Here is a 41,670-nt window from a genome sequence, read left to right on the forward strand (position 1 = left end):
CGCATGTCCTGGCCGGACGCGATGGGCATGGTGGTCCTCGCCGGGTTCGTGGTCATGCTGCTGGTGGCGACGGGGCTGCGGGCTCCTGGACCCGCGCGGGCCCCCGGGCACCCGGAGCCGGCCGGCTACCCGGAGACGGCCGGCTACCCGGAGACGGCTGGTTACCCGGAGACGGCTGGTTACCCGGAGACGGCTGGTTACCCGGAGACCGCCGGTTACCCCGAGACGGCCGCCTACCCCGAGACCTCCGCCGACCTAGGCGCCACCTGCCTGTACGCCGTCTACGACCCCGTGTCACGCCGCTGCTGCTTCGCCGGCGCCGGGCACCCCGTCCCCGCCCTGGTGAACCCCGACGGCACCGTCGAACTCGTCGGGCTCCCGGCCGCGCCCCCGCTCGGCGTGGGCGGCCTGCCGTACGAGGCCACCGAGGTCGAGATCCCCGAGGGCAGCCTGCTCGCCCTCTACACCAACGGCCTGGTCGAGAACCGCGACCGGGACATCGACGCCGGCGTCCACCGGCTGCGGGAGGCCCTCGCCCGCCCGGCGCCCTCGCTGGACGCCCTCTGCGACACGGTGCTCGCCGACCTGCTGCCGCGGCGCCCCGCCGACGACGTGGCCCTGCTCATCGCCCGCACCCGTGCCCTCGACTCCGAACAGGTCGCCACCTGGGCGGTGCCCGACGACCCCTCCGCGGTCGCCCAGACCCGCAAGGACGTGGTCGCGCAACTGGAGAGGTGGGGACTGTCCGACGCCGTCTTCGTCACGGAACTGGTCGTCAGCGAACTCGTCACCAACGCCATCCGGCACGCCGAGCCGCCGATCCAGCTCCGCCTGATCCACGACACCACCCTCATCTGCGAGGTCTCCGACGGCGGCAACACCGCACCCCACCTGCGGCGCGCCCGCAGCTACGACGAGGGCGGCCGCGGCCTGCTCCTCGTGGCCCAGCTGACCGAGCGCTGGGGCACCCGCCAGGGCGCCACGGGCAAGACCATCTGGGCGGAACAGTCCCTGTCCCTCCCGTGAGGAGCCACCGGTCATGACCACACCCACCTCCCACCGGGCCGCCCGCGCCCCCGTGCAGCAGGCCGCCGCGCTGGTCGGCCTCGTCTTCCTGCTGGTCGGCCTGCTGGGCTTCGTCCCCGGCATCACCACCGACTACGACTCCATGGAGTTCGCCTCCCACGAGTCGGGCGCCGAGCTGCTGGGCGTGTTCCAGGTGTCGATCCTGCACAACCTCGTGCACCTGGCCTACGGCCTCGCCGGGCTCGCCCTCGCCCGCACGGCCGCCGGGGCGTACGCGTACCTGATGGTCGGCGGTGCCGTGTACCTGGTGCTGTGGGTCTACGGCCTGTCCGTCGACCACGACAGCGACGCCAACTTCGTGCCCGTCAACACGGCGGACGACTGGCTCCACTTCGTCCTCGGCGTCGGCATGATCGGCCTGGCCCTCGCCCTGAGCCGCCGCACCACCCGCACCCACCGGACCCGCTGAGTCCCGGGCCACCGGCGTGCAGACCTTCCTCCCCCACCCCGGCTTCCGGGACTCGGCCCTGGCCCTGGACCGCCGGCGGCTCGGCAAGCAGCGGGTCGAGGCGCTGCAGGTCCTGCGGGGCCTGATCGTGCCCGGCTACGGCTGGCGCCGGCACCCGGCCGTACGGATGTGGGCCGGGTACGAGGAGGCGCTGGTCCGCTACGGCCTGGAGGTCTGCCGCGTCTGGCGCGAGCTGGGCCACCAGGACAGCTGCGCGGCCACCCTGGTCGCCGACCTCGCCGCGACCCGACCGCACGCCCCGGTGCGGGAGCAGTCCGTCCTGGCCGCCGAGGGCGAACTCCCGCCCTGGCTGGGCGACACCGGCTTCCACCGCAGCCACCGCTCGGCCCTGGTCCGCAAGGACCCCGACACGTACGCGGAGCTCTTCCCCGGCGTGCCCGACGACCTCCCCTACGTCTGGCCGGCGTCGGACCGGGAGCCGTAGGCCCGTTTTCGCAACTCCCTCCCATGCGGCCACCGTTGTCGACCGGATGGTTCCGTGTTCCACTGGATCTTTTCTGGCACATCGGTCACCGGTCACCCGCCCGCGGGCGGGCAGGCACTCCATGGGGGGTCCGTGTGTGAAGAACTGGGCTTCGAGAGACTCCTCGACGAGGAGGGCTTCTTCGCTCGGCTGTTCGGCCGGGCTCCGTCGGGCGCGGGCAAGGACCCGCTGTACGGACCCGACCTTCCCGTGGTGCTGCTCACCGGCGGCCCGGGCATGGGCAAGGGACGGCTGCTGCGCGCCGTGCGGGACCGCTTCGCCGCCAAGGTGCCGGTGATCCACCTGGACTGCGCCTCCCCGGTGTACGCGGACCGCGCGGACCCGGAGCCCGGCGCCCGCTCGGCCACGACCGAGGCCCTGGTCGAGGTCGCCGGGCGGCTGAGCACCTGGCAGGGCACGGGCGGCTCGTTCGCCTTCCCACGGCTCTTCACCGGCCTCGCCGTGATCGCGACCGGCGTCGCGGAGGGCACGCCCGAGGCCGTCGCGACCGAGGCCGAGCGCTACGAGAACCTGCCGCAGAAGCAGCGCCTGCGCGGCCTGGCCACGGGCGACTTCTGGCGCGGCGTGCTGCGCGGCGCCATCCGCAACCTGCTGACGACCCTGTCCGGGCAGGCCTTCGACCCGTACTCGGCGGCCGTGAGCAACGCCCTGCTGGACGCCCTCTTCGAGCGGCTGGCCCCGCGGGGCAGGGCGGAACTGGAGCGGATCTACGGCGCCTACCCCGGCGCCGCCGGCCAGCCCCGGATCGGGCTGCGCATCCTCGCCGCCGACTTCCGGGCCGGCGGCGAGGCACGGGAGGTGGCGGAGAGCTTCCTCTTCCGGGCCCTGCGCGAGGACCTGGAGGCGGCGTACGCCGGACCGGCCGGCTGGCTGCGCCGGGTCGGCCGCCCCGGCCTGCTGCTGGAGCACGCCGAAGCGCCCCTGGGCGAGCAGCTGCTGCGCGCCGTGCTCACCGACCGCCGGGGCGGGCAGCGCGACCGGGTCGTCGTCGTGGGCACGGCCCGCCGGTCCGACGGCGGCGCCTTCCTGCACGGCGGCCTGCCGCCCCGGGAGGCGACGCCCCCGGCGGAGTACCGGCCCGCCGACGGCGCCCCGCCCGCCTGGTCGCGGCGCACCGACGAGGGCGCGGACCGGGCCCCGCTCGCCGACGGCGTGCTCCTGCTGCGCATGCCGCTGCTCACCGGCGACCAGCTGCGCCGGGAGACCGTGCGAAGACAGCAGCGCGCCGAGCCGGAGGGCGGCGCCAACCGCCGCCGCATCGACGCCGCCGTCGCCCGGCTGAGCGGCGGCCGGCCGCACACGGTGATCCGCCTGGCCGCCGCGGCTGCGGCCTTCCGCATGCCGGCGGACGCCAACGACCGGGACATCCTGGACGCCCCGCTGCGGCTGCCCGGCGACGACGCCACCGAACGCCCCGTCGCGGAGGTGCTGCTGCGGGAGCTGGTCCTGGACCAGTTACCGGTCCGGCTCCCGACCGAGCACCACGCCCACTGGCTCGACCTCCTCACCCATCTGTCCGTGGCCCACGACACGGAGTGCGCGGACGTCCTGCTCCGGCACCACCAGTCCGGGCACGTGCACCACCTGACCGCCCACCACGTCTCCCGGCTCCTCACCGACACCGGCTGGCCCACCTGCGAACGCCACTTCATCGGCGACTTCGGCCTCCGCCAGTTGCTGGTGCACCGGCTGTACGGACTGCGCCCCGACGGCGCCGCCTGGTACGCCGACCACCACCTGCTGCGCGACCACTACGCCGAGCGCGCGGCCGGCGCGGACACCCCCAGGGCGGGCGGCGCCTTCCGCTCCCTCACCGCCCACCGGATGAACCACCACCTGGTGTCCGGCGGCGCCGACGACGTCGTCAGCCACCTCGCCGCCACCCTCCCCGGCCGCCCCCGCGAATGGTGCGCCGAACTCCTGGAGATCGCCCAGGCCCCCTACCCGGGCGGCGCCGACGCCCGGCGGGACCGCGCCCAGGGCCTGGTCCCGGCGGACGGCCCGCCGCTGCGCCGCACGGTCGACCAGCTGCTGCACGCGGTGTGGCTGTGCGAGGAGCGGACCCGGCCCACCGGCAAGGAGACCGCCCGCACCCTGGCCAAGCTGCTGGACCTCCTGTCGATCATGGACTTCGACGGGGCGGGCCTGCTCAGCAGGACGGCGACGGACTGGAGCGGCCTGGCGGAGAACGAGCAGCCCCTGCTGCGCTGCACCTGCACCGAACAGCTCCGGCGAAGGAGATAGCGGGCATGCCCAGATGGAAGAAGATCCTCTACGCGGTCTTAGGCGCGGTGGTCGCCGTCGCCGCCATCGCGTTCACCACCTCCCTCGTCCGCAAGCCCGACACCTGCGCCGACGGCGTCGAGCGGATCGAGGGCGAGTGCGTCGGCGTCAACGGCGACGGCTACGACTTCGGCACCCCGGAGATCGCCCCCGTGGCCCGGGCCATCGCACGCGAGAACCGCAGGATCGAGAAACAGCCCCACGTCACGGTGGCGATGATGCTGCCGCTCCAGTCGGACCGCGAGGCGCTGCGCCGGCAGATGCGCAGCGACCTCCAGGGCGCGTACCTCGGGCAGCGGCAGGCCAACTCCGGTGAGGGCGAACCGCCCAGGATCCGGCTGGTGCTGGCCAACCCCGGGCAGGACTACGGCCGGCAGGCGGAGGTCGTCGACACCCTGCTGCGGATGGCCGCCTCGCCCGAGGACCGGCTGCGCGCGGTCACCGGCTTCAACCTGAGCCTCGCCGCCACGGAGAAGGCCGTCGCACGCCTCACCGAGAACCGGATCCCGGTGCTGGCCGCCCGCATCAGCGGAGACCGGATCGCCAACAAGGACCAGGCCGACGGCATGGCCGAGCTGCGCTTCCCGGGCCTCGCCCGCATCCTGCCCACCAACAACGACGCGGCCCAGGCCCTGGCCGGCTTCAACGGCGAACGGGGCCGTCAGAACCTCAGGACGGTCCTGGTCTACGACAAACGCCCCGACGGCTACAACGAGTCGCTCGCGAGGGCCTTCAGCAGGATCAGGGAGAAGGGCCCGGCCGGCCCCGCCGCGATGTCCTTCGAGTCCCCGTCCATCGACGAGGCGGGCTCGACCGGCAACCAGTTCACGCAGACCGCCAACAACATCTGCGACTCCGAGGCGGACACCGTCTACTTCGCGGGCCGCACCCTCCACCTGCGCATCTTCGCCCTCAAGCTCGCCCAGGTGGGCTGCGAGGGCCGGCACTACACGATCGTCAGCGGCTCCGACGCGGCCTCGCTGCGCCAGGACATGACGGAGCAGGACTGGGCGAAGCTCCGCGGCGACGACGGCAGGGCGAAGGTCACGGTCCAGTACGCGGCCCCCGCGCACCCCGCCGCCTGGGCCACCGAGCTGGCCGCCTGGTCGAAGAAGTGGCGGGCGACCCACGACCGGGAACCGGCCGAGCGGGACCTCCCCCAGTACCTCACCGAACCGAAGGCCGCCCTGGACACCCTGCGCCGCCAGATCATCGCGACGGAGGCCGAGGGCATCGACCTCGGCGGCACCCCGAACCTGGACGACTCCCGCACGATGCTCGTCCACGACGGGCTCCTCACCATCGGCAAGGCCCTCCACCAGGCCCAGCAGGGCGCCCCCGAGACGACGGTCCCCTCCCGCGAGGACGTCGGCCGCCAGTGGTCCCTCCTCCAGTCCCGCCACCGCGTCGCGGGCACCAGCGGCCTGATCTGCCTGACCACCGGCGGCAACGCCTACGACAAACCGGTCGCGATCGTGGAACTGGACCCGGGCACGAAGGGCGACGGCACCCTCAAGTTCGTCGGCCTGGGCTGGCCCACGGGCCGCCCCCAGCCGAAGAACTGCGTGATCCCCAGCAGCACGCCGTGAGCACCCTCGTCCGGGGCGTCGCGGGCGCCATGGCAACTGGCCATACTGGGCGATGAGTTGTTGTACCGGGAGCGGCCGACAGGGGTGTGATGGCGAGGAGCACGGGCACCACGCGGGGTCTCGCCCTCCTCGCGACGGCCGCGACGGTGCTGGTCACGGCGGGCGGCGCGGCTGCCGTCCTCGCTCCCGTGGCCCGCGTTACGGCGGGCGGTCCGTGGCTGCTCGGCGGCTGGCTGGTGCTCGCGGCGGCCGCCGTGTGGTGCGCCGAGGCGGCCGTCGCCCGCGTCCGGCGCGCTCGCCGGTCCCTCGGCCAGTCCACGCGTCTGGGTGAAACCCGGAAGCTGCACCTGAACACGACCGGGATCCTGGCGACGGCCCTGGTGGCCGAGCTGACCCTGATCACCGCGAGACTGACCCGCGGTGAGGAGTTCGCGACCGCCTGGGCGTCCGGAGCCCTGCTCGTGGCGCTGACCGGCGTCGCGTCCTGGCACACCGCCAAGGTCGGCGCCCGCTACGGCTCGGCCGCAGGCCAGACCCCGTCCGACAATCCGCTCGCCATCGCCGCCCTCGTCCTGGCCGAGGCGTGCGGCGCCTGGCTCACCGCCCGTTTCGCGGCCGACGGCCCCCTGTGGGCGGCCTGGGCCCTGGGAGCCGCGATGGCGGCGCTGGCCGCGGGCTTCTGGCTGTCCGACTCGCAGGACTGGTCGGCCGAGGACCGGTATCTGAAGGTGTCCGGGGCCGCCGCGGTCCTGGGCGTCGGCGGTGTGGTGGCGCGGTTCGCGCTGCGGGGCGAGACCGCCGCCGCGTGGTGGGCGGGCGGTGTCGCGGTGGGCGGCCCGCTGCTCGTCGTCGGGGTGCTGTCCCTCGCCTCGGCCGTCCCCCGGCGGTCCGCCCAGGTCGGAGGCCGGACGGCTTCGCCCGGGGCGCAGCTCGCCGGGATCCTCGTTCCGCTGGGCAGCCTGGCGTGGGCGATGGCGCAGGGGGAGCCGTGGAGCGGGGCGGATCCGGACGAGCGGCTGCTGCGGGTCGGCTGGCTGGCCGTGGCCGGTGCCGTTCTGCTGGTGGCGCAGTACGCCGTACTGCTGTGGACGGGCGCCCGGCGGGCCGGGGCCTGGGCGGCCGACCTGGCCCGGCGGGTGCGCGTGGTGACGCAGGAGGAGGCCGGGCCTTGGGGTCGTCCGGACGGCTACGGGACGCCCGGGTTGTCGTCGCCCCCGGAGGGAGGGCGGGACTGGGAGCGGTGGCGGGCCTGGGCGCACGAGCGGCAGTGGGAGTGGGAGCAGCAGTGGGAGCGCGAGCGGGCCTGGGAGCGCCGCCTGCGCGATCTGGACCCTTATCCGGGCAGCGCCCCCACTTGGTGGCAGCGTCTCGCCCAGCCCCTCCGCTCCGCCGCCGTGACCGAACTCGACCGGCGTACGGCCCTCTCCACCGGCCTCGCCATCGACGAGATCTGGCCGCGGATCGCCATGGTCGTCCCCGACGAGGTCGGCCGACAGCTGTGGCGGCGGGAACGGGGCGTCCTCGTCTGGCGGATCACCATCGCCGCCGCCCTGTGCACGTCGGGTGTCTGGCTGCTCGTCGCGCTCACCGGCCTGGGCGGGTTCCGCTACACGGACTGGCGGCCCGTCGCGCTCGTCTGGGGGCCGCTGCTCCTGGCGGCGGTCGCGCTGGTGCAGGCGCGCAGGCTGCTGGCCGAGGTGTACGAGGCCAAGGCGCACGCGGTCGAGGTCTACCGGTACGACCTGGCGAAGCGCCTGCACATCACCCTGCCGGCGAACCCCTCGGACCAGTACATGATCCGGCTGGCCGCCGTGCTGAGCGGCGACGAGCCCCCCGACCGGTCCGGCCGGCACCGGCCGGAGGAGCCGGAGCTTCCCCAGGGAGCCCGGCTCGACGAACTCGCCGCCCTCGTGGCGCAACGGGTGCGGGAGGGCGTACGCGCCGACGTACGTCAGGCGGTCCGGGAAGAGTACGCGGCACTCGGCCCGCGGTTCCCGGCCGGCGCCACCGCCGGCAAGCTCGACTTGGACATGCTCGCTCGGGAGATCGCCCGCCGGACGGCCGGTCCCGTGGGCGAGGGCCTGAAGGCCGACCTGAGGAAACATCTGACGGAACTCCACCGGCAGTTCGAGGGGGACGTCCGAGACGCGATCCATTCCTCGGTGAAGGAGTCCGTGACCGGCCCCTCCCTGTCGAACTTCACCGGCTATCTCGCGATCGAGCTGGACCGCGGCCAGCAGGACGTACGGGCCGAGCGCGGCACGGTCACGGCCCCCGCGGGGCAGCGGGTGAAACTGTTCGTCTCCGTCGTGCGCGACCCGCGCGCCCGTGACCTCCCGCCGGTCGTCCAGAGCCCGCCGGGCCGGGACTTCTTCGTCTTCGAGCCGGTCCGCGTCGAGGGCGGCCGGGACACCCGCACGGTGTCCTTCGACGCCATGGCCGACAGCTCGACGCTCACGCCCCTGCCCCAGCGCAGGAACCTCCTCGTCGAGAACGAGCAGCAGACGGCCTTCGAGTTCCGGCTGCCCGAGGAGGAGGGCGGCCACGAGGTGTGGTTCCAGCTGTACCAGGCGGGCCACCTCGTCCAGGTCGTCGCCCTCAAGGTAGAGGTGCGGGCCCCGGCCGGGGCGACGGACGACGCATGAGCGAAGCACGGCCCCCGGACGTCCGTGTGCGCGTCCTGACCACCGACGAGGCGACCCGCCTGGAGTTCACCGCCGGGCGTCCGGGCGTCGCGCCCGTACGCGCCACCCTGGTCGGCGGCGACGCGCTGCTCAGGGTCCGCCAGGAACTGGACAGGGGGCTGACCCGCCTCAAGGACGAACTCACCGCGTACGACGTCGAGGACAAGGACCTCAACCGGGTCTTCCAGAGCCTGCACGGTCTCGGCCGCACCCTGCTCTTCATCCTGTTCGGCGGACAGCAGGCCGTCCTCAAGGAACTCCAGACGTTCTGGAACAGGGCCCTGCCGTACGGCATGAACCCGGAACTGCCGCCCCCGCTCGTCGAGTGCGTCGGCGGCCGGGACGGCTTCCTGCCCCTGGAGTTCCTGCCGCTGTTCCGGATGTTCCCGGGCGCGCCCGTCGAGACCCCGGGCGACTTCATCACCGCCTGCCGCACCCTCGTCGGCTTCTCGTGCGTGGTGCGCCGCGCCATGCTGCCCGCCCCGGTCCACGGCGGCCTCGCCCTGCACACCGGCCCGCACGGCCGGGTCCCCGCCCGCTACCTGTACTACGAGCACCTCGAAGGCGCAGTCGAGGAACTGGCCTGGTTCAGCGACGCCGGAAGCGCGCACGTCGACCTGGAAGGCCCGTACCCCGACGGCGCGGAACGCGCACCCGGCCTGGCCGAGCAGATCTTCGACCCCCGGCTCCTCCTCGACGGCACCCGCCGCGAACTTCCCGACCAGGTCCAGCACTTCGCCTGCCACTGCTACACGCGCTCCGACGACACCCTCGCGTCCGAGATCGAACTCAGCGGGGCGGGACACCACTCGCGCACCACGCTCGGCGCCCTAGGAGCGGACCTCGTCGCCCTCGGCGCCGACCGGGACCTGCGCGACTTCGACCTGCCGCTGGTGATGATGAACGCCTGCGGCTCGGGCCGGATGCGGGCGCCGGGAGCCCCGTCGTTCCCGTACCTCTTCCTCATGAACGGCAACCGCGGCTTCATCGGCACCGAGACCGAGATCCCCGACGACGTCGCCGCCGCGTTCTCCAAGGCGCTGTACGAGCGCTTCCTCATCCGCAGGATCCCGCTGGGCAGGGCACTCCTGGAGTCCCGCCGGCACCTCCTCTACACGCTCCGCAACCCGCTCGGCCTCACGTACGCCGCGTACGCCGACCCCGGCCTCCACGTCCACCCGACTCCCGAGGAGACACCCCGTGCCTCAGCCCACCCCTGACACCACGAAGACGATCAGCGTCCTCGGCCTGGAGGACACCGACCAGGGCCGCGCCGACCGGCTGCCCCTCCGCCGCCTCGAGGAGTGGCGCGCCGCCCGCACGGAGATCCCGGCCGAGGAACTCCGCACCCGCCTCTCCGACTTCGTCACGACGATGCAGGACGTCATCGCCTCCCTGCCGGAGCGCGCGGGCGAGTTCCAGCTGAACGAGGTGACGTTCAGCGCGGAGGTGAGCGCGAAGGGGACGGTGTCCCTGCTCGGCTCGGGCGGCGAACTGTCGGGTCGGGCGGGCATCACGTTCACGTTCACCCGGGGCTGACACATGGGCACGGGGTCTGCCTCATTCACCAGGGCCTGGCGCCTGGTTCGCCGATGTGTGCGGGACAGTTGTGTGCGGGACAGTGACCATAGGCCGGTAGGTGGCGGTGTCCTGGGGTTCGCCGACAGGTCTGCCCTCGGCCTCCACCCAGGCGTGCGCCCCGAACGGTGACGTGCGTACCCCGCTGCACCAGGTGGGCCAGTGGCCGCGCATCCGGCACAGCAGGGCGGTCGCCAGGGAGCGTGGGAGGCAGTAGCGGCCCGCGCACAGCGTGCTGACGGCTGTCACCTCCCGCCGTGCCCGCAGGGCCTCGTCGAAGCGGGCGGGCCGGGCTCCTCGCCGGGCCAGGCCCAGTACGGCACGGATCCGGCGCGGTGGCAGCCGGGCGAGGAGCCGGGCGGCGGCCACGGCGGTGTGGGCGGCGAGCCGGGTGCCGAGCCCGGGACGGGAGCCGTCGGCGTCCAGGATCTGGCTCACGAGTCGGACACCAGCCTCTCTTCCACGAGGTGGGCGACCAGTGCCGTGACGTCGGCGGTGGCGCGCTCGGGGGTGACCGGGCGGGTGGCGGCGAGCCGTTCGGCGGCCTGCTCGGGCGTGGCACCGTCCAGCAGCGCCTTCACGACGAGGGCGCCGGTGCCGTTCAATTGCCAGTAGCGCCCGGCGCGTTCATCGAGCAGGACCATGCCGTCGTCAGTGGCGCAGGCGGTCACATCAGCGCGCAGTCGGTGCACTGTTCATCTCCCTCGTGCCGTCCGGGGTGTGCCGCTGCTCCAGGCCGCGCAGCCACGCCTCCACTCCGAGCGTGGTTTCGAGTTCCGCGGTCCCGCCGATCAGCAGCTGGGGCGAGAGCAGGGCGCGGCGCAGCGCGTCTTCGTCGGCCAGTCCGGCGGCCACCAGGCGGGAGTCCTCGGCCCAGGCCGCGAGAGCGTGACGGTTGCGGCGCAGGCCGTTCTGCCATTCGTATCCGAAGTGGTCCTTGGTGGTGCGGCGCAGGATGGTCTCGGGCACCACGCCGTGCATGGCGGCGGCGAGGAGCGGTTTGTAGGACCAGGGGCTCGCGGCCTCGTGCGGGCGGGCGGCGAGCGCGGCAGCGATCACGGCGTCGTCGCAGAACGGGCTCTGGAACGCCAGTCCGTCGAGCTGCCCGCAGTGGGCCAGGTGGCCGGCGAGCCGACCCCCACGCTGCGCGGCGGCGAGCCAGGCGTGCCGCCCGCGTTCGCGGTGCAGCGGCTCGGTGGCGTCCCGGGCCGCGCCGAGCAGCCGCTCACCGCACAGCTGTACGGTCTGCTCGCTCGCCCAGGGCGGTAGACACGGGCGCAGCCCCCAGCGCAGGTCGTCTCCCGTCGCGGGCGTGCGCAGCGATCCGGCGGCCTCGGTGAGCCAGGCAGCGTACGAGCCCCGGTCGAGCAGCGCCCTTGTGATCGCCCCGAGGGGCCGACGGTGCCGCGCGCGCCACCCGGCCGCGTGGCGCAGGCCGACAGCGGGTGAGCGGCGCAGCAGATCATGCACGTAGGAGGGTTGTGACTGGATGACCTGGTCCCCGCCGAAGCCGGACAACCGCAGCCGGGCCCCGCGCGCCCGCATCTGCTCGGCCAGGTACCGCTGCTCCACCCGCGTACGCACGATCGCGGACGGCTCGTCGCCCAGATCCACGCGCTCGTCCAGCCCGCTGAAGTGGGCGGGCACATCGGCCGCGTCGAACACCAGATGCTCGGTGCGGGGCAGGTGCCCGGCGGCCCGGGTGGCGTAGAGGCGGTCTTCGTTGGTGGGCGCGCCCGCGTCCAGGGTGACGGCGACCAGCCGGGCGCCCGCCCGTGCCGCCAGGAAGCACAGTGAAGTCGAGTCCATGCCGCCGGACAGGTCCGCGCCCAGCACCTCGTCCGGTCGGACCCGTACCGCGACCGCCCGCTCAAGTGCCTTCCGCAGCCCGACCGCGGCCTCGTCCAGGGGCAGCTCGGCCGCCGGCGGCTGCCACCAGCGCCGGGAGCGCGCCTCGCCGCCGGGCGCCAGCTCCAGGGCGGTGCCGGGCAGCACGGCCTGCACGCCGCGCCACAGCGCACCCCAGGCGAGCGGGTGCGGAACGGTGTCACCGGTGAGCCGCAGCGCCAGCTGCGCGGTGTCCAGCTCCGCCGCGGTCAGCCGGGCGAGGACGCGGGCCTGGTCGGCGCAGACCGTGGCGCCGCCGGCCTCGGCCCGGTACACCCTGCGCTGTCCGGAGAAGCTGCCCCGCACGTACGTGTGCCCCGCGACGGACGCGAGGACGTGGAAGCAACCACAGGCATCCGAAAGCACCGGCTCGACATGCGCGATGTCACTGATCCGCCGGGCTCGCGCGGCCAGCTCGGCGGGCGTCAGCGAACACGTCCCGGCGACCGCCAGACGCACGTCACCGACGGCGCAGGCAGTCAGCTCCCCGTCCGGCCAGCAACCGACCAGCCACGGACGACCGGAAGCATGCGGCTCGATACGGAGCACGGCCGGGTCGCCGGCGAGATTCCGCAGCCGATCGAGAAGACCGGGTGAGAGATCCCGGTCCGGAAGGACAACGAACCAGCAGGCCGGCGTGGCGCCCATCGACATCTCCAGGGTGGGGGACGAGTGCAGCGTGGCGGCATGGCACCGGGTGCCGGCCCAGGCCCTCACGGCCAGGACCGGCACCCGCCGGGATCATCAGAGCCAAAGGCCGACCGGGAAGTCGGGCCAGTCCCCGAATTCGCCCTGGGTCAGCTCGGCGTACTGCCCGACCTCAGCCAGCAGCGGCGGCTCGTACACATCCACGGTCTCGAAGCCCTGCGACGTCTCCTGCACAGCGATCACCTCCGGTCACCTGAAGGCGGAACTCCCGCCCCCCGCCAGCAAGTTGACAGACGCGTGTACCCCACAGCCAGCAACGCCGGACTAATCCACCCACGGGAAGGAACCAGCAGGCCGACACCCGGCAACACGCGCCGGGACGTGCACCACCGGCTCACGGAACGAAGACCACGACACAACAACCCACCCGGCGCGCCAGCGGTGGTGCCGGACACCAGCGGCTCAAAACGCCGGCTTGCGCGCGACCGGGCACACAGCCGCCCGAGTGCGCATGCTGCCGCGTCATCGATCAAGAGGTGGAAGCCGAGCACAGCGGCAGAGGGCAACAACAAAGGACCCCACTGAAGATCAGCGGGGCCCTTCGTTTCGCCAGTTCAGGCGACTGCGGAGGATACGAGATTCGAACTTGTGAGGGGTTGCCCCAACACGCTTTCCAACTGTGTTGGTGGGATCTTGGGCGTCGTTCGGGGCCGTTCACCTGGGTTCATCGACGGTTGGCCACTGGCGTGCGGACGGCTCCGAGTCTCGTCTGAACGACCGTGAACGAGGCTGAATGAGACGGAAACTGAGACGGCCCGCGACGCGAAGCGTCACTCGATGATCTCGGACCGTTCTCGAACATGGTCGTCCAGCTTGCCTTCCTCCAGGTCGCTCAGCGCGGCTGCGTATCCGGCCATGACCGCCTCGTGTACGACGTCGTGGAGTTCTATGGGGATCGTGTCGAAGATGCCGGAGCAGACGTTCGCGGCTGCGTCGTACGCGGGTCGGTAGTGCGTGTCACGGATGCCGGCGCCCAAGTGGCTGACGAGACTGCGTAGCTCTTCCTTGTGGTCATCGCTCACGTCGACGTCACTACCCTCGTGCCTTGGTCGAGAACCGCACTCCCGTGGGCCTCGGCCGATGGCAGTCAGCCACAGCGGGAGGTCAGCTAACTGGCATAACGCGTGGGTGCCTTGCTGCACGGCCACCGGCCTCAGCCGCGCTGCCAGGGTCGTTGATCAGCACGAGCCGCGACGGCAGACCCGTGGGTAGAACTCCGGAGCGGCCAGTTCTCAAGGCTCTCAGCTTGGGAAGCTGCGATCTTTTGGTTCGGGTAGGGCTGCTGAGCTGGGCGTTCGGCTGTACCAGTTCAATGATCTCTCAGATTGCAGGACCGGCGAAGAAGGGCGGATCATTTTTGTGCGAAGAGGGTGCGAAGCACTCATGACTGGCTACCATGACGCATCTAGGCTTTGAGCACAGGGGGATGAGGCGTGTCTGCGTCAAAGTACGAAATTGGATTCGATGTAATTTCAGACTTGGCGGCCTCTGATGACGGCTCTAGGGGTCGTAATGAGGCGACCACGCGCATGCATCTCATTGATCGCATTGTTTTTGACGCTTTGCAGTGGCCCAAGGATCAATGTACGCCCGAGGAAAGCCATGGCGGCTTGTACGCTGACTATGTTCTCGGCCTGCCTAAGCGGCAGATGATTTGGGAGGCTAAGAAGGAGGGCGTCTATTTCGAGTTGCCAGTAGAAGCCAAAACGAGAGAAGTGTCGCTACCTTCTCTAGCTCGGAATAATGGAAACCTTGACGCTGCTCTCAAGCAAGTTGGCGGGTACTGCACTAGTCGAGGAGTTCCGGTAGCCGTAGCCAGTAACGGGCACCAACTAGTTGCTTTTATCGGAAGTCGCATCGACGGCGTTCCACCGACTCAAGGGCGCGCAATCATTTTTCGCAGCCTCGCCGAAATGAGGGATGACTTCCAGACGCTCTGGAACTGTCTATCTTACCCTGCGATCGAGCGTAGGCATCTTGAGAGTCGTGTGACTAAGGAGGCATTGGCGCCCCCTCCGGAGAAACTCTCCAGTCGACTTTTGCGCTATCCAGGAGTCAAAAAGAGGAATGAACTCGAACACGAACTTAGGACCCTCGGTGAGATCTTTCTGCAGGATCTTGTAAAAGACGAAGATTTCAAAGATGAGTTCATCGAAAAGTGTTACTGCAGCAGTGGCGCTCTCTCTCAATACGCCCTAATCAGCAAAGAGATTCTCAAAAATCGCTACGCTGCGTCCGGCCAGGGAATGAAAAAGACTGTCACGTCAGCAAGTGACAAAAAGGGGGTTTCGAAGGACCTTCTCAATGCCGTGTTGGCGAAGAGTGTAACGAAGAGGCCCGTAATTCTCCTCGGGGATGTGGGTGTCGGTAAAACAAGCTTTATTAAGAACCTAGTATCGGTCGAGGCGAGTGAAGAACTCAAGCGGGGAATCGTTCTCTACGTGGACTTCGGTAGAGAGCCAGCCTTGCGCACCGACCTGCAAAACTACGTACTGGATTCTTTCGAGCGTCAACTTCGTGACGATCATCAGGTAAACCTCACAAGTGACAGTTTCGTTCGCGGTATTTATCATGGAGACTTGCTAGCCCTGCGAGACGGTATCTACGGGTTCCTGCGCGAGGAGGACCCAGTGGCCTATCGCCTTAAGGAGGTGGAACTCCTAGCAGCGAAGATCGAAAATAAGAGCGGGCATCTCAAAAACGCTATCGAGCATCTTACTTCTGGCGAGCGCAGAACCGTCGTCATCTTTTTGGATAATATCGACCAGAGGCAAGATGACTTCCAGGAAGAAGTGTTCCTTATCGCTCAGAGCATGGCAGAGACCTGGCCAGTCACTTGCTTCGTTACTTTGCGGCCTTCCACTTACAACAAGAGCCGGAGACAGGGCTCTCTTAGCGCGTATCAGAACCGCGTTTTCACCATCTCGCCTCCACGCATCGACTTGGTGGTGCAAAAGCGACTTGAGTTCGCACTAGAACAGTTGCGCGACGGAGGGCTAACTCTTTCAGGGGAGGGCGTATCCGTCGAAAGTCACATGTTGCGCGAGTACATTGAGGTAATCGTCGACTCGATCGAGCGTAATTCCTCTCTTGCCGAGTGCATCGATAACGTTAGTGCTGGCAACGTTCGAGATGCTCTCGACCTGCTGACGATTTTTGTTGGTAGCGGCCATGTGGATACCGGAAAAATTCTTGAAATCAAGATTAGAACAGGGAAGTATTTTATTCCACTGCATGAGTTTCTTCGTGCGGTGATCTATGGCGATAATGAGCACTACTCTCCGGAGAATTCTTTCGTAGCGAACATGTTCGACGTAATCTCGTTGAATAGCTCAGAGCATTTCCTCATGCCTCACATGATTGACTACTGCTTGAGATCATCTCAAAGCCCTAAATCTGAGGCGGGTTATGTTTTGCAGACCGAGGTTTTCTCTTATCTGCAGTCGCTGGGATACCGGGACTTGCAGATCAGTTCTGCCTTTGCTCGCGCAGAACGGGCGAAACTCTGTGACTTCGCGATGGCGGACGAGGAGGCGCCAACTCGGCTCCGAATTACGCAGAGGGGTGCCTACATTCTGAGGAAGCTGGTCACGGAATTCGTCTACGTTGATGCTGTAGTGGTTGATACGCCTATCCTTGATGAGGGATTCAGGGAGATCATCACTGATGTCTGGAATATCGAAGATAGGCTAGATAGGGCGGCTCACTTCGTAGGCTATTTGGATACTAGTTGGGAAGAGGCGCCTCGTCCTGTAGGGGGTTTCGACTGGCCTTCTGTCTCCTCTGCGTTGAGCCGCAGTATTGAGGACGTGCGTAGAAGAATTGATGCCAGGAGGCGGGAAGACTAGAACGACAAGGTCGGCGTAGCGGCTTTGGGGTGGCGCTGCTTTGGCGCGAGTGATCATGGCCCCGTAAGCTTCCGGCGCGTCGGGCAGTCTGTTGACCTGCCCGGTAAAGCACGACGTTGAGGCCATGATCTTCGAGGCTCGCGCCAAAGTGGCTCCGTAAAGCCGTGGAGCCGACCGCCCCAGCCACGACGCATCCCTTCTCTAGCATCAGGCGGCTGATTGCTATGAGCGCGGCACGGGCGCCGGCCGGGCTGGAGCGGGGCGGAGACAGGAGCGCAGGCCCGGCCGGGGGCCGGGCCGCGCGCGGGGAGCGGAGCGAGCCGACTTGAACCCGTAGAGAAAGTTGTAACTCAGTCGGTCTGCACGGTCTGTCCGATCCCGGTAGATGCTTGACAGTGGCTGTGTTCGGCTTCTCTGTGCGCGTCGTTGCAGCGTGTGTGGGAAGGCCGGGATTGGCGCTGGCGGAGTTGTCAGTTGTCGAGCAGCGATACCGGGCTGTCCTGGTGGTGCTGGAGTTGTGGCGGCTTCCGCGGTTAGGTGCGTCTGCAGCCGGCATTTCGAACGGACTTGAGACGGTGTACGGCCTGGTCCTACCCCAAGTAGGGCGCCGGACGGTTTTCCAGGAAGTGGCGAAGCCTCAGACGCTGGGTGTGGTGCATGGGGAGTGCGTCCAGTTCCGAGGGGTCGACGAACCGCGCCTCCGTGGACTCGCCGGAGATGGTCAGCTCGCCTCCGACGATGCGGGCCCGGAAACAGATGTTGAATTGGCGGCGCACCTCGCCGTCGCTGTAGGCGATCACATGCCGGGGGTCCGTGTAGGTTCCGACTAGTCCCGTGATCTCGATGTCGTAGCCCGTTTCCTCCTTGACCTCACGGATTGCGCAGCCGGGGAGGGAGTCGCTCATGTCCATGCCGCCGCCGGGCAGGGCCCACAGGTCGTTGTCCCTGCGGCGTTGGAGCAGGATGTGCCCCTGGCCGTCGGTGACAACCGCCGTGGCTGCCACGACGAGGCTGTTCGGTTCCGGGGCCTCGGGGTCGTCGTAGTACTCGGTCCGGGCCACTAGGTCCTCTCCACTGGCCGGGCGGTCCCCCACACGGCGTCGAAGCTGGCGGCGTACGTGTCGAACATGCCGCCGTCGTCGCTTCTGCGCAGATGCCACACCGGGGCGGCATAGGCGTTCACGCCGAACAGGTGGGCGTTGACGAGCGCCTGATCATCCGCACGGTAAAGGCTGTTGTAGAGGGTCGTCCCATGCGTGCGTACCTCCACACCGGCTACCCCGATCAACGGCTGACAGTGCATGACTGCCAGTCGGCATCGCGATTCGATGCCGTGGCCGAACTTCTCTTCTCGGCCCCGCTGTTGGATGTTCGGGGAGTTTGCGTCTCCTAATGCGATGCGGATGGTGCAGCCGGCTTCTGCCCGCTCCCGCAGCAGCTCATTGAGCCGGGGGTACGCCTCGTGCAGGAACACCGCCGCGTACACCAGGACGTCAATGCGCTCACGTGCCGAGGCGAGAAGATCGATGAATGCGGACACCGGCACGTCCGCCCGGTGTCCGTACAAGGCGACCAGTTCAGGACTCACCGCCCGCGCTGCCTTCGCCTGCCGCAGCGCCGGCCACAGGGCATAGACGTCCTCCCTCAAGGCTTCGGCGGCCTTGTGGGCGGTGCGGCGCCGGGGTACGCGTCCCAGATTCACCCACCGCTCCACGGACTTGGGGTCCACCTCTGCCTTCTCTGCCAGGGACTCGCAGGTCCAATCCCCGGCCGCCATGACGGCCCGCAGCCTCTCATTCGGCATCTCGAGATCCCCCGCGGTACGTCGGGACGCTTCCAAGGACGTTCTACCGCCTGAGGGACGTCCCGAAGTGGCTTTTGGGAGAGGTTCCTCCGTCCCAGGCATCCGCACAACGATCGGGAGAGGAAATCCTCGGTGGTCGCTGATGCGGTTCCGGGGAATGGCTACATCCTGAGAGCGCAGATCGACATGGCAGAGACTGTGACCCCGGCGGCGATCCTGACACTCCTGTCCACGCCGCCGCCCCGCGCAAGCGTCGAGGGCTGGCTGGCCTCCGCCCACCCGTCGCCGGATACGGCACGCAGCGAGTGGGGCAGCGCCGCGAGGCTTGCGCTGATCCCGCTGGGGAGCCTCTTTGAGGCGGTCCGTCTTCCTGAGCAGATCGTGCACTGTGCTGCTGGAAGCGATGAGTCGTCTGTCCTGAGTGAACGGCTCGCTCAGCACCTCGGTGGTGGCCCGGTCATCCACGCCCCGGCATTCCGGCGCTACTACGCCCTCGTGCCGCCCGGTACCGCACAGGCCTGGCTCGCGCCGGTCGCGGAGTGCCTGGGGGAGGGCACCTACCTGGGCGTGCCGCGTGCCGATCGCACTGAGCGGGACGAGCGGAGGCAAACCTCGTACTGGATGGTCCCCATGGTCCGTCCCGGTCGCCTGTGCAGGCCCGGCGACGTGCTGGCGCTGGTGATGCAGGGCGACTCGGCGACGGACGAGGACGAGTCGTGACCGCGCCCGCGACCGAGGCTCTGCCGTTGGACCTCGAAGTGATGCGCGCCTGCGCGGAGCGCGTGCTGGCGGCGGATGCCGAGGCGCTCTCCCTCGGGGAATCGGAGACGCTCACGCTCCAGCTACGCGGACACCTGATGCTCGTCATCACCGAGATCGAGACGGAAGAGCCAGCCCCCTCCGAGGGCGACGCGCCGGGGATCTGTGCCTTCTTCTGTATCGGGGAGGGGCGCTTGCGGCTGCGGGCGGAAGCCGGCCCCACCCCTTCCGCCCGGATCGCCCACGCGCAAGTCCTCGCCCGCTCGGTCATCGCCCTGTGCGATCACTACGAGAACGGGGACCATCAGTGCCCGAGCGGTCCCGAGCGGGCCGCGTACCTGCGCATGCTGCTGCACTGCCCCGAGTGCCCGGCCTGCCGGACCGTGAACGATGACGGTGAGGCCATCGGCACCTGCGAGACCGCCGACCGGCTGTACGCGGAGTACCGGCAGGCACGGCGTGGGCACGTTCCCGTTCCCGCGTCGGAAACGGTCACCGGGGGGCGGAGGCCTGACCGAGACGGAATGTGAGACGGACAACGTCGAAGGGCCCCACCGCGAACGGTGGGGCCCTTCGACATCGTGCCCGGTGAGGCACTGGCGGAGGATACGAGATTCGAACTCGTGAGGGGTTGCCCCCAACACGCTTTCCAAGCGTGCGCCCTAGGCCTCTAGGCGAATCCTCCGCCGGAAACATTACATGACCGAGAGGAGTGCTCGCGAACTCGTTCCCTGCCCCGGACATCAGGTAGCCTTGGCGCAGCCCCTCACGCGGCGCTATCTGACTGAACTCCCCCAGGGCCGGAAGGCAGCAAGGGTAGGTTGGCTCTGGCGGGTGCGTGGGGGGCGTCTGCGTTCCCGGGCGGGGCCCGATGTCAGTGGGCGCCTATAACCTCGTATGCGTGTCGTCTCTCGCTCTGTACCGCCGCTACCGCCCGGAGACCTTCGCCGAGGTCATCGGGCAGGAGCATGTCACCGCCCCGCTGCAGCAGGCGCTGCGGAACAACCGGGTCAACCACGCGTACCTGTTCAGCGGGCCGCGCGGCTGTGGCAAGACGACCAGTGCGCGGATCCTGGCCCGGTGCCTGAACTGCGAGCAGGGCCCGACGCCGACCCCGTGCGGCGAGTGCCAGTCGTGTCAGGACCTCGCGCGCAACGGCCCCGGTTCCATCGACGTCATCGAGATCGACGCCGCTTCCCACGGCGGTGTGGACGACGCCCGTGACCTGCGCGAAAAGGCCTTCTTCGGCCCCGCCCGCAGCCGGTACAAGATCTACATCATCGACGAGGCCCACATGGTCACGTCGGCCGGTTTCAACGCGCTGCTGAAGGTCGTCGAGGAGCCCCCGGAGCATCTCAAGTTCATCTTCGCGACCACCGAGCCCGAGAAGGTCATCGGGACGATCCGGTCGCGGACCCATCACTACCCGTTCCGGCTCGTCCCGCCCGGGACCCTGCGGGACTACCTCGCCGAGGTGTGCCAGAAGGAGGCCATCCCGGTCGAGGACGGCGTCCTGCCGCTCGTCGTGCGGGCCGGCGGCGGATCCGTGCGTGACTCGATGTCCGTCATGGACCAGCTGCTCGCCGGCGCCGCGACGGACGGTGTGACCTATGCCATGGCCACCGCCCTGCTCGGGTACACGGACGGCTCGCTTCTCGACTCCGTCGTCGAGGCCTTCGCCACCGGCGACGGGGCCGCGGCCTTCGAGGTGGTCGACCGCGTGATCGAGGGCGGGAACGACCCCCGCCGTTTCGTCGCCGACCTGCTGGAGCGGCTCCGCGACCTGGTGATCCTCGCCGCCGTCCCGGACGCCGCGGAGAAGGGGCTCATCGACGCCCCCGCCGATGTCATCGAGCGCATGCAGGCCCAGGCAGGCACCTTCGGCCCGGCCGAGCTGAGCCGCGCCGCCGACCTCGTCAACGAGGGACTGACCGAGATGCGCGGCGCCAACTCGCCCCGTCTCCAGCTGGAACTGATCTGCGCCCGCGTCCTGCTCCCCGCCGCCTACGGTGACGAGCGGTCCGTCATGGCCCGCCTGGACCGGATCGAGCGCGGCGTGAACTTCTCCGCCGGTCCCGCGGCCGGCATGCCCGCCATGGGGTACGTCCCCGGGCCGGAGGGTCACCACCAGGCGCACGGGGGAGCGGCCCCGGCGGCCCCGGCCTCGGTCCCGCCCGGTGGCGGCCCCGCCGCGGCCCGAGCGGCGGTCCGTGCGTCCGGAGCACCCGGCGGCGGGAGTGGAGGGAGCGGAGGGAGCAGCGGGAGCAGCGGTGGCATGGGCGGCCCCGGTGGGCACGGTGGTCCCGGCGCCCCCGGTGGTCTCGGCGCCCCCGGTGGTCCCGGTGGCAGCGGTGCCGGTACGGCGGCTGCCGCGGGCCCGAGCGCGGCGACGCCCCAGGCGCCGGGCACGCCGCCAGGGCAGGTCCCTGGTGCGTCGGGAGCACCCGCCCCGGACGCCCCTGCCGCCTCCGACCCCGGCACCGGCACACGCGCCGGCGCACCCGCCCAGCCCAGCGGCCCCGCCCAGCCGGCCCAGACACCGGCCCCGTCCGCCCCGGCCCCGTCCGCCCCTGCCCCCGGCGCCTGGCCCACCGCCGCCTCCGCGGGCAGCGGCGGCCGTCGACCCGGCGGCTGGCCCACGGCCGCCCCGGGGGCCCCCGCCGCGAACGCACCCGCTCAGGGCACCCCGGCGCCGAGTGCTCCCGCACCCAGCGCCGCCCCCACCGCTCCCGCGGCCTCCTCGGCTGCCCCGCCGTCGGCTCCCGCCCAAGCCGCCCCTGCCGCGGCCCCCACCGGCGGCCTCGACCCCCGCATGCTCTGGCCGAACATCCTGGAAGCGGTCAAGAACCGCCGCCGCTTCACCTGGATCCTGCTCAGCCAGAACGCCCAGGTGGCCGGCTTCGACGGCACGACCCTCCAGCTCGGCTTCGTCAACGCGGGCGCGCGGGACAACTTCCTGAGCAGCGGCAGCGAGGACGTGCTGCGGCAGGCGCTGGGCGAGCAGTTCAACGTCCAGTGGAAGATCGAGGCGATCGTCGACCCCTCCGGCGGCTCCGCGCCCCCGGCCCCGGGCGGCCCCTCCGGCTTCGGCGGCGGCGCCCCCGGCGGCTACAACGGCGGCGGTGGCGGCGGATACAACGCCGGCGGTGGCGGCGGATACAACGCCGGCGGTGGCGGTGCCCCAGGCGGCTACAACGCGAGCGGCGGCGGTACGGCAACCGCCCAGCGCCCCGCCCCGCCCCAGGCGGCCGCCCCCTCCGCCCCCGCCCAGCAGTCGAGCAGACCCGCGCCCGCCCCCGCCCCGTCCGCCCCCGTCCCCCAGCCCTCCGCCCCGGAGCCCCGCCATGTCTCCGTGGAGGAGGACATCCCCGAGGACGACGACCCGGACCTCGACGAGTCGGCCCTCTCCGGCCAGGAACTCATCGTCCGGGAGCTGGGAGCGACGGTGGTGGAGGAGTTCTCCAACGAGTAGCCCAGCCAGGGCCTCAAGCCCGACTCCCCGGCCAAGCCCCGCCTTGGAGGAACCTCCAGCTCAAGATCCCCGCCCCCTTCGGCAGCCCGCACAAGGGAAACCCGCCGCCTCCGGTTAGGCTGACCCCCGTGAAGGTCCTCGTCATCGGCAGCGGCGCCCGCGAACACGCCCTGTGCCACTCCCTGTCCCACGACCCCGACGTCACCGCGCTGCACTGCGCCCCCGGCAACGCCGGCATCGCCGAGGTGGCCGAGCTGCACCAGGTCGACGCCCTGGACGGCGAGGCTGTCACCGCGCTCGCCACGCAGCTCGGCGCGGAACTCGTGGTGGTCGGCCCGGAGGCCCCGCTGGTCGCCGGTGTCGCCGACGCCGTCCGAGAGGCGGGCATCCCGGTCTTCGGCCCGTCCGGCCAGGCCGCGCAGCTGGAGGGCTCCAAGGCCTTCGCGAAGGACGTCATGGCGGCGGCCGAGGTGCCCACGGCACGCTCGTACGTCTGCACGACCGCGGAAGAGGTCGACGCGGCCCTCGACGCGTTCGGCGCCCCGTACGTCGTCAAGGACGACGGGCTCGCCGCGGGCAAGGGCGTCGTCGTCACCGACGACCTGGAGGCCGCCCGGGCGCACGCCGCCGCCTGCGAGCGCGTGGTCATCGAGGAGTTCCTGGACGGCCCCGAGGTCTCCCTCTTCGCCGTCACCGACGGCGAGACGGTCGTGCCGCTCCAGCCCGCCCAGGACTTCAAGCGCGCCCTGGACGGCGACGAGGGCCCGAACACCGGCGGCATGGGCGCCTACTCCCCGCTGCCGTGGGCCGACCCCAAGCTGGTCGACGAGGTGCTGCAGACCGTCCTGCAGCCCACCGTGGACGAGATGCAGCGCCGCGGGACGCCGTTCTCCGGCCTGCTCTACGCCGGTCTCGCGATCACCTCGCGCGGCGTGCGCGTGATCGAGTTCAACGCCCGCTTCGGCGACCCGGAGACGCAGGTCGTCCTGGCCCGGCTGAAGACGCCGCTGGCCGGCCTCCTGATGGCCGCGGCCACCGGCAACCTCGCCCACCTGGAGCCGCTGCGCTGGAGCGACGACGCGGCCGTGACCGTGGTCGTCGCCTCGCACAACTACCCGGGCACCCCGCGCACCGGCGACCCCATCACCGGTCTCGACGAGGTCGCCGCCCAGGACGCCCCGCACGCGTACGTGCTGCACGCCGGCACCAAGCGGGACGGTGACGCGATCGTCAGCGCGGGCGGCCGCGTCCTGTCCGTCACGGCCACCGGCAAGGACCTCACCGAGGCCCGCGACCGCGCCTACACCGCCGTCGGCCGCATCCGCCTCGACGGCTCGCAGCACCGCACGGACATCGCCGCGAAGGCGGCGGCCGGCGCGTAACCGACACCACGCGGGACAGGGAAACCAAGGGAAACCAAGGGAGACCAAGGGAAGCCAGGGGAAACCACCCCGCCGCCGATGAACCGCACAGGCCCCGGATCCGTCTCAGGATCCGGGGCCTGAATTATTCGGTAGGCGGGGGCCTGATCCTCGCTGTCCGTCATCCACCTCTCCCCAAAGCCATTCCATCGAGTGACCGATGCCCTATCCGGCTGACGGGGGCCGAGGCCCCAACTAGGGTGCCGCGCAAGCGTTCCGGCACTTGGCCCACCGGCATTGCGATGTCGGTGACGGGTGCCACAGTGGGGGAGTGAGCAAGGAAAGCGTCAGGTCATCGGGGAGGGGGTGAGGTCGGTCGTGACCGGAATGGGTGTGGAGGCAGGCGCGCAGGCCGCGCGGTACCGGGCGCTCGTCGTGCTGCGCATCCGCAGCCGCGCGCTGGCCGTCGCCCTGCTGCCCGCCGCCGTCGCCGTGATCCTGCTCGCGGGCCCCGCCACCGGCCGTCTCACGGGCCCCGGCTGGGACGCCGCCCGCTGGGCCCTGACCCCGGTCGCGGTCCTCGTGCTGCTCGCCGCAGCCGGTGTCGCCCTGGTCGTCGCCCGGGCCCGCCCCGCCATCAGCCCGACCGTCCCGATCGCCGAGGAGGCGGCCCCCGACCTGTACCGGATGGTGCGCGACCTCGCCGACCGTCTCGACGTCCCCGCGCCCTCCGCGATAGCGCTCACCCCGGACTGCGACAGCTGGCTGGAGGACCGTACGCACCGGGCCCACGGCCCGCCCCCGGCCGAGGAGCACGACGACATAGCGGGCGCCGGGAAGCACACGCACCGCCGGCATCCCGTCGCGCCGGTCCTCGTCATCGGCTCGCCCTTCCTGTGGTGGATGCGGGTCGGCGAGCTGCGGGCGGTCCTCGCGCCGGTCGTCGCCGGTACGGGCCCCTCCGCCCACCCGGACATAGCCGCCGCCCGGCGCTTCGTCCGGGGGCTGGACGCCGCGGTGGCCGTGGCCTCGGGGCCGCGCCGCGATCCGCTGTCCCGGGCGGTGCTCGCCGGTGTCGGCTGGGTGGCCAGGCTTCTGCTGCGCAGTTGCCGTGGGCACGCCGCCGAAATGGAGCGGGGCGTGGCGGCCGCAGCCGCGGAGCGTGCACAGGCTGTGGATTACGGCCTGCGGATCGTCGCCCAGGAGCAGGTGGGGCTGGCGTACGCCGGCTGGGACCGGCTGCTGACCAGGGTCGCCCTGCCCGCGTGGCGGATGGGCCGCTGGCCGTCCCGGCTGGACGCCGGTGTCGTGGCGGCGCTCACGGAGCTGTCCCGGCGTGACCGCCTGGCCGAGGGTTTCGCGTCCCGGCTGGGGGAGAGGCCGGCCTGTGACCTGCTGGAGGAGCCCGGCGCGATCGACGAGGCCGCCTCCCTGCTCGCCGCCCGGCTCTTCCACGGCGGCCCCGCCGGGCCCGGGCCCGACTGGTCGCCGGTGGCCTGGAGCGAGTATCCGGAGGAGGTCGTGGACCGCAAGTGGCGCATCGACGCGGCCCGCCTCCACCGCGTCCTGGACGCGATGGGCGTCCGCCCCGCCACCGGCCCCACGGCCCCGGCCACCGGCGCCCCGACCCTGTCCCGCGTCCTGGACCACCTGACGGACACCGCTCCCGACAGCCCCGCGGCACCAGACGAAGGCACCACGCCGAGAGCCGACACCACCACCAGAGCTGACAGCGCCACGGCAACCGGAACCGGCACCGGCCCCACAACCGGAACCGGCACCGGCCCCACCCACACCCCAGCCGACCGCGACCGCGATCGCGACCACCTCGGCGACGACGAAAACAACGACGAAGACGAAGACCTCTCCGGCACAACGACCCGCAGCGCCGCCCTCGCCGCCCGCCTCAGCGCCGAACTGTCCCGCGAGGAGACCGCCGCACCCCGCCCGCCCGCCACGGCCGCCGACGCCACGCCTGCCGACCCCGCCGCCCTCTGGGACGACCGCACGCTCCCCCTCTTCCCCCTCCAGCCCCCGCGCACGACCCGTGACCTGCTCGCCGACCACCTCACGGCGATGGTCTGCTGCGCCGCGATGGACACCGCCGGCGCGACGCCCGGCCTGGACTGGCTGGACGGCCCGACCCTGCTCCTCGACGGCGTCCGTACGCCGGATCTCGCGCCGAAGGTCCTCGCCCTGATCGAGGACGGCGACGCCACCCCGCTCCGGGCCTGGCTGGCCGACCTGGGGATACGCCCGGAGAAGCCGGTCCGGCTCGCCTGACCCCGGCCGGACCCAGGCCGAACCCCGGCACCCATCCACCGGAGCACTGCCTTCCGCTTCTGGCCAATTCGAAACGAACAGTGACGAAGTGCGCGCGTTATGTGATGTGCTTGGACCGTTCGCGTGCATGGCAAAGGCGCGCGACATACGACAAACGCACACGACCACACAAGACACCACACGCCACATCAGCAGGCACCACCAATCAGCAGGCACCACCACGGGGGCGAAGGGGAGGGGAAGCGACCATGGGTCCGGAGCAGATCCGCCGCTGGGAGTCGGGAGCGCTGGCGCACGCCGTGACGGATCCCTTCGGGCTGGGCCCCGTGCCATGGCTGCGCGGCAATGTGACGTACTTCGACGACACGGGCCGGATCGTCCCCTGGTACGCGGACCAGGACGAGCCCCAAGAGCCCCACCGGCCCCAATCACCCCACGCCCCCAAAATGAGCAACCGCTCCGGCGGCCCCCGGGCCGCGGACGACGTCCACCGCCAGATCAAGGGCTTCACCTCCACCGGCGCGGTCGCCCCGGGCGAGGCCATCGACTTCCACATCACGGTCGACCCGCCCCAGGAGTTCGCCGTCGACATCTACCGGATCGGCCACTACGGCGGTGACGGCGCCGCCAAGATCACCACCAGCCCGCGCCTGTCCGGCATCGTGCAGCCCCCGCCGCTCACCGCGGACCGCACGGTCTCCTGCCACCACTGGTGGCTCTCCTGGCGCCTCCAGGTCCCGTCGTACTGGAACATCGGCGCGTACGTCGCCGTGCTCACCACCGCCGACGGCTACCGCTCCCACGTGCCGTTCACCGTCCGCCACGACCAGCCGGCCGACCTGCTCCTCGTCCTGCCCGACATCACCTGGCAGGCGTACAACCTCTACCCGGAGGACGGCCGCACGGGCGCCAGCCTCTACCACGCCTGGGACGAGAAGGGCCGGCTCCTCGGCGAGGCCGACGCCGCCACGACGGTCTCCTTCGACCGGCCGTACGCGGGCGCCGGCCTCCCTCTGCACGTCGGCCACGCCTACGACTTCATCCGCTGGGCCGAGCGCTACGGCTACGACGTCGCCTACGCCGACGCCAGTGACCTGCACGCGGGCCGCGTCGACCCCGCCCGCTACCGGGGTCTGGTCTTCCCGGGCCACGACGAGTACTGGTCGGCCGACATGCGCCGGACGGTGGAGGCCGCCCGCGACGCCGGCACCTCGCTGGTCTTCCTCTCCGCCAACTCGATGTACTGGCAGGTGGAGCTGGGTCCCTCCCCGTCCGGCGTCCCCCACCGGCTGCTGACCTGCCGCAAGCGCAAGGGCCCGGGCAAACCGGTGCTGTGGCGGGAGATCGACCGGGCGGAGCAGCAGCTGCTCGGCATCCAGTACGCGGGGCACGTCCCCGAGCCGCACCCGCTGATCGTGCGCAACGCCGGGCACTGGCTCTGGGAGGCGACCGGGGCGCACGAGGGCGACGAGATCGAGGGCCTGGTCGCGGGCGAGGCCGACCGCTACTTCCCGCGCACCCCGCTGCCCGAGCACGAGGAGCGCGTGCTGCTCGCCCACTCCCCGTACGCCGACAAGGAGGGCGTCCTCCGCCACCAGGAGACCTCCCTGTACCGCGCCCCCTCCGGCGCCTGGGTCTTCGCATCCGGGACGTTCGCCTGGTCCCCGGCCCTGGACCGCCCCGGCCATGTCGACGAGCGCGTCCAGCGCGCCACCGCCAACCTCCTGGACCGCATCTGCAAACGCGACTGACCCGCTGTCCGTGATCAAGCTCGCATACGGGAGAATCGAGCCACTCGTACAGAACCACGGGGAGGAACCGTGTCCGGATTCGTCGAAAAGCCCGAGCCGCTCCAGGTTCCGGGCCTGGTGCACCTGCACACCGGCAAGGTGCGCGAGCTGTACCAGAACGAGGCGGGCGACCTCGTGATGGTCGCCAGCGACCGCATCTCCGCGTTCGACTGGGTGCTGCCGACGGAGATCCCGGACAAGGGCCGGATCCTCACGCAGCTCTCCCTGTGGTGGTTCGACCAGCTCGCCGACCTGGTCCCCAACCACGTCCTGAGCACGGAACTCCCCGCGGGCGCGCCCGAGGACTGGCGGGGCCGCACGCTCATCTGCAAGTCGCTGCAGATGGTCCCCGTGGAGTGCGTGGCCCGCGGCTACCTGACCGGCTCGGGCCTGGTCGAGTACAACGAATCCCGCACGGTCTGCGGCCTCGCCCTCCCCGAGGGCCTGGTCGACGGCAGCGAACTGCCCGCCCCGATCTTCACCCCGGCCACCAAGGCCGCCGTCGGCGAGCACGACGAGAACGTCTCCTACGAGGAGGTCGCCCGCCAGGTCGGCGCGGACACCGCGGCCCGGCTGCGCCAGGCGACCCTCGCCGTCTACTCCCGGGGCCGGGACATCGCCCGGGAGCGGGGCATCATCCTCGCGGACACCAAGTTCGAGTTCGGCTTCGACGGCGACACCCTGGTCCTCGCCGACGAGGTCCTCACCGCGGACTCCTCCCGCTTCTGGCCGGCCGACCAGTGGCAGCCGGGCCGGGCGCAGCCGTCGTACGACAAGCAGTTCGTGCGCGACTGGCTGACCTCGGCGGAGTCCGGCTGGGACAGGAAGAGCGAGCAGCCGCCGCCCCAGCTGCCGCAGCAGGTCGTCGACGCCACCCGCGCCAAGTACGTGGAGGCCTACGAGCGTCTGACCGGCACGAGTTGGTCGTAGCTGTCGTAGCTGGTCGCAGGAGAAGCAGGACACGGAAAAGCCCCCCGGCCGGAACCGGGGGGCTTCTCGCTGGAGCGAACGACGAGGTTCGAACTCGCGACCTCAACCTTGGCAAGGTTGCGCTCTACCAACTGAGCTACGTTCGCATGCGCCGCGTAGGCCCGTGGCGCGGGAACCACTATACCCAACCTCGCTCCCGTGCGAGGCGCACCGCGGCATGCCGGTTCTCCGCCCCGAGCTTCGACACGGCCGACGACAGATAGTTCCGCACGGTCCCCTGCGACAGCGCGGCCCGTTCCGCGATCTCCGCGACGGGTGCTCCGTCGGCGGCGAGTTCCAGCACCTCGGCCTCCCGGGCGGTCAGCGGCGAGTCCCCGGCGGCGATCGCGTCGGCGGCCAACTCCGGGTCGACGTACCGGTTCCCGGCGTGCACGGCGCGGATGATCTCCGCGAGCCGCTGCGCACTCACGGTCTTCGGCACGAACCCGCGCACCCCGGCCTCCAGCGCCCGCTTCAGGTGCCCGGGCCGGCCGTGGCTGGTGACGATGAGCACCTTGCAGCCGGGCAGTTCGGTCCGCAGGGATGTGGCGACGTTCACACCGTCGGCGCCGGGCATCTGGAGGTCCAGCACGGCGACGTCGGGTTTGTGGGCCCGGGCCATCGCCAGCGCCTCCGGCCCGGTGGCCGCCTCGGCGACGACCACGAGGTCGTCCTCCAGCGACAGCAGCGCGGCGAGCGCCCCCCGGATCAGGTGCTCGTCGTCGGCGAGCAGCAGCCGCACGGGCTCCACGGCCGTCACGCGGTGACCTCCCCCGCGGAAACCACGGCGGTGGCCGGCACGGCGACCGGCGGCAGCGGAATCTCCGCCGTCAGCCGGAACAGGCCCTTCCCGGCGGGCCCGGCCTCCAGCGTCCCGTCGATCTCCGCCAGCCGCTCCCGCAACCCGGCGAGCCCGGAGCCGGACGAGCCGCCGGACGAGCCGGACGAGCCGGATGAGTCCGCCGAGCCAGATGAGTCAGACGAGCCGGACGACCCGGCCTCGGCGACCCCGTCGTTCTCCACCGTCAACACCACGCGCCCCTCCAGCACCTCAAGCCGCACCACACACCGTTGCGCGTCCCCATGCCGCAGGACGTTCGTCGCGGCCTCCCGCACCACCCATCCCAGGGCGGACTGCACCCCGGCCGGAAGTCCCGCCGGCGTCCGCCCGCTCACCGCGCACGCGATCCCGGCGGCCGCCAGCACCCCTTGCGCACCGGCCAGTTCCGACGCCAGGTCGGCCTCCCGATAGCCGCGCACGACCTCGCGCACCTCCCGCTGCGACTCCTGCGCGAGCCGCTGCACCTCGACCATCTGCGCCACGGCCTCCGGCCGCCCCCGCTGGGCGAGCTGCACGGCCAGCTCGCTCTTGAGCGCGATCACGGCGAGGTTCCGCCCCATGACGTCGTGCAGATCCCGCCCGAACCGCAGCCGCTCCTCGGCGACGGCGAGCCGGGCGCGGTTCTCGCGGGCCTCGTCGATCTCGTAGACGGCGTTGAGCAGCCACACGGAGAAGACGGCCGCGAAGGCGAGGAACACGCCCCCGGACAGCACCATCACCCCCGTGAGAATCGCGGCGAGCGCGGGGGCGCCCAGCGCGAGCAGCACGAGGCAGGTGCCCGTCGCGAACGCGCCCGCGATCCCGAACGCCCACCGCCGGCGGACGCCGAGCGCGATGATGCCGGGACCGAAGATCAGGACGACTCCGAAGACCGCGGCCGCGGCGGTGCCGACGCTCTCGTGGTCCGGGCCGCGCTGGGCGATGCCGATCGTGGTGACGGCCACGGCGGTGGTGACGGCGGCCAGGGTCCACAGCAGCCGCACGGGCTGGGGCCGCCGGCCACGCGTCCAGTCCAGCGCCCGCGAGACGGTGGCGAAGCAGACGACGGCGTGCACGCCCACCAGCAGCAGCACGAGGCCGCCCAGCCGCAGTCCCAGCGGGGTCAGCGCCGTGACACACACGAAGAAGAACTCGATGACCGCGAAGGAGTGGAACGACCACCGCGTGTACGTCTCGACCTTCTCCGGCGTGCTCTTCCGCCGCCACCACCTGCCCGGCCCGCGCATCAGCCCGTCACTCCCCCTTCGGTCAGCGCCGCGGTTCCCAGCGGAACCACCGCCGTACAGCAAACACGGCGAGCACGGTCCAGGCCACCGCCGTCGCGACGGCGCCCAGCGCCTCGGCGCCCGAGAGGTCGCCGGTCCAGCCGCCGCGCACGAGGGTGACGACGGGCGTCAGCGGCAGCAGTTCGCAGACGGAGGCCACCTTGTCCGGCAGCAGGTCCATCGGGACGAACATGCCGGAGCCCGCCATCGAGACGAGCAGCAACGGCATGGGCGTGACCTGGGCGCTCTCGCCGGTCCGGGTGAAGCTCGCGGTGGCCGCGGCGAGGGCGGCGCACAGCACGAGCCCCAGCAGCAGTCCGAGCACGGCCAGATGCGGCGCGGACGGCGCGGAGAGGTCCAGCAGCACCGAGCAGCCCACCGCCAGCAGCAGGCACTGCGCGAGCCCGGTGAGGACGGCCGGCAGCGCCGAGCCGGCGAGGATCTCGACGTCCCGCAGCTCGCCGGTGCGCAGCCGCTTGAGGACGAGTTCCTCACGGCGTACGACGAACGAGCCGACGAGCACCGAGTAGACGGCGAACAGCAGGGAGAAGCCGACCGCGGCGGGCAGCACCAGGGTCCCGGTGTTCAGCCCCGCTTCGGCGAGGTCCATCTCCTGGGCCGCGGAGCGCACGCTCACCGGCAGAACCAGCGGCACGAACAGCGCGGCGACGAGCGCGCCCCGGGTCCGCCCGAGCAGGGTCAGTTCGGCCCGGGCGAGGGCCGTCATCCGGCTCAGCGGCGTGGTGGGCGCCGCTCCTTGCACGACGGTGCTCATGCCGCGTACTCCTTCGTCGTCGTCCCCGTGGCCCCGCCCGCGGAGGCATCTCTGGCGATCCCGAGGAACGCCTCCTCCAGGGAGGCCGACCGCATGTCCAGGCGGCTCAGCTCGACGCGGGCCCACTCGGCCCACCTCAGCAGCCCGGTGGCGGACCGCTGGAGGTCGTGGGTGCGGAGCCGGATGATCCGGCCGTCGGTCTCGTGCCCGGCCACGCCCAGCTCGCGGAGCGGCGGGAGATCGCCGACGAAGTAGCCCTCGGGCAGTTCGAAGGAGATCCGCGACGGCTGGGTCGCGGTCACCTCGGCCGGTGTCCCGGTGACGGCGATCCGTCCCTCGTGCATGATCGCCAGCCGGTCGGCGAGGTTCTCGGCCTCCTCCAGGTAGTGCGTGGTCAGCAGCACCGTCGTACCGCGGTCGCGCAGGGCGCCGACCAACTCCCAGGTGTCCCTGCGGCCTTCGGCGTCCAGGCCGGTGCTCGGCTCGTCCAGGAAGAGCACCTCGGGGTCGCCGAGCAGGGCGAGCGCCAGGTCCAGCCGGCGCCGCTGGCCGCCGGACAGCTGCTTGACCCGGATGCCGGCCTTCGACTCCAGCCCGACCAGCGCCAGGACCTCCGCCGGCGGCCGCGCCCCGCTGACGCACCCCGCCCACATCCGCGCGGTCTCCGCGACGGTCAGCTCGGACGGGAAGCCCCCTTCCTGGAGCATCACGCCGGTGCGGGGGCGTACGAGGGCCCGCTCCGTGTAGGGGTCGTGCCCGAGGACCCGTACCCGTCCGCCGGCCGGCGGCGCGAGTCCCTCCAGCAGTTCGACCGTCGACGTCTTGCCCGCGCCATTGGTGCCGAGCAGGGCGAAGATCTCCCCGCGCCGTACGGAAAAGCTGATTCCGCTTACTGCCTCGAACCCGCCCCCGTACACACGCCGCAGGTCAGTGACCTCAATCACGTGTTCGTGTCCGTTGGTTTCCATGCCTCAAGCGTCCCGTCGCCTCAGGTCAGGGAGCAGTGCGTGCTGTCATCACTCGGCATGACAAATGTCAGGCGGGCCCTTCGGGAACATGAAAAGACCCCGGTCCTGAAGGACCGGGGTCTCATTTCCCGAGCGGACGACGAGGCTCGAACTCGCGACCTCAACCTTGGCAAGGTTGCGCTCTACCAACTGAGCTACGTCCGCATTGCCCCCGATCAGCTTTCACTGACCGGTGCGAGCACCAGCTTACCTGATCCACAAGAGTGGTTGGTACGGCGGTGCAGAGCGGGTGACAGGAATCGCACACTGCGCCTTCCCCCTGGAAGGGGGATGTTCTACTACTGAACTACACCCGCATGTTCCGTGAGCTGGGCCTTTCGGCCGCGCCCCTCGGCGTGCTCCAGACTCTAGCTGATCAGCGGGGGTGCTGCGCAAGTCGGTTGCCGCGAGGGGCCGGTGACCGGTCGTCGGCGCGGCCCGGGGAGGCCGTCACTGCGCGGCGCTGAACGCCTCGTAGACCCTCTTGGGGATGCGCCCGCGCGCGGGGACCTCCATCTTGTTGGCCTGGGCCCAGGCGCGCACGGCCGAGGGGTCGGGGGCGACCTCCGTCTGCCGGTACGCCCTGCCCGAGCGGGACCGCTTGCGGCCGGCCTCCACGTAGGGCGCGAGCGCCTTCCGCAGTTCTCCGGCGTTGACTTCGCTCAGGTCGATCTCGTACGACTTGCCGTCCAGTCCGAAGGCGATCGTTTCCGTCGCTTCCGAGCCGTCGATGTCGTCAAAGAGAGTGACCACGACCTTCTGCGCCACGAATATCGGTCCCTTCCTGTGGCACTTGCCAATTTATTTGTACAGTGCCCGACAATGCATTGCGAAGCCCGACTAAATACTTTCGCGCGCCTGAACGCAATAGGTTTCGGGTGTCGATCGGGAATCTTTCCCGGAAATTTTCGTGTGTGTGCTTGTCGATGCCGGATCGTGATGACGGTCACGTAGCTTCCTACAAGTCGACGCGCGTAGAAATTTTGTGCGGGTAGTCTGAAGGAACCTGCTCAGCACCACACACCGGGAGTGCCAGTGGCACGCGTCGTAGTCGACGTCATGCTCAAGCCGGAGATCCTCGACCCCCAGGGCCAGGCGGTGCAGCGCGCACTGCCGCGGCTGGGTTTCGACGGGATCTCGGACGTCCGCCAGGGAAAGCGTTTCGAACTGGAAGTTGACGGGCCGGTCGACGAGGCCGCCCTCGCCCGCATTCACGATCTTGCGGAGTCCTTCCTCGCGAACACCGTGATCGAGGACTTCACGGTCCGGGTCGAGGAAGTCGCGGAGGCCGTGAAGTGACCGCTCGTATTGGCGTCGTCACTTTCCCGGGTTCGCTGGACGACCGGGACACGCAGCGTGCGATCCGTCTCGCGGGCGCCGAGCCCGTCGCCCTCTGGCACAAGGACAAGGACCTCAAGCAGGTCGACGCCGTGGTGCTGTGCGGTGGTTTCTCCTACGGCGACTATCTGCGCGCCGGGGCCATCGCCCGTTTCTCGCCGGTGATGGAACCCCTGCTGGAGCAGGCGAAGGCCGGTCTGCCGGTGCTCGGCATCTGCAACGGCTTCCAGATCCTCACCGAGGCCCACCTGCTGCCCGGCACGATGCTGCGCAACGACCACCTGCACTTCATCTGCCGCGACCAGAAGCTGCGGGTGGAGAACGCCGAGACCGCCTGGACCACCGATTACACGGCGGGCCAGGAGATCCACATCCCGCTGAAGAACAACGACGGGCAGTACGTCGCCGACGAGCGCACCCTCGACGAGCTGGAGGCCGAGGGCCGGGTCGCCTTCCGGTACGTCGACTTCAACCCGAACGGCTCGCAGCGCGACATCGCCGGTGTCACCAACGCGGCCGGGAACGTCGTGGGCCTCATGCCGCACCCCGAGCACGCCGTCGAGCCGCTGATCGGCACCGGTCGCACCGACGGCCTCCCGTTCTTCACCTCGATCCTCAAGAAGCTGGTCAACGCATGAGCCGGACGCCTCTGGACACGGTCGAGCACGCGGCCGCGACCCCCGACGTCGAGCTGCCCTGGGCAGAACTGGGCCTGAAGAAGGACGAGTACGAGCGCGTGGTCGAGATCCTCGGCCGCCGGCCCACCGGTGCCGAGCTCGCCATGTACTCGGTGATGTGGTCGGAGCACTGCTCCTACAAGAGCAGCAAGGTGCACCTGCGCCAGTTCGGCGAGAAGGCGCCCGAGAGCGACGCCATGCTCGTCGGCATCGGCGAGAACGCCGGTGTCGTGGACGTCGGCCAGGGCTACGCGGTCACCTTCAAGGTCGAGTCGCACAACCACCCGTCGTACGTCGAGCCCTACCAGGGCGCGGCCACCGGTGTCGGCGGCATCGTCCGCGACATCATCGCCATGGGCGCACGCCCGGTCGCGGTCGTCGACCCGCTGCGCTTCGGCGCCGCCGACCACCCCGACACCAAGCGCGTCCTGCCGGGCGTCGTCGCGGGCATCGGCGGCTACGGCAACTGCCTGGGTCTGCCCAACATCGGCGGCGAGGTCGTCTTCGACGCCTGCTACCAGGGCAACCCGCTGGTCAACGCCGGTGCCATCGGCGTCATGCGGCACGAGGACATCCACCTCGCCAAGGCCTCCGGCGCCGGCAACAAGGTCATCCTGTACGGGGCCCGGACCGGCGGCGACGGCATCGGCGGCGCCTCGATCCTCGCCTCCGAGACCTTCGACGACGCCAAGCCGTCGAAGCGCCCGGCCGTGCAGGTCGGCGACCCCTTCCAGGAGAAGCTCCTCATCGAGTGCACCCTGGAGGCCTTCAAGGAGAAGCTGGTCGTCGGCATCCAGGACCTCGGCGCGGCCGGCCTGTCCTGCGCGACGAGCGAGCTGGCGTCGAACGGCTCCGGCGGCATGCGCGTGACGCTGGACGACGTACCCCTGCGCGACTCGACTCTCTCGCCCGAGGAGATCCTCATGAGCGAGTCGCAGGAGCGCATGTGCGCGGTCGTCGAGCCGGAGAAGGTCGACCGCTTCCTGGAGATCTGCGAGAAGTGGGACGTCATCGCCACCGTCATCGGTGAGGTGACCGACGGCGACCGCCTGGAGATCTACTGGCACGGCGGCAAGATCGTCGACGTCGACCCGCGCACGGTCGCCCACGAGGGCCCGGTCTACGAGCGCCCCTACGCCCGCCCGTCCTGGCAGGACGAACTCCAGGCGGACGACGCGAACAAGCTGCCGCGGCCGGAGACCTCCGAGGAGCTGAAGGACCAGGTCCTGAAGCTGGTCGCCTCCCCGAACCAGGCCTCCAAGTCCTGGATCACCAGCCAGTACGACCACTTCGTGCAGGGCAACACCGTCCTCGCCCAGCCCGAGGACTCCGGCATGATCCGGATCGACGAGGAGACCGGCCTGGGCGTCGCCATCGCCACGGACGGCAACGGCCGGTACGCCAAGCTCGACCCGTACCACGGCGCCCAGCTGGCCCTGGCGGAGGCGTACCGCAACGTCGCCACCACCGGCGCCAAGCCGCTCGCCGTCTCCGACTGCCTGAACTTCGGCTCGCCCGAGGACCCGGCGGTGATGTGGCAGTTCGCGGAGGCCGTGCGCGGTCTGGCGGACGCCTGCCAGCAGCTCGGCACCCCGGTGACCGGCGGCAACGTCTCGCTCTACAACCAGACGGGCGAGGCGGCCATCCACCCGACCCCGGTCGTCGCGGTCCTGGGCGTCATCGACGACGTCGCCCGCCGCACCCCGGTCGCCTTCCAGGAGGAGGGCCAGCTGCTCTACCTCCTCGGCGACACGCGTGAGGAGTTCGGCGGCTCGGCCTGGTCGCAGGTGATCCACGACCACCTCGGCGGTCTGCCGCCCAAGGTCGACCTGGAGCGCGAGCGGCTGCTGGCCGAGATCCTGATCTCCGGCTCCCGCGACGGCATGATCGACTCCGCGCACGACCTGTCCGACGGCGGTCTGATCCAGGCGGTCGTCGAGTCGGCGCTGCTGGGCGGCAAGGGCGCCCGCCTGATCGTCCCGGACGGTCTGGACGCCTTCACCTTCCTGTTCTCCGAGTCGGCGGGCCGCGCGGTCGTGGCCGTGCCGCGCTCCGAGGAGCTGCGCTTCACCGACATGTGCGGCGCCCGGGGTCTCCCGGCCACCCGCATCGGTGTCGTCGACGGTGACACGGTGGACGTCCAGGGCGAGTTCACGCTCCCCCTGTCCGAGCTGCGCGAGGCGCACGAGGGCACGATCCCGGCGCTGCTGGCGTAACCACCCGTGCCGAAGCCCCTGCCCGGTCCGCCGGGCGGGGGCTTCGCCATGCCTCGGCGGAAGGGCCTGCCCCCGCCGATCTAGGCTGACCCCCATGCCCCCGGCCAAGAAGCGCACCCGCAGCTACGACCCCGTCAAGATCAGGGCGGCCGTGTTCGCCCAGTTCGGGAACGTGCGGCAGGCCGTCCGCACCCTCACCCCCGAGCAGCTCGCCCTGCCGACCCGGCTCGGCGACTGGACGGTCCGGGAGCTGGCGGCCCACGTGACCATGGCCGTGGAGACCGTCAGCCGCAACCTCGACCGCGACGAGCCGGCGAAAGCGGAGCTCGGCCTCCTCGACTGGCCCTTCGCCACCGCCGCCCGGGCCGCCGACATCGACGACGGCACCCGGCGGCTCGCCAAGGCCGAGACCGACCTCGACGCCCTGTACGCCAGGACCGAGGAGCGCCTCGCCGAGAAGCTCGCGGACGCGCCCGGCACCCGCGTCCTCGCGACCCGCACCGGCGCCATGACCCTCGCCGACTACCTCGTCACCCGCACCGTCGAACTCGTCGTCCACACCGACGATCTCAACGCCGCGGTCCTCGGCCTGGACGTCCCGCACGACCGGCAGGCCCTCGCCGCCTGCACCCGGCTGCTGGCCGACGCGCTCGCCGTGAGGGCACCCGGCGGCTCGACGGAGGTGCGGGTGCCGCCGTACGCGGTGGTGCAGTGCGTGGAGGGGCCGCGGCACACCCGCGGCACCCCGCCCAACGTCGTCGAGACCGACCCCCTGACCTGGATCCGGCTGGCGACCGGACGGCTGGCCTGGGCGCGGGCCGTGCGGGACGCCAAGGTCGGCGCGAGCGGGGAGCGGGCGGATCTGTCGGCCCACCTGCCGCTGATGGCATAGGCGGGAACCACAGGAAGGAATCGTCGCCCCAAGGGGAACCGATCCCCCCGGGTCCCCCGTCGAAGTGGCATGGACAGGCAGAAGCAGCGCATGACCCTGACGGCCGCCGCCATGCTCGTCCCGCTCCTGGCGGCCTGCGGCAGCGAGAAGGCGGACGGCGGAAGCGCCTCGGTCGGTGCCGGGAAGCCGGTGACCGGCACGCGGTGGACCGTGGACAGCGTCACCGCCGGCGGCACCACCCACCAGGCCCCCGGCGGCGCCCACGTCACCATCGACCGGGGCCGGGCCGAGGGCAGCTTCGGCTGCAACAACTTCGGCGCCGAGGCCACCGTCGACGGCGACCGCATCCGACTCGGCAAGACCATGGCCACCGAGATGGCCTGCGAGAACAAGCCCATGGCATTCGAGGAGACCCTCTCGCGCACGCTCTCCGACCAGGAGTTCAAGGCCCGGGTGGACGGCGACCGCCTCACCCTCACCACCGAGAAGGGGGACACCGTCCGCCTGACGAAGGCCGAGGACGCCCCGCTGGCCGGCACCAAGTGGACCGTCACGACCCCGAGGGCCGACGACCGCGCCCACCTCACCTTCGACGAGAAGAAGGGCACCGTCGCCGGCAGCCTCGGCTGCAACAAGGTCAACGCCAAGGCCACCGTCCGCGACGGCCATATCACCCTCGGCCCCCCGGCCACGACCCGAATGATGTGCGAAGACTCACTCATGGCCGACGAGAAGAAGCTCCTGCGACTTTTCGACGGGACGGCGAAGTACCGAGTCGATCACCAAACCCTCACCCTGACCAGCGAAAACGGCACGAGTGTGCGAGCTGTCGCCGGACGGTGATCCACCGGAAAGTCCGGTATCCCCAATTCGGACCAGTGGTCGACCTCGCCTACACTCGGTGGCGTGCCACGTGGTGACGGACGACTCAACCACGACCTGCTCCCCGGTGAGAAGGGCCCCCAGGACGCCTGCGGCGTCTTCGGTGTCTGGGCTCCGGGCGAAGAGGTCGCCAAGCTCACGTACTTCGGGCTCTACGCCCTCCAGCATCGAGGCCAGGAATCCGCGGGAATCGCGGTCAGCAACGGCTCACAGATCCTCGTCTTCAAGGACATGGGCCTGGTTTCCCAGGTCTTCGACGAGACCTCCCTCGGCTCCCTGCAGGGACACATCGCGGTCGGACACGCCCGCTACTCGACCACCGGCGCGTCGGTCTGGGAGAACGCCCAGCCGACGTTCCGCGCCACCGGGCACGGCTCCATCGCGCTCGGCCACAACGGCAACCTCGTCAACACCGCCCAGCTCGCCGAGATGGTCGCCGACCTGCCCAAGCAGGAGGGCGGCCGCACCCCGCGCGTCGCGGCGACCAACGACACCGATCTGCTCACCGCGCTCCTCGCGGCCCAGACGGACGAGGACGGCAAGCCGCTGACCATCGAGGAGGCCGCCCACAGCGTCCTCCCGCAGGTCCGGGGCGCCTTCTCCCTCGTCTTCATGGACGAGCACACCCTGTACGCGGCCCGCGACCCGCAGGGCATCCGCCCGCTGGTCCTCGGCCGGCTGGAGCGCGGCTGGGTCGTCGCCTCCGAGTCCGCCGCGCTCGACATCTGCGGCGCCTCCTACGTCCGCGAGATCGAGCCGGGCGAGTTCGTCGCCATCGACGAGAACGGCCTGCGCACCTCCCGATTCGCTGAAGCGAAGCCCAAGGGCTGCGTCTTCGAGTACGTGTACCTGGCCCGCCCGGACACCGACATCGCCGGCCGGAACGTCTACCTCTCCCGCGTGGAGATGGGCCGCCGCCTCGCCAAGGAGTCCCCGGTCGATGCCGACCTGGTGATAGCGACCCCGGAGTCCGGCACCCCCGCCGCCATCGGCTACGCGGAGGCCTCCGGCATCCCCTTCGGCAACGGCCTGGTGAAGAACGCCTACGTCGGCCGGACGTTCATCCAGCCCTCGCAGACCATCCGCCAGCTGGGCATCCGCCTGAAGCTGAACCCGCTGAAGGAAGTCATCAAGGGCAAGCGCCTGGTCGTCGTCGACGACTCGATCGTGCGCGGCAACACCCAGCGGGCCCTGGTCCGCATGCTCCGCGAGGCCGGCGCCGCCGAGGTCCACATCCGGATCTCCTCGCCGCCCGTGAAGTGGCCCTGCTTCTTCGGCATCGACTTCGCCACCCGCGCCGAGCTCATCGCGAACGGCATGACGATCGACGAGATCGGCACCTCCCTGGGCGCCGACTCCCTGGCCTACATCTCCATCGACGGCATGATCGAGGCGACCACCATCGCCAAGCCGAACCTGTGCCGCGCCTGCTTCGACGGCGAGTACCCGATGGAGCTCCCCGACCCCGAGCTGCTCGGCAAGCAGCTGCTGGAGACGGAGCTGGCCGCCGGCCCGGCCGCCACGGCCGCCGCCGACGCGATCCGCCGTCCGTAGACGGCCCGCACTACCTGCTGTACGACACGAAGGTTCTCATTAGCCATGTCTGAGACAACTGGTGCCAGCTACGCAGCCGCGGGCGTCGACATCGAAGCGGGCGACCGCGCCGTCGAGCTGATGAAGGAGTGGGTGAAGAAGGCGCAGCGCCCCGAGGTCCTCGGCGGCCTCGGCGGCTTCGCCGGCCTCTTCGACGCCTCCGCCCTGAAGAACTACGAGCGGCCCCTGCTCGCCTCCGCCACCGACGGCGTGGGCACGAAGGTCGACATCGCCCGGCAGCTGGGCGTCTACGACACCATCGGCCACGACCTGGTCGCCATGGTCATGGACGACATCGTCGTCTGCGGCGCCGAGCCGCTGTTCATGACCGACTACATCTGTGTCGGCAAGGTCCACCCCGAGCGCGTCGCCGCCATCGTCAAGGGCATCGCCGAGGGCTGTGTGCTGGCCGGCTGCGCCCTGGTCGGCGGCGAGACGGCCGAACACCCGGGCCTGCTGGGCGAGGACGACTTCGACGTCGCCGGCGCCGGTACGGGCGTCGTGGAGGCCGACCGGCTGCTCGGTGCGGATCGTATCCGTACGGGTGACGCGGTGATCGCCATGGCGTCCTCCGGTCTTCACTCGAACGGGTACTCCCTCGTCCGGCACGTCCTGCTGAACCAGGCGGGCCTGGCGCTCGACGCGCACATCGAGGAACTCGGCCGCACCCTCGGCGAGGAACTGCTGGAGCCGACGAAGATCTACTCGCTGGACTGCCTGGCCCTGATGCGCACCACCGAGGTGCACGCCTTCAGCCACGTCACCGGCGGCGGACTCGCGGCCAACCTCGCCCGGGTCATCCCCGACGAACTGCACGCGATCGTCGACCGCTCCACCTGGACCCCGGGCCCGATCTTCGACCTCGTCGGCCGGACCGGGAACGTGGAGCGGCTGGAGCTGGAGAAGACCCTGAACATGGGCGTCGGCATGATCGCGATCGTGCCGCAGGAGTCCACCGAGGTGGCCCTGGCGACCCTCGCCGACCGCGGCGTGGACGCCTGGGTGGCAGGCGAGATCACGGACCGGGGCGAGCACCCCACCGGTGCCGCCCTGATCGGTGACTACGCCGACTGAGGACCTGAAGGCAGCACAGAACCCGGTCGGTGACCCACGAGACCCGCCGGCGTAAA

35 protein-coding genes, 4 tRNA genes and 1 other RNA gene are annotated in these 41,670 nt (G+C 70.8%); 24 read left to right on the forward strand and 16 right to left on the reverse strand.

The genetic code is table 11. From position 1 onward, the window contains the following. The 8 genes from ABZ948_RS34695 to ABZ948_RS34730 form a co-directional block, all read left to right on the forward strand. The coding region (locus tag ABZ948_RS34695) for a SpoIIE family protein phosphatase (protein ID WP_359766408.1) at window positions 1-1,026 on the forward strand (1,026 nt) is incomplete at its 5' end. Between the two features lie 13 nt (window positions 1,027-1,039). Further along, window positions 1,040-1,495: a DUF4383 domain-containing protein gene (locus tag ABZ948_RS34700; RefSeq protein ID WP_359766410.1), complete on the forward strand. Its 456-nt coding sequence runs from the start codon at window positions 1,040-1,042 to the stop codon at window positions 1,493-1,495. A 16-nt stretch (window positions 1,496-1,511) separates the two neighbouring features. Next, on the forward strand, window positions 1,512-1,979 hold the full coding sequence (locus ABZ948_RS34705; RefSeq protein WP_359766412.1) for an MSMEG_6728 family protein: 468 nt from the start codon (window positions 1,512-1,514) through the stop codon (window positions 1,977-1,979). Between the two features lie 132 nt (window positions 1,980-2,111). Next, the gene (locus ABZ948_RS34710) at window positions 2,112-4,283 is read left to right on the forward strand and encodes an amino acid adenylation domain-containing protein (RefSeq protein ID WP_359766414.1); all 2,172 of its coding nucleotides are present in this window, start codon (window positions 2,112-2,114) and stop codon (window positions 4,281-4,283) included. Between the two features lie 5 nt (window positions 4,284-4,288). After that, window positions 4,289-5,911, forward strand: a complete 1,623-nt coding sequence (locus ABZ948_RS34715; protein ID WP_359766416.1) for an amino acid ABC transporter substrate-binding protein — start codon at window positions 4,289-4,291, stop codon at window positions 5,909-5,911. A gap of 89 nt (window positions 5,912-6,000) precedes the next feature. After that, window positions 6,001-8,556: a hypothetical protein gene (locus ABZ948_RS34720; RefSeq protein ID WP_359766418.1), complete on the forward strand. Its 2,556-nt coding sequence runs from the start codon at window positions 6,001-6,003 to the stop codon at window positions 8,554-8,556. After that, window positions 8,553-9,815, forward strand: a complete 1,263-nt coding sequence (locus ABZ948_RS34725) for a CHAT domain-containing protein (protein ID WP_359766420.1) — start codon at window positions 8,553-8,555, stop codon at window positions 9,813-9,815. The genes ABZ948_RS34720 and ABZ948_RS34725 overlap by 4 nt, the downstream gene beginning before the upstream one ends. Beyond that, on the forward strand, window positions 9,796-10,134 hold the full coding sequence (locus ABZ948_RS34730; RefSeq protein ID WP_359766422.1) for a Pepco domain-containing protein: 339 nt from the start codon (window positions 9,796-9,798) through the stop codon (window positions 10,132-10,134). Before ABZ948_RS34725 ends, ABZ948_RS34730 begins: the two co-directional genes overlap by 20 nt. Before the next feature lie 21 nt (window positions 10,135-10,155). Here ABZ948_RS34730 and ABZ948_RS34735 read toward each other — a convergent pair whose 3' ends face one another. The 5 genes from ABZ948_RS34735 to ABZ948_RS34755 form a co-directional block, all read right to left on the reverse strand. Then, window positions 10,156-10,611, reverse strand: coding sequence for a lasso peptide biosynthesis B2 protein (locus tag ABZ948_RS34735; protein WP_435857727.1), 456 nt, complete (start codon window positions 10,609-10,611; stop codon window positions 10,156-10,158). Then, window positions 10,608-10,865 carry a lasso peptide biosynthesis PqqD family chaperone gene (locus ABZ948_RS34740; protein WP_435857728.1) on the reverse strand — a complete coding sequence of 86 codons (258 nt, stop codon included), beginning with the start codon at window positions 10,863-10,865 and terminating at the stop codon, window positions 10,608-10,610. Before ABZ948_RS34740 ends, ABZ948_RS34735 begins: the two co-directional genes overlap by 4 nt. Then, complete coding sequence (locus ABZ948_RS34745; RefSeq protein WP_359766424.1) at window positions 10,846-12,792, reverse strand: asparagine synthase-related protein; 1,947 nt, start codon at window positions 12,790-12,792, stop codon at window positions 10,846-10,848. The genes ABZ948_RS34740 and ABZ948_RS34745 overlap by 20 nt, the downstream gene beginning before the upstream one ends. Window positions 12,793-12,804: 12 nt before the next feature. Then, the gene (locus tag ABZ948_RS34750) at window positions 12,805-12,951 is read right to left on the reverse strand and encodes a lasso RiPP family leader peptide-containing protein (RefSeq protein WP_359766425.1); all 147 of its coding nucleotides are present in this window, start codon (window positions 12,949-12,951) and stop codon (window positions 12,805-12,807) included. A gap of 587 nt (window positions 12,952-13,538) precedes the next feature. Next, on the reverse strand, window positions 13,539-13,790 hold the full coding sequence (locus ABZ948_RS34755) for a hypothetical protein (RefSeq protein WP_359766426.1): 252 nt from the start codon (window positions 13,788-13,790) through the stop codon (window positions 13,539-13,541). An 891-nt stretch (window positions 13,791-14,681) separates the two neighbouring features. Between ABZ948_RS34755 and ABZ948_RS34760 the strand changes: the two genes are divergently transcribed. Beyond that, window positions 14,682-16,616: a hypothetical protein gene (locus tag ABZ948_RS34760; protein ID WP_359766428.1), complete on the forward strand. Its 1,935-nt coding sequence runs from the start codon at window positions 14,682-14,684 to the stop codon at window positions 16,614-16,616. A gap of 590 nt (window positions 16,617-17,206) precedes the next feature. Here the strand turns inward: ABZ948_RS34760 and ABZ948_RS34765 are convergent. Both ABZ948_RS34765 and ABZ948_RS34770 read right to left on the reverse strand, forming a co-directional pair. Further along, window positions 17,207-17,677, reverse strand: coding sequence for an NUDIX hydrolase (locus ABZ948_RS34765; RefSeq protein ID WP_359766429.1), 471 nt, complete (start codon window positions 17,675-17,677; stop codon window positions 17,207-17,209). Further along, complete coding sequence (locus ABZ948_RS34770; RefSeq protein WP_359766431.1) at window positions 17,677-18,420, reverse strand: XRE family transcriptional regulator; 744 nt, start codon at window positions 18,418-18,420, stop codon at window positions 17,677-17,679. Before ABZ948_RS34770 ends, ABZ948_RS34765 begins: the two co-directional genes overlap by 1 nt. Before the next feature lie 132 nt (window positions 18,421-18,552). Between ABZ948_RS34770 and ABZ948_RS34775 the strand changes: the two genes are divergently transcribed. Continuing rightward, complete coding sequence (locus tag ABZ948_RS34775) at window positions 18,553-19,140, forward strand: hypothetical protein (protein ID WP_359766433.1); 588 nt, start codon at window positions 18,553-18,555, stop codon at window positions 19,138-19,140. Beyond that, the gene (locus ABZ948_RS34780; protein WP_359766435.1) at window positions 19,137-19,709 is read left to right on the forward strand and encodes a DUF6415 family natural product biosynthesis protein; all 573 of its coding nucleotides are present in this window, start codon (window positions 19,137-19,139) and stop codon (window positions 19,707-19,709) included. The genes ABZ948_RS34775 and ABZ948_RS34780 overlap by 4 nt, the downstream gene beginning before the upstream one ends. Window positions 19,710-19,776: 67 nt before the next feature. Here the strand turns inward: ABZ948_RS34780 and ABZ948_RS34785 are convergent. Next, a tRNA-Ser gene (locus ABZ948_RS34785) sits at window positions 19,777-19,864 on the reverse strand. A gap of 73 nt (window positions 19,865-19,937) precedes the next feature. Here ABZ948_RS34785 and ffs point away from each other — a divergent pair. The 6 genes from ffs to ABZ948_RS34815 all read left to right on the forward strand — a co-directional run bounded on the left by ffs (window position 19,938) and on the right by ABZ948_RS34815 (window position 29,015). Then, an RNA gene (ffs, locus tag ABZ948_RS34790) (signal recognition particle sRNA small type) lies at window positions 19,938-20,032 on the forward strand. Window positions 20,033-20,080: 48 nt separating this feature from the next. Further along, complete coding sequence (locus ABZ948_RS34795) at window positions 20,081-22,651, forward strand: DNA polymerase III subunit gamma and tau (protein WP_359766437.1); 2,571 nt, start codon at window positions 20,081-20,083, stop codon at window positions 22,649-22,651. A 128-nt stretch (window positions 22,652-22,779) separates the two neighbouring features. Then, the gene (gene purD, locus ABZ948_RS34800) at window positions 22,780-24,033 is read left to right on the forward strand and encodes a phosphoribosylamine--glycine ligase (protein WP_359766438.1); all 1,254 of its coding nucleotides are present in this window, start codon (window positions 22,780-22,782) and stop codon (window positions 24,031-24,033) included. Between the two features lie 366 nt (window positions 24,034-24,399). Beyond that, complete coding sequence (locus ABZ948_RS34805; RefSeq protein WP_359766468.1) at window positions 24,400-26,295, forward strand: hypothetical protein; 1,896 nt, start codon at window positions 24,400-24,402, stop codon at window positions 26,293-26,295. A gap of 248 nt (window positions 26,296-26,543) precedes the next feature. Beyond that, on the forward strand, window positions 26,544-28,046 hold the full coding sequence (locus ABZ948_RS34810; RefSeq protein WP_359766440.1) for a N,N-dimethylformamidase beta subunit family domain-containing protein: 1,503 nt from the start codon (window positions 26,544-26,546) through the stop codon (window positions 28,044-28,046). A 69-nt stretch (window positions 28,047-28,115) separates the two neighbouring features. Beyond that, entirely contained in the window at window positions 28,116-29,015 is a 900-nt protein-coding gene (locus tag ABZ948_RS34815) for a phosphoribosylaminoimidazolesuccinocarboxamide synthase (protein ID WP_359766442.1), read from the forward strand. Window positions 29,016-29,085: 70 nt separating this feature from the next. Here ABZ948_RS34815 and ABZ948_RS34820 read toward each other — a convergent pair. From ABZ948_RS34820 to ABZ948_RS34855, 8 genes are all read right to left on the reverse strand, one after another. Then, window positions 29,086-29,161, reverse strand: a tRNA-Gly gene (locus ABZ948_RS34820). A gap of 32 nt (window positions 29,162-29,193) precedes the next feature. Then, complete coding sequence (locus ABZ948_RS34825) at window positions 29,194-29,814, reverse strand: response regulator (protein WP_359766444.1); 621 nt, start codon at window positions 29,812-29,814, stop codon at window positions 29,194-29,196. Then, window positions 29,811-31,121 carry a sensor histidine kinase gene (locus ABZ948_RS34830; protein WP_359766446.1) on the reverse strand — a complete coding sequence of 437 codons (1,311 nt, stop codon included), beginning with the start codon at window positions 31,119-31,121 and terminating at the stop codon, window positions 29,811-29,813. Before ABZ948_RS34830 ends, ABZ948_RS34825 begins: the two co-directional genes overlap by 4 nt. A 22-nt stretch (window positions 31,122-31,143) precedes the next feature. After that, window positions 31,144-31,935: an ABC transporter permease gene (locus ABZ948_RS34835; RefSeq protein WP_359766448.1), complete on the reverse strand. Its 792-nt coding sequence runs from the start codon at window positions 31,933-31,935 to the stop codon at window positions 31,144-31,146. Beyond that, window positions 31,932-32,903, reverse strand: coding sequence for an ABC transporter ATP-binding protein (locus ABZ948_RS34840; protein ID WP_359766450.1), 972 nt, complete (start codon window positions 32,901-32,903; stop codon window positions 31,932-31,934). The genes ABZ948_RS34835 and ABZ948_RS34840 overlap by 4 nt, the downstream gene beginning before the upstream one ends. 131 nt (window positions 32,904-33,034) lie before the next feature. Beyond that, window positions 33,035-33,107, reverse strand: a tRNA-Gly gene (locus tag ABZ948_RS34845). Between the two features lie 80 nt (window positions 33,108-33,187). After that, window positions 33,188-33,259, reverse strand: a tRNA-Gly gene (locus tag ABZ948_RS34850). Between the two features lie 133 nt (window positions 33,260-33,392). Then, window positions 33,393-33,710 carry a histone-like nucleoid-structuring protein Lsr2 gene (locus tag ABZ948_RS34855; RefSeq protein ID WP_114253974.1) on the reverse strand — a complete coding sequence of 106 codons (318 nt, stop codon included), beginning with the start codon at window positions 33,708-33,710 and terminating at the stop codon, window positions 33,393-33,395. A gap of 267 nt (window positions 33,711-33,977) precedes the next feature. Here ABZ948_RS34855 and purS point away from each other — a divergent pair, with 267 nt between their 5' ends. From purS to purM, 7 genes are all read left to right on the forward strand, one after another. Beyond that, window positions 33,978-34,241, forward strand: a complete 264-nt coding sequence (gene purS, locus ABZ948_RS34860) for a phosphoribosylformylglycinamidine synthase subunit PurS (RefSeq protein ID WP_030251612.1) — start codon at window positions 33,978-33,980, stop codon at window positions 34,239-34,241. Beyond that, the gene (purQ, locus tag ABZ948_RS34865) at window positions 34,238-34,918 is read left to right on the forward strand and encodes a phosphoribosylformylglycinamidine synthase subunit PurQ (RefSeq protein WP_359766452.1); all 681 of its coding nucleotides are present in this window, start codon (window positions 34,238-34,240) and stop codon (window positions 34,916-34,918) included. The genes purS and purQ overlap by 4 nt, the downstream gene beginning before the upstream one ends. Next, on the forward strand, window positions 34,915-37,173 hold the full coding sequence (gene purL / locus ABZ948_RS34870) for a phosphoribosylformylglycinamidine synthase subunit PurL (protein ID WP_359766454.1): 2,259 nt from the start codon (window positions 34,915-34,917) through the stop codon (window positions 37,171-37,173). Before purQ ends, purL begins: the two co-directional genes overlap by 4 nt. A 94-nt stretch (window positions 37,174-37,267) precedes the next feature. Then, window positions 37,268-38,065 (forward strand): maleylpyruvate isomerase family mycothiol-dependent enzyme, encoded by a 798-nt coding sequence (locus tag ABZ948_RS34875; RefSeq protein ID WP_359766456.1) that lies wholly within the window; start codon window positions 37,268-37,270, stop codon window positions 38,063-38,065. Window positions 38,066-38,134: 69 nt separating this feature from the next. Then, complete coding sequence (locus tag ABZ948_RS34880) at window positions 38,135-38,908, forward strand: META domain-containing protein (RefSeq protein ID WP_359766458.1); 774 nt, start codon at window positions 38,135-38,137, stop codon at window positions 38,906-38,908. Between the two features lie 63 nt (window positions 38,909-38,971). Further along, window positions 38,972-40,501, forward strand: a complete 1,530-nt coding sequence (purF, locus tag ABZ948_RS34885; RefSeq protein WP_359766460.1) for an amidophosphoribosyltransferase — start codon at window positions 38,972-38,974, stop codon at window positions 40,499-40,501. A gap of 45 nt (window positions 40,502-40,546) precedes the next feature. Beyond that, window positions 40,547-41,614 carry a phosphoribosylformylglycinamidine cyclo-ligase gene (purM, locus tag ABZ948_RS34890; protein ID WP_359766462.1) on the forward strand — a complete coding sequence of 356 codons (1,068 nt, stop codon included), beginning with the start codon at window positions 40,547-40,549 and terminating at the stop codon, window positions 41,612-41,614. Window positions 41,615-41,670: the final 56 nt, after the last annotated feature.

The sequence above is a fragment of the Streptomyces olindensis genome (genome assembly GCF_040645895.1).
Taxonomy (GTDB): domain Bacteria; phylum Actinomycetota; class Actinomycetes; order Streptomycetales; family Streptomycetaceae; genus Streptomyces; species Streptomyces olindensis.

Coding starts and splice junctions, on each gene's coding strand:
- ABZ948_RS34700 (WP_359766410.1), top strand. CDS start 1,040: ATGACCACACCCACCTCCCACCGGGCCGCCCGCGCCCCCGTGCAGCAG.
- ABZ948_RS34715 (WP_359766416.1), top strand. CDS start 4,289: ATGCCCAGATGGAAGAAGATCCTCTACGCGGTCTTAGGCGCGGTGGTC.
- ABZ948_RS34720 (WP_359766418.1), top strand. CDS start 6,001: ATGGCGAGGAGCACGGGCACCACGCGGGGTCTCGCCCTCCTCGCGACG.
- ABZ948_RS34725 (WP_359766420.1), top strand. CDS start 8,553: ATGAGCGAAGCACGGCCCCCGGACGTCCGTGTGCGCGTCCTGACCACC.
- ABZ948_RS34760 (WP_359766428.1), top strand. CDS start 14,682: ATGAGGGATGACTTCCAGACGCTCTGGAACTGTCTATCTTACCCTGCG.
- ABZ948_RS34770 (WP_359766431.1), bottom strand. CDS start 18,420: ATGCCGAATGAGAGGCTGCGGGCCGTCATGGCGGCCGGGGATTGGACC.
- ABZ948_RS34805 (WP_359766468.1), top strand. CDS start 24,400: ATGGGTGTGGAGGCAGGCGCGCAGGCCGCGCGGTACCGGGCGCTCGTC.
- ABZ948_RS34810 (WP_359766440.1), top strand. CDS start 26,544: ATGGGTCCGGAGCAGATCCGCCGCTGGGAGTCGGGAGCGCTGGCGCAC.
- ABZ948_RS34830 (WP_359766446.1), bottom strand. CDS start 31,121: ATGCGCGGGCCGGGCAGGTGGTGGCGGCGGAAGAGCACGCCGGAGAAG.
- ABZ948_RS34835 (WP_359766448.1), bottom strand. CDS start 31,935: ATGAGCACCGTCGTGCAAGGAGCGGCGCCCACCACGCCGCTGAGCCGG.
- ABZ948_RS34840 (WP_359766450.1), bottom strand. CDS start 32,903: ATGGAAACCAACGGACACGAACACGTGATTGAGGTCACTGACCTGCGG.
- purL (WP_359766454.1), top strand. CDS start 34,915: ATGAGCCGGACGCCTCTGGACACGGTCGAGCACGCGGCCGCGACCCCC.
- ABZ948_RS34875 (WP_359766456.1), top strand. CDS start 37,268: ATGCCCCCGGCCAAGAAGCGCACCCGCAGCTACGACCCCGTCAAGATC.
- ABZ948_RS34880 (WP_359766458.1), top strand. CDS start 38,135: ATGGACAGGCAGAAGCAGCGCATGACCCTGACGGCCGCCGCCATGCTC.
- purM (WP_359766462.1), top strand. CDS start 40,547: ATGTCTGAGACAACTGGTGCCAGCTACGCAGCCGCGGGCGTCGACATC.